This window comes from Neorhizobium galegae (genome assembly GCF_021391675.1).
Lineage (GTDB): Bacteria > Pseudomonadota > Alphaproteobacteria > Rhizobiales > Rhizobiaceae > Neorhizobium > Neorhizobium galegae_B.
This window is the reverse complement of the sequence record NZ_CP090096.1, coordinates 172,889-230,559: the sequence shown is the minus strand read 5'-3', so window position 1 is coordinate 230,559 and position 57,671 is coordinate 172,889. Positions and strand designations below refer to the sequence as shown.

The window sequence follows — 57,671 nt, the reverse complement described above, 5'->3', positions numbered from 1 at the left end:
TCTTCGTGATGTTTGCCGCAACCGTCTATGTCCGCTCCACACGTCACGAGGTGCGCGGATGAGTGACAATGCACGCAACCGGCTGCTGCTCGCCCTGTCCATCGTGATGGCGGCGATCTATCTCTTCCCGCTCTACTGGATGTATGTGACAGCGCTGAAAAGCGGCTCGGAAATGTTTGCCACGCCGCCCAGCTTCTGGCCCTCGTCTGCCCAATGGAGCACCTTCGCCTATGTCTGGGAAAGCCGGAACATGGGCCGCTACCTTTGGAACTCCACGGTCATCGCCTTCGGTGCGGTAGCCCTGATCGCAATCCTGGGCACCGGCTGTGCCTATGTGCTGGCGCGCTACCGCAACATCTGGGTGGATATCGGGCTTTTCCTGATCCTGATGTTTCAGGTTCTGCCCGCCTCGCTGATGATAACGCCGATCTTCGTGGGCTTTTCTCAACTGGGGCTGCTCGAATATCCGCGCTTTGCCGTTACCCTCGCCATTACCGCCAAAAGCATGCCCTTCTTTGTCGTGCTTGTGCGCGCAACCTTCATGGCCGTGCCGATGGAACTGGAAGAGGCGGCGCTGGTGGATGGCAATTCCCGCATCGGTGCCTTCTTCAACATCGTTCTGCCACTGGCGCGCAACGGCATTCTGGTCAGCGCCATCCTCATCTTCATGCAGGCCTTCGGCGAATTCGTCTATTCCAAATCGATGATCCAGGACATCCAGCTCCAGCCCGCCAGCGTCGGGCTCAATTCCTTCATGGGGCCGAACACCAGCGAGTGGAACAACATCATGGCCTACGCCACCATGTATGTGACGCCCATCCTCGCCATCTTCGTTCTCTTGCAGCGCCGCATCGTGTCCGGACTCACATCGGGAGCCTTGAAATGACCCACCAAATCGAACTCTCGGCCGTCAACAAATATTACGGTGCCTATCACGCGCTGAAGGATATCGATCTTTCCATTCGGAAGGGTTCGTTCGTCGCACTGGTCGGCCCGTCCGGCTGCGGCAAGTCCACGCTGCTGCGCTCGCTGGCGGGGCTCGAGACCATATCGAGCGGCGACCTTATCATCGCCGGAAAACGCATGAACGGGGTGCCGCCCCGAAAGCGGGATCTGGCCATGGTGTTCCAGTCCTATGCGCTTTACCCGCATATGACCGTCGAACAGAACCTGACCTACAGCCTGAAGATCAACGGGGTCGGAAAGGCGGAGAGGAAAAGAGCGGCCGAAGATGTCGCGGCCATTACCGGATTGTCGAACCTGCTGCACCGATATCCACGGGAACTGTCGGGGGGACAGCGTCAACGCGTCGCGATGAGCCGTGCCATCATCCGCAACCCCCAGGCCTTCCTTTTTGACGAACCGCTGTCGAACCTCGACGCAGCACTGCGTGTCCACATGCGCAAGGAGATCAGGGCACTGCATGATCGCCTCGGCGCAACCTCGGTCTATGTGACCCATGACCAGGTCGAGGCCATGACGATGGCCGATCATGTCGTCGTGATGCGCAATGGCGTCATCGAGCAGCAGGGCAGGCCGCTCGATCTATACGACCGGCCGAGCAATCGCTTCGTCGCCGGCTTCATCGGCTCGCCGGCGATGAATTTCATTCCGGCGCGATCGACGCCTGACGGTAGAGCCCTTGTTCTTGATCTTGCCGAGCCGCAAACCATTCCATTCGATTGTCCGCTGCCTGCGGAGCGCGCCTTGATCGTCGGCATCCGCCCGGAGCACCTTACTTTAGCCGCGGCTGACGCCGCCGGCTTCAAGGTGGACGTCGGGGCAGTTGAAACGACCGGCGCGGTGACGTTCATCACAACTGCCACCACGCCTGAGATTGTCATTGCCTTGAACGGCAGGAGTGTGGTGGTGGCGGGCGAAACTATTCGGCTGACGTTTTCCGGAGACTATGTCCATCTGTTCGACGCCGGGACTGAGCAGCGTATCAAATGATCGCCTCCGCGCGCTCACCTTGACACCAGAGGTCCCCAGTTCCGATACAAAATGTAAGCGGCGACCACGAGTACGAGGGCGGCGAACAGGCGGTTGAGGGCGGTCTTGTAGGCACTGAGCCGTGTGGCGAAGAGCATGCCGAGCACGCCTCCGACGATGCCGCCGCCGATGAACTCGGTGGCGAGCCTCCAATCCACCAGGCCTGAACTGGCATAGTTGAGGGCCGTCGCCAGCCCGAACGCACCGACGGAGAGGAGCGAGGTGCCGATCGCGTTGATCATCGGCATGCCCGTCGCCAGCATCAGGCCCGGAACGATCAGGAAGCCCCCACCGATGCCGAAGAAGCCGGAGGCAGCGCCCGGCGAGCGCCACGGCTGCTGTTGAGAGACACTCCTGAGGTCGACGGGGCGGCCCTCCACCGCCATAGCCTTCCTGGGCTTCAGCATCAGGATGCCGACGACGATCATGAGGAAGCCGAACAGAAAGATCAGGTGGTCGCCAGGATGGACCCGCCGCCGCCGAGCATACCGAGCATGAAGCCGACGATTCCGCCGGAGCCGACTGCCGCCAAGATGGAGGTGCTCACGTCCGCCTGCTCCATACTCTGTCGTACAAGGTCATGCCTACTAGCATGGCGATGACGAACAGTGCTGTCTGCGGGATTCCAACCGACAGGGACGCGACCGCCGGGCCGGGACAGAAGCCACCGATACCCCAGCCGAGGCCGAACAAGGCCGAGCCGATCACCAGCGGCGCGTCGATCCGACGGTTCGTCGGCACATGGAAGCTGTCGTCGAAGGCCGGATGGCGCATCCGCTTCATCACCTGCACGCCGATGGAGGCGACGACGACGGCGCCACCGAGAACGAAGGCAAGGCTCGGATCCCACGCGCCGAACACGTCGAGGAAGCCCTGGACGCGGGCCGGGTTCAGCATGCCGGACAGGGACAGGCCGAAACCGAAGACGATGCCCGAGGCGAGAGCCGCTCCGAATTGGTAGATGTGCCTATTCATAGTCCCAGACCTCGAAGAACCGTGACGGCAACCACGCCGGCCGTCAGGAACGTGGCGACCGCTACCATGGAGCGCGGCGACAGGCGGGCAAGCCCGACCACGCCGTGTCCGCTTGTGCAACCCGATCCCATACGCGAGCCGAAGCCGACGAGCAGCCCCGCGACGATGATCAGCGGCCAGCCGGCGGTGATCTGCACGGCAGGCCAGCCACCGAACACGAACAGGTAGGTGAGCGGCCCGAGCAACAGCCCGAGCACGAACGCAAGATTGGTGGTCAATCCGACACCTTGGGCGAGACGCCCGACGATCCCGCTGATCCCGGCAATCCGGCCGTTGAGGAGCAGGAGCATGACGGCCGATGCGCCGATCAGCATGCCCCCGGCCAATGAGGGGAGATATAAGTTCATTTGTCTTCCTTCACGCAGAAGATGTCATAGAGGGCGGCAACCAGTAGGACGGCCTTCTCCCCCGTCAGGCTATAGAAGATCTGTTTCCCCTCCCGCCGGGTTTCGACGATGCCGGAGCCACGCAGCACCGTCAGGTGCTGCGACAGATGCGGCTGGTGGACGTCGACCTTCTCTTCAAGCTCGCCGACCGAATACTCGCCTTCCACGAGCGTGCAGACGATCATCAGGCGCGCCGGATGGGACAACGTCTTCAGGAGGTTCGCTACCTCTCCGGCCCGGCTGGCCATCTCGGCAGGAGAAAGCCCCGCCTTCATCATCGCCTTCAGATCGGTCGTCATTCCCATGCGGCTCCCTGCAATGCATCGAGCGGAAACTGAGATAGCGCTAGTCGATATATATTATATTATATTATATTATATATCTTTCAAGGTCAGCCAAGGAATTTTTGTGCCCGCCCTTTGGTTCCCGCGCAGAGGAGACGCAATCAACCGACGCCTGCGCTGGCAGATGGAGGAGAGTTGCTGATCGAACCAGCACTGGCGTCGCACAAGGATGTCCGGGGAACGTTGCCTATCGCATGGCTTGAATTTTATACGTTTAGCCGCTGCCGTGATCCGGCGAGTTCGCCGGATCACGGCAGCGACAAAACGAACATCAGTAGTCAACTCCCACCGAAGCGCGCGAAAGATCGTCGCTTTCCAGCCGACCGTCGCGCAGCCGGTAAATATGGTCGAAGCGGTCGAGGATCATCTCGTCGTGTGTGACGACGATAATAGCCGCGCTCTGGTCGATTGCGATCCGCCGTAACAGATCCATCACGATACGGGCGCGGGCGGAATCGAGCGGCGCGGTCGGTTCGTCGGCGAGGATGATGCGCGGCCGATTGGCGAGCGCGCGAGCAATGGCCACCCGTTGGGCTTCGCCGCCGGACAGTTGCGCGGGCATTGCGTGCTTGCGGTGGCCGACCTCAAGATAATCGAGCAGTTCGATAGCATGCTGATGCGCTGCAGAGGCGCCCAATCCTGCAAGGTGGAGCACCACGGCGACATTGTCGGTGGCGTTGAGGAACGGCAGCAGGTTGGGATACTGGAAAATGAAGCCGACCTTGTCGAGCCGCAACCGGCGTAGGTCCGCCTTGAGCCAATGGTCATCATAGACGGCTTCGCCGTCGAGCGTGAGCCGGCCGCCGCTTGGCTCCAGAATGCAGGCCATGCAGTTGAGCAGCGTGGTCTTGCCCGAACCGCTCGGCCCCATAAGACCGACGACCTGGCCGGGAAAGACTTCCATGTTGATATCAACAAGCGCGTCGACCCGCGCACTTCCCGAACCGAAATGTTTCGAGAGGTGTTCGACACATACAACCGCTTGTGTGCCTGTCTCGATCATGATCCTACCCTGCAGCGGAGAGTGCTTCGGCGGGGTCCACTTTCAGCGCGAGCCGAATGCCCAGGGTGCTTGCGGCAAGGCAGACCACGATCGTGATAGCGAATACGGCCATAACGCTCTCTGGGTCGAACACGAGCCGCCGCGGGAAAAAGGGCCTGAAGGTAAAGACAAGCGCGAGCCCTGCGACGTAGGCGGTAATCCCCAATGACAGGGATTGCTGAACGATGAGGCCGATGATGGTGCGATCCGGCGCTCCGACAAATTTGAGCGTGGCGATTGACCGCACCTTGTCCATAGTCATCGTGTAGATAATCAGCGCGATGATGACGGCCGATACGATGACCAGCAGAACCATGATCAGAAGCTGCTGCTTGCGCGCCTTTTCGATCACGAACTTGCTCAGAAGGGTTTCCTGCTGAGCCTGCGTGAGGGCCGTCAGGTGTTTCCACCGCGAGAGTGCCGCTGCTGTCTCGGTGACCGGGATATGGGGTGACACCTTGGCGATGACGGCATTGATCTGGTCGTTGGTTTCCGTGGATCCGCTGCGCGCCTGCTCGCGCCGCGAAGCCGGGGGCGCCAGTTCGAACTGGAGCGCTTGCGCGTCGCGCAAGGTGATATAGGCGACTGGATCGCCGGATGATGTGAGTTCGTTCCGCATCAGGCCGACAACGGAAAATTTGTGATCGCGCGTTCCCAGCAGGACCTCCTGGCCCAGCGCCAGACCGGCGGAAGCATCGACGATCATTTCATAGTGGCCGCGCAAGATGTCGCGGCCGGCCGAGAGTTGACGTGGCCCGCCGGGTCTGCCCGGCTCAAAGCCAATGAGAAAGAGGCGGTGTGGGACGCCGTTCAACTCCGTCTGGACCGACTGGTAGGTGACAGACCCGGCGCGCTGGACGCCATAGAGCCGGCTAACCAGTTCTCTGGTGTCGCCCGGAATACGCGACGATTCGGCGAACGGCCCATTGGTCCCGGCCTCAACCACCCAGAGATCTGCATTGGCCGCGCGGGCCTGACGCAATGCGTCATCGATCAGGCCGCCATAGACGCCGGTCATCATGATTACGATGCCGAGGAGCAAGCTCAAGCCGAAGTTGGTCAGCAAAAAACGCAGGAGATTGTGCTTGATGTCCCGATAGGCCAGATTCATCGACTTGTCCCTTCGGCGACCTTCGCTGCACGGCCGATGCGCAGTCCACTGCGCAATGTCGTGAGGACGAGGGCGTGCTCAGGGACACCGCTGGTGATCTCAATACGTCCGTCGAGCAGCCGGTGCCCCAGTGTCACGTTGCGCTGCTCCAGGGTGCCATCCTCGACGGCCCATATGGTCCCTTGATTTTTGCCGAGGCCGATGATGGCTGCCTCCGGGACCAATAGGGCCTGCGGAAGCCGAACGGTCGTGATGTGGGCCTCAGCCTGCTCACCGAGATACAAATCGGCGGGCGGCGAGTCGAACGTGATCTCGACCCGCCTCTCCTCGTTGACCCGGTCGCTTTCCGGCTGGATGCGCGCGACGTGGCCGGCGATACGCCTGCCAGGCTGAGAACGCAGCACGATCTCGGCCGGTTCGCCGACGGTGATCTCGCCGGCCTTGCTCTCGTCGATGTAGGCGAGTGCCCACACGGTCTTTGGGTCGATCAGCGTGAACACCGGTTCACCGGCGCCGAGCGCCGAGCCGAGTTCCCTGAGGCGCGTGGTCACCATGGCATCGTAGGGCGCCGCGAGGGTGTAGAAGTCCAATATGGTTGATTGCAGTTGCTGTTGCGCTTTGGCGTCGCCAATATTGGCCTTGGCCACCAGGAGATCGCTTTCCGCCAGGTTCACATCGGCCAAGGCTGCGTCCTCTGCCGCTTCTGCCGTCTGCGCGGCTTCAAGCGAGGTGGTATTACCCTTTAACAGCGATTGCCGGCGCTCATTGATGCTCTTGGCATTCGCATGGTTCACCTGAGCCTTTTCGACGCTTGCGGTCGCTCTTTGAAGATTGGCTTCGGCCTGTTGGACCACCGCGTTTGCCCGAGCGACCTGTGCGTTCTGCTCACGGTCATCAAGACGGGCCAGAACCGCGCCCTTGGAAACGCGGTCGCCGACATCGGCGCGCAAATCGACCACCACGCCAGACACCTTGAAGCCAATCCTCGATGTCACCCGCGCCTCGACCGTCCCGAGGCCGAAGACCTGCACGGGCACGTCTTGCTCGGTGCTTGCGACTTGAACTTCGATCGGGCGCAGGAACATCGCCCATGCGCCGAAACCTACGCCCATGGCAACGGCCAGCAGGATAGAGAACGCGTAGACACGGGCGGATAGGCGCAGCGTCTTTCCGATGGCTTGGACCTGTGCCTTTTCGACGACTGAAGGGGTCTCCTTCATGATCGGCTTTGGAACTTCAAGCATAGACGTTCCCTGCGGTAAGGATGGAGACAACTCATGCTATCTTTGCTGCGCCCTGGCCGCGGCACCTGCAATGATCTCAATCAACTGCGGCGTCTGCTTGGTTGGCGGGATTGCGGCGCGCCTGCTGCCGTCGGCTTCCTGCCCCCCTCACCACCTCAAAACGGGGTGTGGTACGACGCCGCTGCGATATTGATCAAACCGTCCATGCCCTGGCACTCAGCGACGCCGCGAAACGCTGCTTCGTATCGCGGTCACTGAACGAAGGGTGCTCACGGTCGCCGGATCGGAAAAACTGCGAATTCAACGCAGCCTTGCCACCATCTTTTCAGGATGCATGCCGCCGCTTACCTTGGCGGGAACGCCGCGTGCCAGGTTCGGACGTCCTCCGACGTCACGTGGACGTGCCCACAGGAATCGAGCAGCCTTTCATCGAACTTTGCACTGGCGATCCGGCTGAAGACGTCGATGTATTCCTGTAATCTGAATTCGTCCACGCGAGGGGGATCGGCAACGGCCTCAAGCGCGTCGCGGGCAACGATGACGATCTGATCGCCGACGCCCGAATCCATCACGAGTCGGCCTTCGTCGCCGGACGACATCAGGAATCCGGATTTCAGTTTCAGTGGCATGACACCCTCCTTCTCTGTTTCCTGCAGAGTAGCGATTGGGAAGGTATCGGCAGTGACGTAGATCAACGCTCAATTCTAGAAGCCGCAAAAGCCCTTCTCGACGGCTTCCAGGCCGCCGCCGTACTCGCCGACGCCTGGCCGGATCACAATCGGCTCCAAGGGTCACGATGGATCCCACTGTCAGCATCGTCTCGTCTCTTGGTTAGGTCCAGTGCAAGACCGCGGCCAGGGCTGTCCTCGATGTTCGTCAACGGACCGTTCTCATCGCAACGACCGACGAAATCCGAGCAGCGAAAACACGAAGAGGCCCGCAGAGATGCTCGCGAGCCAGAGGAACTGCGGCCAGACCACCGAGAACCCGGCGCCGCGATAGAGGATCGCCTGGGCGAGCAGGATGAAATGCGTGTTCGGCGCGGCAAGCATGATCGTCTGGATCGCTTCCGGCATGCTTTCGCGGGGCGTGGTCGCGCCGGAGAGGATTTGCAGCGGCAGGAGCACCAGCATCAGCAGCAGGCCGAACTGCGGCATCGAACCCGCAAGCGTTGCGAGCGCGATCCCCATGGCGGTCGCCGCCAGCAGGTGGAGCGCCGCCCCCGCCATGAACAGCACGATCGATCCTTCGATCGGAACCTTCAGCAATCCCTGCACCACGAAGATCAGCGAAAGCAGAGTGGCAGCGAACACCACCAGCCCCATCGACCACACTTTTGCGGCCATGATTTCGAACGGCGTCAAAGGCATCACCAGAAGATGCTCCACCGTCCCGTGTTCCCGCTCGCGGATGAGAGCTGTTCCGGTCAAGATGATCGCCAGCATGGTGACGTTGTTGATCACGTTCATCACCGATGCGAACCACATCTGGTTGAGTTGGGGATTGAACCGGGCGCGCAATGCCAGATCCACCGACGGTATACGATCATCGATATCCGCGGCGGCAAAACCGGCGACTTCGGTCGAGACGATGTTCTGTACATATCCGGATCCGGAAAACGCCTGGGTCATTCGGGTCGCATCGACATTGAGCTGGATGACGGGGGATTTGCCGGCGATCAGGTCGCTCTGGAAGTTCGGCGGAATATCGAGCGCGAACGTGTCGGTGCCGGCATCCATGCGAGCATCCATCTCGCCCGCCGTGATCATCGCCGGTGGCTTGAAATAGGGCTTCAGGAAAGAGTCGGCGATCCGGCGCGAGAGCGGCGAATTGTCCTCGTCGACGATCGCGATCGGCGCATTGTTCAATGTTTCTGGAACTGCTTTTGCTTCCGTATAGACCGCGATGGTGAAGGAATAGACGATCAGCCCGAGCAATATCGGATCGCGCAGCAGGCCGCGCAGTTCCTTGATCCCGAGATGGAGGATATTGGCGAGCCGCATGCTTCACCGAGCCTGTTTCTTGAGAAAGACGACGCTCGTCGCAATCAGCAGCGGCCCGGCAACAATGAGCGGCAGGAAAGCCCCTAAAAGGTTTTCGAAGCCGAGGCCCTTGGAGAAAGTGCCCCGAGAGATAATGTTGAAATAGGTCGTCGGATAGATCTGGCCGATGAACGCCCCGATGCCCTGAAGCGAGGAGACCGGATCGATCATCCCGGCGAACTGCACGGCCGGTATGATCGTCAACAGCGTCGTCCCGAAGATCGCGGCGATCTGGCTCGACATGAAAGTCGAGACGAGGAGGCCGAAGGCGGTCGCGAAAGCGACATAGAGAAGAGCGGCTGTGGCAAAGGCCAGCAGGCTGCCGGTGAACGGCACCTGAAACACCAGGACCGCGAACAGCCACAGGAGCACGGCGTTCATCATGCCGAGCGCCAGGTAGGGAAGCTGCTTGCCGATGAGGAATTCCAGCCGCGTCACCGGTGTCACGTAGAAATTGACGATCGAGCCGAGTTCCTTCTCCCGCACCACCGACAGCGCCGCGAGCATCGCCGGGATCAGCAGAAGCAGCAGCGGAATGACGGCCGGCACCATCGCCACCAGGCTTTCGATGCCGGGATTGTAGCGGAAGCGGGTCTCGATCGAGAACTGCCCGCTTGCCGCATCGCCGTAGATCTCGCGCGCCTTCTGCGCCAGCCAATGGGCATGCATGCCCTGCACGTAGCCGCGCGTCGTTTCCGCCCGTTGCGGCATGGCGCCGTCGATCCACGCGCCGATCTCGACGTCGTGGCCGCGGGCGACATGTTCGGCAAAGCCGGCGGGGATCTCGATCGCCAGCTTCAGCGTACCGTCGCGCATGCGCCTGTCGAGATCGGCATAATCTGCAAGCGGCGGCTGCTCGATGAAATAGCGGGAGCCGGCGATGTTGGCGATATAGTCGCGGCTGGCGACCGTATCGTCACGGTCGAGAACCGCAAACGTCAGGTCCTTGACGTCCATGTTGATGCCGTAGCCGATCACGAACATCAGGATGACGCTGCCGATCAGCGCCAAAGTGGCGCGGATGGGGTCGCGGCGGATCTCCAGCGTTTCACGAAGGCTGTAGCTCCAGATGCGGCGTAGGTCGAAGGCGCGGTGCCGACGAGCGTCGCCGAACTTGCGCCCGTCTTCCTCTGGCGCGGATGAAGTGGCCGTCCCGCCGATCGCATCTTCGAGATAGGCGATGAACGCTTCCTCCAGCGTCGTGGCATAGCGGTTTTTGCGGATCGCATCGGGTGTATCGCTCACCAGCACCTTGCCGGCATGCATCAGCGATATGCGGTCGCAGCGCTCCGCCTCGTTCATGAAATGGGTGGAGATGAATATGGTGACGTGGTCTTTGCGGGAGAGCTCGATCAGCGCCGCCCACAGCTGGTCGCGGGCGATCGGATCGACGCCCGAAGTCGGTTCGTCGAGGATCAGCACCTCCGGCGAATGGATCAGTGCCACCGCCAGCGAAAGCCGCTGCCGGACACCGAGAGGCAAGCCGTCCGGCAGTGCGTCCATGACGTCCATAAGCTCGAAACGCCGGCCCATTTCCTCGATCCGGGCCGAAATCGTGTCGGCCGGCAGCCGAAACAGCCGCGCATGCAGGTCGAGGTTCTGCCGGACCGTCAGCTCTGTATAGAGCGAGAAGGCCTGGCTCATGTAGCCGACACGCCTCCGGACATCCATGTCCTTCGGGTCCACCTTCTTGCCGAACAGCTTCGCCGTGCCCTCGCTTGCCGGCAGCAAGCCAGTCAGCATCTTCATCGTCGTGGACTTGCCGCAGCCGTTCGAGCCGAGGAAGCCAAAGATCTCGCCGCGGCGGATGCGGAAGCTGACATCGTCCACCGCCGTGAAATCGCCGAAGCGCATGGTCAGGCCTTCCGCCTCGATGGCAAATTCCGCCGCGTCGAAATCCGCCGGCGGATGAAGCGGAATGGCCTTGTGCGTGGCCCGCCTCTCCTCCGGCATCAGCGCAATGAAGGCATCGTCGAGCGTGGCGGCGCCGGTATGGGCAAGGATTTCGCGCGGCGTGCCGGTCGCCAGCACTTTTCCGGCATCCATGACCGCCAGCCAGTCGAAACGCGCCGCTTCCTCCATATAGGCGGTCGCAACGATCACGCTCATCTCCGGCCGCTCCCTCCGGATATCGTCGACGAGGCTCCAGAACTGCCGGCGCGACAGCGGATCGACGCCGGTCGTAGGCTCGTCGAGAATCAAAAGGTCCGGATCGTGAATGAGGGCGCAGCAGAGGCCGAGCTTCTGTTTCATGCCGCCCGAAAGCTTGCCGGCGGGGCGGTCCTCGAAGCCCGAAAGGCCGGTGCGTTTCAGAAGGGTTGCAATGCGGTATTCCCGCTCCTCTCGGCCCTGGCCGAACAGGCGGGCGAAGAAATCGGCATTCTCGAACACCGATAGCGTCGGATAGAGGTTCTTGCCGAGCCCCTGCGGCATATAGGCAATGGCCGGGCAGGTGCGATCGCGGTAACGGGCGCTACGCATGTCGCCGCCAAGCACTTCGATCTCGCCCGTCTGGACCTGGCGTGCTCCGGAAATCAGCGAAAGCAGCGAGGATTTGCCCACCCCGTCCGGGCCAATCAGGCCGATCATACGCCCGGACGGCAAGTCGAGACTTATGCCGTCGATGGCGCGCGTCTTGCCGTAGGAATGGCCGACAGCCGCCAACCGCGCCACATAGGCGGGTTCCGCCGGGGTGCCCTTCGCCTGCTGCTCCGGGCTCATGGGGTGATCGGCCGTGACAGCGCCGCCGGCCACTCTGCGGCGGGATCGAGCTTCACATAGGTCCGGCCCGGCAACCCCGTCTTGACCTGTGCGATATATTTCTGGAGCAGTTCCGGAGAGACGCGCGCGCGCAGGCGGAACATCAGCTTCTGGCGTTCCTCTTCGGTCTCCACTGTCTTTGGCGTGAATTGCGCGACATCGGACACAAAGGATATCCGGGCTGGAATGACATATTGAGGGGCGGCATCGAGCACGATGCGAGCTTCGCTGCCGATCGGGGTGCGCCCAGCTTCCCCGGTCGGAAGGAAGAACGTCATGTAGACATCGCCGACATCGAGGATGTTGAGCACGCGGCCGCCGGCGGCGACCACTTCGCCCGGCTGCGCCACGAGATATTGCACCCGTCCGTCGCGCGGCGCCTTGAGCTCGGAATCGCGCAGATCGGCGTCGATCCGCGCGACGGTCGCCTGCACCGCCTCGACCGCGGCCTCGGCATCCACGACTTGCGACTGCGCCGCACCGATTGCCGCATCGGTCGCCGCAAGATTGGCTTTGGCCGCCGAGACGGTTGCGACCCCTCCTTCGACGCGGGCGCGGTCGTCGTCCAGCAATTGCTCGGAAACCGATCCGCTGCGGCTCATCTGCTCGCTACGGGCCAGCCGCTTGCGGGCCGATTGCAACTGGACCTCGTTCTGGGAGACGGTTGCGGCCGCGGCTTCCTTTTCCGCCTGGCGCTGGACGACGAGGCTTTTCGCGGTGTCGATACCGATCCTGGCCCTGGCAAGCTGGGCTTCCGCTTCCCGCTTCTGGGCGGCGAGCTGTTCGATATCCATGCGGGCGACGACTGCGCCGGCTTTGACCAAGTTGCCTTCCTTGACCAGAATATCAGAAAGCCGTCCGGCCGTCCGCGCCGCGATATCAATCTCGACTGCCTCGATGCGGCCGTTTCCACTGGCGATGCCCGGCATGGCCTCTGCCGAAAGTCGCATGTCGTAATAGCGCCACGCGAAATACCCGATACCCGCAGCGGCGATGACAGCGAGGCCAAATTTCAATTTACGGCTCAACACAGGCTCTATTCCTTTCAGGTGGGAACAGGTGTTCATCGGCCATTCCTGGCGGAGCCACCTTGACCGCGATCAATCTAAGGCGGGCCGCACGCTTCGAGCCGCGTTTGCAGTTGGCGCTGCCGTTGAACAAGGATCGGCCTACGCAGGGATAAACTCCGGCCACGCGCGAGGCGGCAGGCCGCCGGCAATCAAATTCAACGTCCAGTTCAACCGCGCCGCTCCCTTTGCATCATGGAGGCATCCTTGCTTCAAGTCGTTTCGCAGCGCTGAGCCTCGCAAGAGCGGCCGAGGCCGTTCGAACCTTGGCCGGGTCTGCTCGGCTTGTCAGTATGATAGGAACCCGGGCGCCGAGGACCAGTCCCGCAGCGTCTGCACCGGCGAAATAAATGAGCTGCTTGGCCAGCATGTTGCCCGCTTCGAGATCGGGAACCAGCAGGATGTCTGCATGCCCGGCAACTGGAGAGGCGATGGATTTGGCCTGCGCGGCCTCGATGCTGATTGCGTTGTCGAAGGCGAGTGGCCCGTCGACAATCGCGCCTTCAATCTGCCCGCGCGCGGCCATGACGGTCAGGGCCGCCGCGTCCAGCGTCGAAGGCATCTTGCTGTTGACGGTCTCGACGGCGGCCAGCACCGCCACCAGCGGTCTTTCGACGCCGAGAAGATGCATCAGGTCGACGGCATTCTGGCAGATATCGCGTTTCTGATCGAGATCCGGCTGGATGTTGATTGCCGCGTCGGTGACGATCAGCAGCTTGTCATAGGCCGGAATGTCCATGACGTAGACATGGCTCATGCGCCGGCCGGTCTTCAGTCCTGACGCCGGTGCGACAACTGCTGACATCAATTCATCGCTGTGCAGGCTGCCTTTCATCAAGGCGGCGACTTTGCCGATTGAGGCAAGTTCGACGCTGCGGTCGGCTGCGGCATGGCTGTGCTCGACAGGCTCGATGTCGATGCCGGCGAGTGAAAGTTCCGCGGCGTCGGCTATTGCCCTGATCTTCCGCTCCGGGCCGACCAGGATGGGATCAAGAAAGCCCTGTGCCTTGAGTTCCACGGCGGAACGCAGGGTTTCCGTCGAACACGGATGGACCACGGCCGTCCGCATCGCCGGCAGCGAAATCGCTTGGCGGATGATGGCCTCGTAACGGCCGTGATGTCTGAGCATGATATCCACGGGATCGACCTGTTCCTTTCGCCGAGAGCGCATGAGAGGGCGCCCACGGTGACCTGTGTCGCCCGGAACGGCGGCGCTTTCCTTGACGCAGCTCAATGTGAAGACGCCGCGATCCACGAACTGTCGTGTATGATGATCAGGATGCAGATGAGAAATCCAGCACCATGCGCCCATCGATCTTGCCGTCCTTCAGGCGTGCGAAGATGTCGTTGATGTCTTCGAGCTGCGCCTTGTGGATCTCCGCCTTGACCTTGCCTTCGGTGGCAAAGGTGATCGCCTCATCGAGATCACGCCTTGTCCCGACGATCGAGCCGCGCAGCGTGATGCGTTTGAGTACGACGTCGAAGATCGGCGTCGGGAACTCGCCGGGCGGTAGGCCGACCAGGCTGACCGTTCCCTTGCGTCTTACCATCCGGATTGCTTGGGAGAAAGCCGGCGGCGAGACGGCGGTGACCAGCACGCCGTGCGCGCCGCCGCCGGTTGCCTTCAGCGTGTCCTCGACCGCGGTCAGCGAGCGGGCATCCACGGCGAGATCCGCGCCCAGGCTGCGGGCAAGCTCCAGCTTTTCCGGGCTGACGTCGAGCGCCACCACATGGAAGCCCATCGCCTTGGCATATTGAATTGCGACATGGCCGAGCCCGCCGATGCCGGAGATCGCCACCCATTCGCCGGGTTTCGCTTCGGTCTCCTTGAGCCCCTTGTAGGTGGTCACGCCGGCGCAGAGGATCGGCGAGATCGCCGCGAAATCGACATTCTGCGGCAGTCTTGCGGCGAAGGCGGCGGAGGCGATGACATATTCGGCAAAGCCGCCGTTACAGCTATAGCCGGTATTGTGCTGGTGCTCGCAAAGCGTCTCCCAGCCGGTCTCGCAATATTCGCAAGCGAGACATGCGTCGTGCAGCCAGGCGACGCCGACGGCGTCACCTTCCTTCAATCCCGTCACTCCTGGGCCGAGCTCGACGACAATGCCGGCCGCCTCGTGTCCGGGAATGAACGGCGGGCTGGGCTTGACGGGCCAATCGCCATCGGCGGCGTGAAGGTCGGTGTGGCAGACGCCGCAGGCCATGACCTTAACGAGGATTTCGCCTGGGCCCGGTACGGGCACCGGGACGCATTCGATCGCAAGTGGCTTGCCGAATTGATGCACGACAGCGGCTTTCATCGTTCGCTTCATGTTCGTCTCCTTGTTGTGGAAGGCATGAATGCCGCAACGATTATTCCTGGGCGAGGGCCGTTTCATTGACCCAGCGCAATCGCGGAACCCTCGCTGGCTTAGACGGCACTCTGGAAGACCTGCCATCCGAACGAGAAACGACGGCTATCCGAATTTGTGTGGCGACACCTCCCAGATCACTGGGCGGGCGCATCAGACATTGATGACACTAATGCAATTCCTGCATCATCAACTTTGTTGTTGACTGCATACCTACTAGAAGGTAGACATAGCCGATGAGCAACCTTCTGACAACCGCCGACGAAATCCTTGCTTCTGCGCGAACTTTGATCATGAGCGGAGGCTATAACGGTTTTAGCTATGCCGATATCGCTGGAGTCGTTGGAATCCGGAAGGCCAGTATCCATCACCATTTTCCGAGCAAGATCGACTTGGTTCGCACGCTTGTGCAGCGATACCGTGAGGAGGGAGAGGCAGGCGTGGCGGCGCTGGAACAGAACGTGCAGAACCCGCTCGAACTCCTCAAAATCTACGCGGGTCATTGGGCCCAATGTATTGAGGACGCGAGCAGGCCTTTTTGTGTCTGCGCTCTGCTTGCGAGCGAGCTGCCCTCCTTGCCACCGGAAGTCGCAGCAGAAGTAAGAGCTTTTTTCCGCTTTGCCTCGACGTGGCTGACCTCGGTCATGGAGCGCGGTTCACAGCAGGGGGCTTTGAGGCTTTCGAGCGAGCCTCGCGTTGAGGCGGAAGCGTTCATGGCATCCGTCCACGGAGCTATGCTGTCCGCGCGTGCTTACGGCACCCCGGAAGTGTTTGCCACCATTCTGGCGCCCACTCTGGAGCGTCTGTCTCCGGCGGTCGTCCAATAACGTTCCGGGCGGAGACAAGCCGCCCGGCGGATTTCTACGTCGAAAGAAACTACCAACTAGTAGGAAGAATTGAAATGATGAAGAATATTCTCCCCGCCCTCGTGCTCGGGCTGTCTATCGCATCGCAGGTCTATATGGCGGCGCCTGTCTAAACAGAGTGTTGGCCGAAAGTGCAGCCACTGAGACACGGTGATGGCGAGCAAGATCATCGATGGCGACCCTCTCATGCTCGCAAGAGTTTTTGCTGGGCGACGGCAAATCAAAAGGAACGGAGCAAGCAGGATGAGCAGACGAAGAATAGGGAAAATCGCGCCGATCTCAGCAACGTCACCATCGGCCCCGGTCGACATCGGCCAGACAAACTCCATCCTGACGGACCCCGACGGCCGATGGGTCGCGAAAAGACAGTCCGCCATCAACGACGCCCTGGAACGTCGGCACATAGATCGAGGCCGGACCGGCGTCGATGAAGATACGTTCAGCCTGGATGGCCCATGTGCGAGGGAGGCTGAGGAACCGGCTTCTACGCAATATAGCCCGCCCCGAAAACTTTCGGGCGAGAGCGAACGAATCGGCAAAGGAAACTGGGGCGCTCAGACACCCTTTGGCAAGCACGTCGGTTACGTGTGATCTCCAATACGCTTCGGGCGTGAAAAGCCAACTCATTGAAACAAAATAAGGATCTTACCATGGCAAACTACCAAACGAGCTTCGCCGTGAACGGCAAGGATTATTGGTTGAAGCGGTACTATTTTGCGCGAGCCGCCTTCTCCGTCATCTGGGTCGCGGCAGCATTGACGGCTGGCCGCCAGTCCTTCTCCGCAGCGGCGGTCTTGCTGATCATCTATCCCGCCTGGGATGCTGCCGCCAACTATGTCGATGCCACACGAAACGGCGGTCTGGCACATAACCGGAGCCAAGCGATCAACGTGGCTGTCAGTTCGGTGATGACCGTTGCGGTCGTCGTCGCTCTTACAATGAGTATGAACTGGGTCCTTGGCGTTTTCGGTCTCTGGGCAATATTCTCCGGCCTCTCGCAGCTCGGCACGGCGGTTCGGCGGTGGAAGACAAGCGGGGGGCAGTGGGCAATGATCCTGAGCGGCGGTCAGTCCGCCGTAGCGGGCGCATTCTTCATCGCGCAAGCGCTGAAGCCCGACGCACCTTCGATCGCCAATGTTGCGGGTTATGCTGGTCTCGGTGCCTTCTATTTTCTTGTCTCAGCTGTTTGGCTCACCGTCAGCCATATGCGGCAGAAGACTGTCTGACGCGGTTGTTCCTGTTGATCGCAAAGCCTGCGACCAGCCCATTCTCGCGCAAGTGGGTGGAAGGTTCGCGTTCCTTTCAAGAGCAAAGACGGCAAATAATGGAGGGCGCGAAGCGGAGGGGGTTCGAGGCGTCAACATCATGCGCGTCCGGACGGAAAGATCATCGAGGGTCCGGGGTACGTGAAGGGGGGCTGATGCTCCGATCGCGAACCGGCGATCCCCGCGGGTCGCTATCCAAACCACGCTGGACGTCTGGCGCAAGGTCTCGAAGGGGCCGCGCGCGAAACCTCGAGAGGTCGCCGTGAGCCTCTATCGCACCGACAAGGCTGAAAAGCCTTTCTGAGGACCAGCCATGTGGACTGCGAAGACACCGCTCACTGCACCTCGTTGACATAGCGGTGGTTGGCGGTGGTTGCCCGGTGCGCTGAAATCAAAACCGGTACAGCCATCTGGTCATAGGCCACTTCGTCGATCGTTAGGACCGCTGCTGGCCGGCTCAGTTCCAGCCAATGGGCATCGCACTCGGCCGCAAGGTCGGCACCGATCTGCTCGCGTATGGCCGAGATGCGGATCCCATAATTTTCCAGCAGATGCAGGTAGAAGAGCTGGGGGATTTCCTCCCGCCTCTCCGGGAAGTCCGGAACCCGTTCGCGGGAAAGTGTCAGCGTCTCGTGCATGATCGGCCGATCGTCGATGTAGCGCACCCGGTGGAAGGTGACGATCGGCGATCCTTCTTCGATCTGAAGTTTCCCCGCGTCGGCGGCGGAAGCAAAGCTCCTGTCGAGCGAAGTCACCTTTGTTACCGATTTGCTGAGCGAACCATCCAGCCCGTGCAGTCGAAAATACTGAAAAAACAGTCGCAGGCTGTGCTGCGGCTTGCGGCCGGTCACGACGGTGCCGGTCTTGCGACGGCGGCTGAGAAGGCCGTCATTGGTGAGATCCATCAGCGCCCGCCGGATCGTGCCCACGGCCACGCCGTAGGTTTGCGACAGCGCTATTTCGCTCGGCAGAACCGAACCCGGTTCCAGTTTGCCGATCATGATCGCTTCCGTGATCTGTCGCTTGACCACTTCGTAAAGCGGCAAGGACAATTCTGTCAGCCTGATCGCTCCTGATGAATTATTGGGCAATTCCGGCAATTATTTGCCTCTTCTTTGGAGTTGACTCATGGGCTCGATCTACGCACTATTACTATATAGTTTATATTAAAGCGCAAGCTGAGGAGGCTGGCGTGACGGGTACCGAGGACACTGCCATGAACACGCAGCAGCAAGCATCTTCGCAACAGATCTTTGAGTCTGCCATGGCAGCGATTGAGTTGGATGTCGAGGCTGCTGTCGATGATCTGGCGCGGATGATCGAAGTTGACACCTCATTCCCGCCGGGTCTGGGCTATGACGCTTTTGCCGATCTGATGGCTGAACTCCTTTCGCCCTTGGAGTTTGAGTTCGAGCGGGTCGTGGTGCCGCGTGATCTTTGGTACGTGTCCGGTGGACCGGCATCCGGCGAGCGGACCAACCTCGTGGCCACCCGCGAAACAGGAAAGCCTGTCTGCGGTCTTTATTATCACGTCGACACGGTTCCGATCGCGCCCGGCTGGGTACGTGATCCGCTGAAGCTGACGGTCGAGGGTGACGATCTGTTCGGGCTCGGCGCAGCGGATATGAAGGGCACGATCGCAGCAACCCTGCTGGCGTTGCGGGCCGCCAAAAAATGCGGCCTGCCTCTGTATTACGATCCGATGCTGCTCCTCTGCACCGATGAGGAAGGGGGCCTATATCCCGGCATTCGTTATCTGGCGGAGCAGGGCATGTTGAAAGGTCATATCCTCAATTTCAACGGGTCCGCGGCGCCGCGCATCTGGGCGGGCTGCTTCGGCGTCTTCCATCTGCAGGTGACGATTAGGGGGCACGCCGTTCATGCGGGCGAAGGCAATCGCACCGGCGCCGGCATCAATGCTATCGAAGGCGCCTTGCCCTTGCTCAATGCCTTGATGGCATTGAAGCCGGGCGTCGCCAGCCGGGCATCCGCACTGCCGCCACCGCCGCACGCGTCAGGTCCGCTGCGACCGCAGCTTTCGATTTCGGCCGTCAACGGCGGCACCGCCGGCGGACAGGTGCCGGCGGAGATCAAGATTCTCGTGAGCCGGCGTTACGCTCCGGAAGAAAACTATGAGGACGCGCGCGCAGAGATCGAAAGCGTGATCCGCGACAGCGTTGCCGACACGGGGTTGGGGCTCGAAACGGACCTTGTCGGCCACCTTATCCCGACGGACGATCCGGAAGGTCCGCATTGGCCACGCTGGCAAAAGGCGCTGTCGCTGGGCTTCGGCTACAAGCCGGAAGACTTTCAAAAATGGGGCGCCGCGAGCTGTTCCGATTTCGGCTACGTGCAGAAGTCGGGTTTTACACAGGAGGTGCTGCTGGGCGGGCTCGGCCGCCCGGAAAGCTGCATCCACAGTCCTGAAGAGCATACCACCCGCCAGGACATCATCGCCCTGGCGAAAAGCATACTGGTCTATCTCGCGGCGGACTTTGCCGCCGACTCCATTCCTGAAAACCGCGTCTGAACCATAAGGGAACTGAAAAATGCTGGAAATGAAACGTCGCTTCTTCCTCGCCGGCACCGCCGCCGTCTTTGCTGCACCGGCGCTTGGCCTGGCGCAGACCGCAAAGCCGGCCAAGGGCGGCACGCTGCGCATCTCCGTCGACCAGGCCGCAAGTGTCATCCATCCGCTGCTGACGCGCGTCAACCCGGAATACCTGGTGACCGAGTTGCTCTATAGCAACCTGACACGCCTGAAGGTCGACATGTCCGTCGAGCCGGACCTGGCCGAAAGCTGGAAGCCCAATGACGGCCTGACCGAATGGACGTTCAAGCTGCGCAAGGGCGTCACCTTCCATGACGGCTCGCCATTCACGGCAAAGGACGTCGTCGCCACCTTCAAGGCAATCCTCGATCCGGCAACCGCGTCGCCCGGCCGCAACAATGTCGGCCCGATCTCCGACATCGTCGCCGTCGACGATACGACAGTGCTGTTCAAGCTCTCCGGCGCCTATGCCGACTTGCCGGTCGCCATGGCCTACACCAACGCCCGCATCATTCCGGCCTCGATCGCCACTGGCGACCTCAAGAGCCTCTCCACCAAGGCTGTCGGCACCGGTCCGTTCAAGCTGGTTTCCTACGAGCCGGACCGTCTGATCGTCGTCGAACGCAACCCGAACTATTACGACCCGGCACGCCCTTATCTCGATCGAATCGAGGTCCAGGTATTCCCGGATATCTCCGCCGAAGGCTCGGCGATGATCGCCGGCAATGTCGACATCATCTCGACGCTGCAGCCGACCGAATACCTGCGGCTTGACGGCAATGCCGGCGTCGAGGTCCTGCGCACGCCGTCCGGCCAGTTCTGCAACATCAACTTCGGTTGCGACACCGCACCGTTCAACGACGCGCGCGTCCGCCGTGCGATCGCGCTCACGGTCGATCGCGAGGCGATGGTCAACTTCGTTACCGAAGGTTTTGGCACGCCGGGCAACGACACGCCGCTGAACCCGTCCTACCAGTTCTTCAAGGCTGCCAAACAGCGCCAGAAGAATATCGCGGAAGCCAAGAAGCTGCTCGCGGAAGCCGGTTTCCCGAATGGCCTGCAAGCGACGCTCATCGCCTCCGACCGCCCGGCGGTACGCACGCAGCTTGCGGTCGCCCTCAAGGAAATGGCCAAGGAAGCCGGCATTACCATCAACGTCCAGACGATGCCGCATGCCACCTATCTGGAGCAGGTGTGGAAGAAGGGCAGCTTCTACGTCGGCTTCTACAACATGCAACCGACCCCGGATGGCATCTTCAAGCTCCTCTATACTTCGGATGCCTCCTGGAACGAGACGCGCTGGAACAACAAGGCCTTCGACGCCCTGGTCGCCGAAGCCCGCGGCACGATCGACGCAGCCAAGCGCACCGAGCTTTACACCAAGGCGCAGGAACTGATGAACGAGGAAGTGCCTTCGATCATCCCGTCCTTCTTCGACGTGCTGTCGGCCAAGCGCAGCTGGGTCAGCGGTTACCAGGCGCATCCGCGCGCCTCGGTCTTCCGCCTCGACTACGCCTCCCTGACCGACAAGGCGCCAAAGCGCGGCTGACCCCGAACAATGCCGGGCGCTCTTTGAGCGTCCGGCTGGTGGAACAAGGAACACGACCGTGTCCCCGAACTATGTAGCCAAGCGGCTGGTGATGATCGTCTATACGCTCTTCATCGTATCGCTCATCGTCTTCGCCATCACCCAGATCCTGCCGGCCGATGCCGCCGTCATGATGCTGGGTGAGAATGCGACACAGGACGCCCTCGCTGCGCTGCGGGAAAACATGGGGCTCAACGCCCCGGTGTGGCAGCAATATGCAATTTGGCTCGGCCACGTGCTGCAGGGCGATCTCGGCACCTCGCTACGCACCGGCCAGCCTGTCGGTCCCGTCATGTTTGAAGCCCTCGGCCGTTCACTGCTTTTGGCCTTCCTGTCGATTGGCCTCATGCTGGTTCTCGCCATTCCGCTTGGCATCATCGCCGCCGTCCGTCGCGGCAAGATCGCCGACATGGTTGTCAGCCTGATCTCCTACGCCGGCGTGGCGCTTCCGGAATTCGTCACGGCGACGGTCGCCGTCCTCGTCTTCGCCGACCTGATGAAATGGCTGCCGCCGACCGGCTATGTGCCGCTCACCGAAAATTTTGCCAGCGGCATCGCCCATCTGGTCCTGCCGGTCTGCGTCATTTCGGTGATCCTGATCGCTCACGTCTCGCGCATGGTGCGCTCCGAACTCGTCGACGTGCTGCATACCGACTATATTCGCGCCGCCCGGCTGAAGGGGATTTCACGCGGACAGGTCTTGCGTCGCCACGCGCTGCGCAATGCGCTGTTGCCGACCATTACCATCGTTGCGCTCGATGTGGGTTACCTGCTCGGTGGCGTCATTGTCGTCGAAGAGATCTTTGCCATTCCCGGCATCGGCCGTCAGTTGATCGTGGCGATCCAGGCGCGTGACCTGCCGGCCATCCAGGCCGGCGTGCTGATCATGGCGGCCACCTATTCGATCGTCAATTTCATCGCCGACATCCTCTATGCCTGGCTCGACAAGAGGATCCAGTATGACTGATTTCATCAAACGCCTCCTGCGCACGCCGCAGGGCGCGATCGGCGTATTCCTCGTCCTGCTGGTGCTGGTGATCGTGCTGTTCGGACCAATGCTCGCGCCGCACGACCCGGAAACTCTCGCGCCGCTCGCGCGCTACAAGGGGCCGAGCGCCACCTACTGGATGGGAACCGACCAATACGGCCGTGACATTTTTAGCCGCCTGCTGATCGGCGCCCGCGCCACCGTGGTCATGGCCGTGCTCGCAACCATCGCAGGCACGCTGGTCGGCGCCTTCGTCGGCACCACCTCCGCCTTCCTCGGCGGTCGGGCGGACGAATTGATCATGCGCACCATCGACGCCGTCATGTCGATCCCGAGCCTGCTGTTTGCGCTTCTGGTGGTCAATCTCCTGGGGTCCAGCACGGTCAACGCGCTGATCGCCGTTGCCATCGCGTTCGCGCCGGGCATGGCCCGCATCACCCGCAGCGTCGCGCTGTCGGTGCGCAAGCAGGATTATGTCAATGCGGCGGTCGCCCGTGGTGAAAGCTCGGCTTACATCATCCTGCGGGAAATGCTGCCGAACGTCATTGCGCCGATCATTGTCGAGATGACCATCCGCATCTCCTTCGCGGTCATGCTGTTTGCAACGCTCAGTTTTCTCGGCCTCGGTGCGCAGCCGCCGGCGGCCGAATGGGGCCTGATGGTCTCGGAGGCGCGCCGCTACATGCACTTGAGTGCCGGTATCCTGATCTGGCCGAGCGTGGCGATCGCCGTCGTCGCCGTCGGCTTCAACCTTCTGGGCGACGGTCTTCGCGATGCCCTCAATCCGCGAACCTGAGGCCACGACCATGACGACAAAACCAGAAACTCCGGTTCTCGCGATCGAGAATTACTCGTTGGATTATGACACGGCCTCCGGCGTCTTCCATGCGCTCAAGAACATCGACCTCTCCGTCCACCGAGGCGAGATCCTCGGCCTGGTGGGCGAATCCGGTTCCGGCAAGACCTCGCTTGCCTGGTCGATCATGCGCTATCTGCCCAAGAACGCCCGCGAACCAGCCGGCCGCATCCTGCTGAGCGGCGAGAACCTGCTTGAAAAGACCGATGCCCAGATCGAGGCCTTTCGCGGCCGGCGCATCAGCATGGTGTTCCAGGATCCGAGCACGTCGCTCAACCCAACCCTGTCGCTAGGCACCCAACTCGCCGAGGTGCTGGTCCGTCACCGCGGGCTGACACGGCAGCAGGCCTGGAAGGAAGGCGAGGCGATGCTTGATCGCGTCGGTCTGAAGACGCCGGCAGCGATGATGAAGCGCATGCCGCACGAGGCATCGGGCGGCGAGAAGCAGCGGGTCGTCATCGCATCGGCGTTTGCGTGCAATCCCGAATGCATCATCTTCGACGAACCGACGACGGCGCTCGACGTCATCACCTCATGCCAGATCCTTGACCTGTTCGTGGAACTGCAGGCCGAGACCGGTGTCGCCTCGCTCTACATTTCCCACGATCTGGCGCTGGTGTCGCGCACGGCCAGCCGCGTCGCCGTCATCCGTCGCGGCGACATCGTCGAGCAGGGCGCGGTGCGCGATATCTTTGCCAATCCGCAGCAGGATTATACCCGCGAACTGATCGCGGCGGTTCCTGACCCGGCCCATAGGCTGGTCGGCGACACTGTCGTTGAAACGGACAAGCCGCTGGTGCGGGTCGAAAACGTTAGCGTCCATTACGGCCGCAAGCCGTTCCTGGCGGCGCTCACTGGCCGCAAGACGGAACGTGTCGCCGGCAACAATGCCATCAGCCTCAGCGTCAATCCGGGCGAAATTCTGGGCATCGTCGGTGAATCCGGCTCCGGCAAGTCGACCCTGGCGAAGGCGATGACCGGTCTCAACCGCTTCGAGGGCAAGATCTGGTTCGACGGTCGCGAGATCAGGAACCTTGGCGACATGGACAATGCCTATCGCAAGGACGTGCAGATCATCTTCCAGCACCCCGACGCCTCGCTCAATCCCCGCCAGAAGATCAACGAGATTCTGTCGCGGCCGCTAAAGCTGTTCGGGGACGCGTCTCATCTCGACCAGAAGGTCGGCGACATGCTGGAGCAGGTGCGCCTGCCGCGCACCCATGCCCAGCGGTATCCGCATCAGCTGTCGGGCGGCGAGAAACAGCGCGTGGCGATCGCCCGTGCGTTTGCCTCCAAGCCGAAATTGGTGATCTGCGACGAGATCACTTCCGCACTCGACGTGTCGGTGCAGGCGTCCATCGTCCAGCTGCTGCTGGAACTGCAGAAGGCCAGCGGCACCGCCTACCTGTTCATTACCCACGACCTCAACCTTATCCGCCAGATCGCCCACCGGATCGCCGTGATGTATCGCGGCAATCTCGTCGAGATCGCACCTGCAGCAGACATCGATAGCCAGGATCGCGCCGAATATACCCGCCGCCTGATCGAGGCGGTGCCGCGCGCGGCCGGCCAATACCTATGACAATGCATCAAGGAGTATAACAATGGACCCGAAATCCCTGGTGGATCGGATCGACGAAAAGGCCTGCCTCGATTTCCTATCGAAGATGGTTCAGCACAAGAGCCATTCGGAAACCGATGGCGAGCGTGATCTTGCGCGCTACATGGCCGGCGAACTGGAAAAGATCGGGGTCGAAGCCGAACTGCAGCCATTCGACGAAGGCCGCCGCTTCAACACGATCGGACGCCTCAGGGGCACCGGCGGCGGCAAGAGCCTGCTGTTCAACGGCCATCTCGACACCAACCCGGTCACCGAAGGCTGGACAGTCGATCCTTATGCCGGCCTCGTAGACGACAAGTTCATCTATGGTATCGGCGTGTCGAACATGAAGGCCGGCGATGCCGCCTATTTCTGCGCGGTCAAGACGCTGCTCGAGGCCGGCGTCAAGCTCAAGGGCGACGTTATCCTGACCTTCGTGGTCGGCGAACTGCAGGGCGGCGTCGGCACGCTTGCGGCGATCAGACACGGCGTCAAGGCGGACTATTTCATCAACAGCGAGCCGAGTGATCTCGTCGCCGTCACCATGCATGCGGCAGCTCTCAGCTATGTCATCGAATTGACCGGCGACACGCGCCATCTCTCCAAGCGCGAGGAATCCGTCGATGCGATCGCCGCGGCTTGCGACATCATCCCACGCATCAACGCCATGACCTTCAGCGGCGCCAGGAGCGACGTGCACCGGTCGATCAACCGCGGCCATGTCGGCGTCGTCCATGGGGCCCTCGGGCGCAGTCTCGAAGAATGGCGTCCGCCCCAGGTCGCAGATTTCGTCCGCCTCAAGGGCTCGTGCCGTTATGCGCCGGGGCAGACGCAGGAGGGCGTGCTGGCCGATCTCGAAAAGGAACTGGTGGCTCTCGAAGGCCGCTTCCCCGGCCTCAAGGCAAAGCTGGTTCCGGAATTGATCGAGGGTCGCCCGCTGATGCCGCCCTTCGAGGTCTCGCCGACATCGCGCATCGTCAAGTCGATCAACGCGGCCTATGAAGCCGTGCGCGGCGAAAAACAACCGACCGGCGCGATCACGCCGACCCGCTTCTACGGTACCGATGCCGGCCATCTCTACAAGGAGCTCGGCATGGAAGGTATCGTGTGCGGCCCCGGCGGCCGTTACAACACCATGCCCGACGAGCGTGTCGATATCGTCGACTATCTCGACATGATCCGCGTCTACATGCTGACCATCCTCGATATCTGCGAGGTTGCCTGATCATGTTCTCCCGGGCGGAGTTCGATCGCCGTATCGCACGTGCCCGGGACGCCATGGCATCCGCCGGGGTCGATCTGCTGCTCGTCGATAGCGGTGAACTGCTGGCTTGGCTGACCGGCTACACCGTCTCCGAAACCATGTACCGCGCCGCCTTTTTACCGCGCGAGGGCGATGCCTGGTTCACGCTGCGGGCGCTGGACGAGGCGCCGTGCCGGGAAAAGAGCTGGATTTCCGACGTGGTCGGTTTCGCCGATACCGACGAAGCGCAAGCGGCCGTGGCGGCAAGCATCCGCGAGCGCCGATTTGCCGGTGCGCGCATCGGCCTCGATACCAATTCCTACAGCATGAGCGCTGCGACGTTCATGCGGCTTTCGGCGCTGCTGCCGGATGCGAGCTTCATTCCCATGCCGGGGCTCAGCGACAGCCTGCGCTGGGTCAAGTCGGAGGAGGAGATTGCCATCCTCCGCCAGGCATCTGGAATCGCCGACAAGGCGATGCTGGAGATCGCAAGACAGGCTCGTCCGGGAATGACCACCCGCGATGCGGCGGCAATCGCCTCGCAGGTCTTCCTTCGTGAAGGTGCCGATACCGGGGAAGTGGGCCCGGTCGTCAAGGCCGCCGGCAGCCACGAGTTTCTGCACGGCGCGTTCAAGACCGAAACGATCACGGAGGGCGACGTCCTGCATGTCGAACTCATTCCGCGCGTCGGAAACTATGGGGCGCGGATGATGCGGCCGGTCGTCGTGGGTGCTCCCTCCGCGGAACTTGCCGCTACGGCGGGAAAGCTGATTGAGCTGCAGGATCGGCAGATCATGGCGATGAAGCCGGGCGCCATAGCGCGAGACGTTGACGCGATTATGCGCCGAGGTGCCGTCGACGCGGGCCTCCGACCGACCTACGAAAACGTCACCGCCTACACGCTCGGCCTCTATACCCGCACGCCCCGCACTAGCGACTTTTCGCGGGTTCTACTGCCCACATCCAACTGGGCGCTGGAGGAGGGGATGGTGTTTCACCTTTATGCTACGGCTCAAGGCCTGGGCTTCAGCGAAACGGTGGTCGTCGATAAAGAGGGAGGCGCTCGGCTCACGAAAACGCCAAGACTGGTTTTGGCGCCCAACCCAGCTGGTCGTTAGTTAGAGGTGGATCGATGACGGGCTGTGCGTCTGCTCCAGGAAAAGCCGCATTTGAGCCGCCAGTTTCTCAGCGTTTTTTAAAGACCTATCGCCTCAGCCTATGCAACGGCGGGATGTTGTTGTCAGGCATGTGCTGGTCGAAGCGATTTGAGATCATGCCGCAGGTGGGCGTCCGCGGATTGTTGACTTCGATGGTGCGGAGGCGATGACCTCATGGGCTCACCGCGAAGCGTCTGTCAGGATGATGTATGGGACCGTGAAAAGATACCCATGCAGAACCGGTAAATTTCATCGAAGAGACACCTTCGCGGCCTCTTACTCTCAAGCTGGTCCCTAAGCGCTGTGTCGTGGTATCAATCTTCCCGTGAACAGACGATTGAGATCCCGCTCTTCCGGATCCGCCAAAACCTTGACGAGATATTCAACCATTTCCGTAAGGGGCTGCCTATAGGTGGTGAGGCGGTAGTTTGGATTGTCCGCCTGGGGCACGTCGTCAAAGCCTGTAATGGCGATATCCTTGGGAATTTCCAGTCCCAGCTTGTGCCGAATAACGTCACTTGCCCCCATTGCGAGTGCGTCATTCTCGCAAACGATAACATCCGGCAAGTCTGATGGCCCTCGACGGCTTAACGTTTCCATCACGATAGTTCCGGCCAGCGCGGGATCATAGGCAGGAACCGTCACCGACTCGGGCTGGAACGAGAAATGTTTCCCCCAGTATTCGAGAAATGTTTCTTTCCGGAGCAGATGTGCCGAATGGCTTTGCGGCCCTGCAAGGAATAGAGGGCGTCGGTATCCGCGTTGATGCACGTAACGCGCCAGTTCTGTCATTGCTCCGACATCATCGACTGCGATCGAGATGGTGTTCGGATTCTCCGAACTACGGGCGAAGACGATCAGCTTGCGGAATCGGCGAGCCTGGAGCGCGGTTTCCAGTACGTCGTCGTCAAATTGGACGCCGATCAGGATTACCGCGTCGACGCGCCGCTGGCTTGCGTTCAGCAGCGCATGGCCAGCATCGTCTCTGTTCAGCGTGTTTACCAGCAGGATGTCCCAGCCCTCGCGCCGCAGGATACGGGTGAGGCGCTCCATCATGACCAGCTTGTGCGGATTGGCGAAGTCGTCGATCAGCAGCGCTACCAGGTTGGATCTGTCCGAGGCGAGGCTTGCGGCACGCAGATCAGGCAGATAGCCGAGACGCTCTGCCGCAACCATCACCTTCTGGAGGCTTTTCGGCGAGATGGATGCATCTTTGCGGAAGGCGCGATTGACCGTCCAGCGCGACACGCCTGCGGCGATTGCGACATCGTCCGCCGTGACGTTTTCGGCAAAAGGGGGTCTCTTTTGGTTTGGCATTCCGATCTCCCGCTTCTGTTTTGTATTGGTTTAGCCTCCATTGATAGCGCCTTTTTCATCTATCCTATCTTTTTTGCTCGCGGGAGCAGATTTTTCTTGCTCGCGCGAGCAAATGTAGAGATAGTCCGTTTCAAGGCGGCGGGAGGCCGCTTTCAGGAGGATATCAGTGCTGAGAATTGGATTGCTGGGTGCCGGCCGCATTGGCCGCGTGCACGCCATTAATATTGCGGGTCATGCCAGGAGCGAACTGGTCGCGGTGTCGGACGTCAACGAAGAGGCTGCGCAATCCCTGGCCAGCTCCTACGGTGCGAAAGCACTAAGTTCCGAGGCGATCCTCAAGGACACCTCGATCGATGCCGTGCTGATCGCGACCTCTACTGATACCCATTCCGACTTGATCGAGGAGGCCGCGAAGGCCGGCAAAGCCGTGCTCTGCGAAAAGCCGGTGGATCTCTCGCTGCAGCGAGCCAAAGCATGCTTGGCGGTGGCTTCGGCCACCGGTGTTCCGATCATGATCGGTTTTAATCGTCGCTTCGATCCGAATTTCGCAAGGGTCAAGGCGGCATTGGACGCCGGCGAGATCGGCAAGCCGGAATTGCTTTCGATTACCTCGTTCGACCCGGCTCCGCCGCCGGTCAGCTATATTAAGGTTTCGGGCGGGCTGTTTCGCGACATGATGATCCACGACTTCGACATGGCGAATTTCCTGATGGGAGATGCGCCGAAGACCCTTCACGCGACTGGCACGTCGATCGTCGATGCCGAAATCGGCGCGGCAGGCGACGTCGATACCGCCGTTGTCACGCTGACCTATGCCGACGGGCGTATCGCGGTCATCAAGAACAGCCGCCGCGCCGTCTACGGTTATGACCAGCGTGTCGAGTTGCTGGGCGCTGAGGGACTGCTGTCGGCGGCAAACGTACTCGAAAACACGGTGTCCAAAGCGACGAAAGCCGGCGTGACGAGCGCCAAGCCAGAGTTCTTTTTCCTAGAGCGCTACATGCGCGCCTATGCGGCGGAATGGGATGCCTTCCTGCGCGCCATTCTCGACGGTGCCCCCATCCCGGTCACGCTGGCGGACGGCGTTGCGGCGCTGGCGATGGCCGAGGCTGCGACCCAGTCGGCACGGTCGGGCCAATCGGTCGATCTGGCGCCTTAAGCATTTAGGGCGGTGGCCGGGGCCATCGCGCACGCATTGCCGCGGCACACGGGAGGTGTCGCCGCCGGCTTTCGGTTCCGGCCTGCTTGGCCGGAGGAATGGACGTACGGGAGTGACGTCCAAGGGGAACTCAATCGGGAGGTTAGCATGAAGAAATTATTAGCATCCGTCGCCATCGCCGCGGTCGTCGCCATGGCCGGTCCTGCCCTTGCGACCGACATCATCGTCGTGGCTCACGGCCAGGCGAACGATCCGTTCTGGTCGGTGGTGAAAAACGGCGTCGAAAAGGCGGCTAAGGACACAGGCGTTAAAGTCCAGTTCCGCTCGCCGGAAACCTTCGACATGGTCCAGATGGGCCAGATGATCGACGCCGCCGTCAACCAGGACCCCGACGGCCTCGTCGTCTCGATTCCTGACGGCGACGCGCTGGGTCCGGCGATCAAGCGCGCAGTTGCTGCCGGCATTCCGGTCATTTCCATGAATTCCGGTTCGGACGTCGCGCATAAGCTCGGTGCGTTGCTGCATGTCGGTCAATCGGAATTCGACGCCGGAAAGATCGCCGGCCAGAAGCTTGCCGAGCTGGGCGGCAAAAAGGCCATTTGCGTAAATCAGGAAGTCGGCAACGTTTCGCTCGACCTGCGTTGCGCCGGCTTCAAGGAAGGCTTTGGCAAGGCAGTCAAGGTGCTCCCGACCACCAACGATCCGGCGGAGGTCGAAGCCAAGGTGCGCGCAGCGCTGGAATCCGATCCTGACTTGAATGTAATCCTGGCACTCAACGCCTCACTCGTTGGCGAGCCCAGCGTCAAGGCGGCGCAGGCGGTCGGACGCAACAGCGTGTTGATCTCCACCTTCGACCTGTCAGCCGGTTTTCTCAAGTTCATCGCGGACGGCAAGGCGGCATTCGCGATCGACCAGCAGCAGTTCCTGCAGGGCTATCTGCCAGTCGCCTTCCTCGCGCTCAATGCGCAATATGGCCTTGTTCCAGGTGGTGACGTTCCGTCTGGGCCGAACCTCGTGACCAAGGAGGCTGCCGCCAAGGTCATCGATCTTTCGGCCAAGGGCATCCGTTAACCGCAGTTGATTGCCGGGCCGCAGCGTTCCACGTCGCGGCTCGGCCACCGATCAGGAGACAGGTCAATGTCGACAGAAACGCTGGCGCGAGCGGACGAACGGGTCAAAACCGAGTCCTTCGCAACGAAACTCATGAAGCGGCCGGAACTGGGGGCGATCGGAGGGGTCGTTCTCGTCACCGTGTTCTTTTTCCTGACCGCAGACCGCACCATGTTCACGCTATCCGGGATCATGAACTTCATGACGCCGGCCGCACAGCTTGGCATTCTCGGCATCGCTGCGGCCATGCTGATGATCGGCGGCGAATTCGATTTGTCGATCGGCTCGATGGTGGCCTTTGCGGGCATGGTCTTTGGCGTCTTCGTCGTCAATGTCGGCATGCCGCTCATCATCGCAATACCATTGACAATGGGGCTCGCTGCGGCACTTGGCGTGACCAACGGGCTGATCGTGCTGCGCACCGGACTACCTTCGTTCATCGTCACGCTCGCCGGTCTTTTCGTGCTGCGGGGCGCATCACTGGTCGGCCTGAAACTCTTCACCGGCGGTTCGACCCAGCTGCGCGGTATCCGCGAAGCAGTCGAGGGAGATTTCCTGGCGCCGATCTTTTCAGGCGATGCCTTCGGATTTATTCTGACATGGATGGCAAAGGCGGGTCTTGTCGACAGCTTCAAATCCGGCGTGCCAAAGGTGCCGGGCATCCCGGTCGAGATTATCTGGTTTATCGTCTTCGCGCTGGTCGCAACCTATGTTCTGCTGCGCACGCCGGCCGGCAACTGGATCTTCGCCACTGGCGGTGACGCCTTGGCGGCGCAGAATTCCGGTGTGCCCGTGCGTCGGGTCAAGATCTCGCTGTTCATGCTGACGGCCATGGCCGCCGCGCTTGTTGCCATCATCACCGTGATCGATGCCGGTTCCACGGACGCCCGCCGCGGCTTCATGAAGGAGTTCGAGGCGATCATCGCCGCGGTCATCGGCGGCTGCCTCCTGACCGGCGGCTACGGTTCCGCGATCGGCGCCTTCTTCGGTGCGATCATCTTCGGCATGGTTACCATCGGGCTGACCTATACCCGCTTCGATCAGGACTGGTTCCAGGTGTTCCTCGGCTCGATGCTGCTGCTCGCCGTGATCTTCAACAACGTCATACGCCGACGTGTGACCGGAGAGCGCTGAGATGTCCGACCCTATCATCCATATGGAAAACATCAAAAAGCACTATGGCAACGTCATCGCGCTCAATGGCGTGACCTTCGACCTGCGCGCCGGGGAATGCCATTGCCTGCTCGGCGACAACGGTGCCGGCAAGTCGACCTTCATCAAGACCATGTCGGGCGTGCACAAGCCGACCGAGGGCTCCATCACGTTCGAGGGAAGGCCGCTTTCCTTCGGCAGCCCGCGCGACGCCATGGAGGCCGGCATCGCCACGGTGTTCCAGGATCTGGCAATGATCCCGCTGATGTCCGTCACCCGCAACTTCTTCATGGGACGCGAGCCGACCAAGGGGCGAGGGCTGTTCAAGCGCTTCGATATCGACACCGCCAACGAGATTACCATGGCAGAAATGCGCAAGATGGGCATCAACCTGCGCGGCCCCGACCAGGCGGTCGGCACGCTTTCGGGTGGCGAGCGGCAGACGGTGGCGATTGCTCGCGCCGTCTATTTCGGAGCCAAGGTGCTGATCCTCGACGAGCCGACCTCGGCGCTTGGGGTGCGGCAGACCGCCAATGTGCTTGCTACCATCAAGCGCGTGCGCGCTCAGGGAATAGGCGTCGTGTTCATCTCCCACAACGTCCGCCATGCGCTTGCCGTGGGCGACCGTTTCACCGTGCTCAACCGCGGGCAGACGCTCGGCACCGCTACGCGCGGCGAAATCACGGCCGCCCAGCTACAGGACCTGATGGCCGGCGGCCAGGAAATGGCCGAGCTCGAAGGCTCGCTCGGCGGAACGATCTGAGGTAGCCCGAATGGATAAATCGTCTTTACTGCCTCAGCGTCCGCTCGGGGTCGCCCTCATCGGCACGGGCTTCATGGGCAAGTGCCACGCCATGGCCTGGCGCAACGTCGCCGCGGTATTCGGCGGCGCGCATCACCGGCTCGAGATCCTGTCGGATGCCACGCCGGAGAGTGCCGAGGCCTTCGCCCGCCAGTTCGGCTTTGCCCGCGCCACCGCGCGCTGGGAGGAAGCGGTGGCCGATCCGAAGGTTGACATCGTCTCGATCACTGCCCCGAACGGCATGCACCGGCCGATGGCCGAGGCGGCGCTCAAGGCCGGCAAGCATGTGTGGCTGGAAAAGCCGATGGCGCTAACGCTCGCGGACGCCGAGGCCATGGCGGCGACGGCGGCCGCACATCCGGGCCAGGTGACCATCCTCGGCTACAACTATCTCAGGAGCCCGGCCTTCCAGGCGGCGCGTGGCCTGATCCGCGACGGCGCGATCGGGCGGACGGTCGCCTTCCGCGGCGTCTATGACGAAGACTATTCGGCCGACCCGCTCCTCCCGTGGTCGTGGCGAATGACTCACGAGGGGGCGGACTGGGCGCACTCGGCGACCTTGGCTGCCACCTCGTGAGCCATATGCTGGCGTTGATGGGGCCGGTCACCGATGTGGTCGCCCAGACCCAGGTCACCATCCCCACGCGCCCATCTCCGGATGGGCAGAAACCGGTCGAGAACGAGGACAGTGCGCTGGCGCTCCTGCGCTTCGCCTCGGGCGCCCAAGGTTCGTTCGCCACCTCCCGCGTGGCACGGGGCCGCAAGTGCCGGCTGCAATGGGAGGTGCACGGCAGCGACGGCACGATCGTGTTCGATCAGGAGAACATGAACGAATTGTGGGTGCATCGCGCCGGCGAGGCCGGCTTCGTGCGTCATCTGACCGGACCCGGGCAACCGGACTTTGCCGCCTTCTGTCCGGCGCCGGGACACAATTTCGGCTTCAACGAGCAGAAGGTGGTCGAGGCGCGCGACCTGCTGGTGGCGATCGCCGGCGGTCCGAACTCAGGCCCCGACTTTGCCCAAGGGCTCGACATCGAGAAGGTCATTCACGCTATGGCTGCCTCGAATGGCGCCATCATCCGCATCGAAAGGCAGAGAACGTGAGGGGAGAGCGTGATGTCATCGCCTGCTGCAGCGCCAAGCCTGATTGAAGACGAACCTTCCTTCGCCCCGGAACAATCGAGAGAGTAAACATGGATCAACCTTTCACGCTCGCCGCCTGTGCGGAAATGCTCTGGCGCGACAAGCCGATCGAGTGGCGCTGCGCGCGGCTGGCCGACCTGGGCTTTCAAGTCGGCCTATGGAACTGGCCGGACCACGATCTCGCCGGGTTGGAGAGATCGGGGGCCACGTTCTCGATCATGAACGGTTATCTTACCGGCCGGCTTGCAGACGACGAGGGCGCCGACGAACTGCTGCGTTCCGCGCGCGAAACGGCCATGGTCGGCAAGCGGCTCGGCGTCGCGCGCCTTAACCTGCATGGGACCGGGCTTGGCGAAGGCGGGCTCCCGGCCCGACCCAGCGATGTGGTGACAGGACGGATGTGGCTGAAGGCAAGGGACACGCTTTGCCGCATCGCAGACATGGCGGAGGAGGAAAATGTTGTCTTCACACTGGAAAACCTCAATCTGCCGGTTGACCATCCCGGCACGCCGTTCGGACGTGCCGAGGATACCTTGGCTCTGGTCGCGTCGGTCAACCATCCGCGTTTACGCCTCAACCTCGACCTCTATCACGTGCAGATCGGCGAGGGGAACCTGATCGAAACCTGCCGTGCCTGCCTCCCATGGATCGGCGAGGTGCAGGTGGCCGATGTGCCCGGTCGGTGCGAGCCAGGTACCGGCGAGGTCAATTACCCGATGATAGCGCGCGCGCTCCACGAGATGGGTTATTGTGGGCCCGTCGGCATGGAGGCTTTCGCAAAGGGCGATCCTGAGAGCGCCCTCGAGGCATTTCGCGCTGCGTTTACCCTTCGCAGGTAGGGGAGTTCCCGTCCCTGCCTGGCTTGGAGCCTTTGCCATGGCCGGCGGCGGTCGCCTACTCGCCAGGAAGAGCATAGCGCTTCTTGAGCAGTTCGGAAGCCCGGGATGTGTTATCGCGGTCCGCCTTCATCTGTCTTCTGCGATCAGGAGGCTGTAACGCCAACCGGACGCCTTGAGGCGACATAACCTCTGCTGCCATCCATCAGCACGCGGGTATAGGGATGCGCGACGGTGTCGGCGAGCAGCTGCGCCTTGGTCGCGACTTCCACGAAGCCCCCGTTCTGCATGATGGCGACGCGGTCGCAAAGATGCGCGACGACCGCCAGGTCGTGGCTGACGAGGATATAGGTCAGCGTCTCCCGATCGCGCAGATCCTTCAAGAGATTGAGGATTTCTGCCTGAATGGATACGTCCAGAGCCGAGGTGGGCTCGTCGAGCAGCAGGATCCGGGGTTCCAGGATGAGCGCCCGGGCGATTGCCACGCGCTGCCGCTGTCCACCGGAAAGCTGGTGCGGGAAGCGATAGCGGAAATTGAGGGGCAGCCCGACATCCTTGAGGGCCTTTTCGACGCGCTCCTGCCGGTTGTCCTTGCCGTGGATTTCGAGAGGCTCCAGCAATGTCCGCCCGATCGTATGGCGGGGATGGATGGAGCCGAAGGGATCCTGGAACACCATCTGTTGCTTGGCGAGCTGCGAAATCGACCGTTTCTGGCCGATCGTCTCGTCATCGATGCGGATGGAGCCGGTCCATTGTCGGTTACGGCCGGCGAGCGCTCCAAGGACCGTGGATTTGCCGCAGCCGCTTTCGCCGACCAGTCCGAATGTCTCGCCCTTCGCAACCTCGAAGGACACATCGTTGACGACGCGGAGAAGGCTGTCGCCGTGGCCATAGGAAACCGCAAGATGATCGACCTTGATCATGGTCATGGTTCAGTTCTCCAACCAGGCCGGATCGCGGCGCAGGACCTCGAGCCGATCGCGCGGATGGTCGAGGCTCGGCAGCGCGTTCAACAGGCCGCGGGTATAGGGATGCTGCGCGTCGTCCAGATCGGCCGCCGCGATCGTTTCCACGACACGACCCGCATACATGATGATGACGCGGTCGCAGAAGCTGCGCACCAGATTGAGATCGTGGGAGATGAAGATCAGCCCGAGGTTCCGTTCCGTCACCAGATCGTCGAGGATCGACAGAACCTGCTGGCGCACGGTCACGTCCAGCGCCGAGGTGGGTTCATCTGCGATGATCAGTGACGGCGAGGCGATCAGCATCATGGAAATCATGATGCGCTGCCCCATTCCGCCGGAAACCTCGTGCGGATAAAGGTCGAAAACACGCTGCGGATCGCGAATGTTGACGCGCTCCAGCATGGCCAGCGTCCGTTGCCGTGCTTCCTTCCGCGATACCCGCTCATGCAGGATGACGGTTTCCGAAATCTGTTCTCCGACGGTCATGACCGGATTGAGCGAATATTTCGGGTCCTGCAGGATCATCGAGATCCGCCGTCCACGCACCGAAAGCATCTGCTCTTCGCGGGCGGTCAGCAGGTTGATGTCTTCGAACTGCAGCCTGTCGGCCTTGACGACCGCCTGTGGCGGCTGCAGCCGCATGATCGCCCGTCCGACCGTGCTCTTGCCCGAGCCGGACTCGCCGATGATGCCGACTTTCTCGCGGCCGACGCTGAAGGAGACGTTGCGCACGGCGGTGACGACGCCGGACAGTGTCGGGAATTCCACCGACATGTTCTGAACGGTCAGAATGTTTTCAGGCGGTTTAAGCATTGCGGGGATCCAGTATGTCGCGCAGGCCGTCGCCGAAGAGATTGAACGCCAGGCTGACGACCAGAATTGCAAGGCCCGGTATCGTCGTCAGCCACCACGCATCGAGAAGATACTTGCGTCCGGCGGCGGCCATGGCACCCCATTCGGCCATCGGCGGCTGGGCGCCGAGGCCGAGGAAGCCGAGGCCGGCGGCGGTGAGGATGATGCTCGACATGTTGAGGGTCAGGCGGACGATGATGGACGGCGCACACAGCGGTACGATATGGCGAAGCAGAATGCGGCCCATACGCGCTCCCTGTAGTTCTGCGGCGACGACGAAGTCGGCGTTGCGGAAGGTCAGCGTTTCCGCCCGCGCCAGCCGGGCGATCGGCGGCCATATGGTCAACGCGATGGCGATCACCGCATTTTCGATGCCAGGCCCGAGGGCTGCCGAGAATGCCAGCGCCAGGACGAGGCTGGGGAAGGAGAGGAAGATATCGGTGATGCGCATCAGCACGACATCGACCCAGCCGCCGAGATAACCGGCGCTGGCCCCAATCACGAAGCCGATCGGAGCGACGATGACGGTCACCAGGATGCTGATGTAGAGCGTTGTGCGCGCCCCATAGACGACGCGCGTGTAGACGTCGCGACCGAACTCGTCGGTGCCGAACCAGTGGCTTGCCGAGGGCGCCTTGAGCGCCATCGACAGGTCCTGGCTGTAGGGGTCGTAGCCCGTCAGAACAGGCGCCAGCGAGGCAATGATGACGAGGGTTATGACCACGGCGAAGCCTGCAAACGCCAGCGGGTTCGCGAGCAGGCTGAGCCAGGCCACATAGGCCTTGTGCAGTCTGGCCTGCTTCGTGGAGGTGAAGTCCTCGTTGATGAGCCAGTTGTGAAGGTCGGTGAAGTAACCGGATTTGGTCATGGCGGTACCGGGGTCCTGGGTCATCGGGTTCGGGGATCGATGAAGCGGTAGACGATATCCGACAGGAGGTTGATCGCGATCGAGATGATGCCGATCAGCAGCACGCTGCCGAGAACCGCGTTCATGTCTGCGAAGAACAAGGCGGAGGTGAGATATTGGCCGAGGCCCGGCCAGGAGAATACCGTCTCGATGAGCACGGTGCCGTCGAGAAGTCCGCAATAGGCGAGTGCCACGACCGTGAGCAGCTGGACCCGGATGTTGCGGAAGGCGTGGCGCCAGATGATCGGCCGTGTGCCGAGGCCCTTTGCGCGGGCCGTCAGGATATATTCCTGCCGGAGCTGTTCGAGCATGAAGCTGCGGCTCATGCGGCTGAGATAGGCCATGGCCGCATAACCGAGGATGAGCGCGGGCGCGATGACGTGGTGGAGCGCGCTCCAGAAGACGTCCCATTCCCCGGCCAGAAGCGAGTCTACGATCAGCGAGTTCGTCGGCCCTTCGACGAGCCCCTCGTTATAGATGTCGATGCGGCCACCGGCAGGAATGACGCCGAAATTGGCGTAGAATATCAGGATCACCGTCGTGCCGATCCAGAAGATCGGCGTGGAGTGCCCGAGCAGCCCGACGATGCGGGCAACATGGTCGACCCAGGTGCCCTTGCGCACGGCCGACAGGATGCCGAGGGGAACGCCAAACCCTGCGCCGATGATCGTCGCGAGCGTGGCGAGCTCCAGCGTCGCGGGGAATACTCGGGCGAGATCGCTCGCCACCTGGTTCTTGGTGACGTGCGACTGGCCGAAGTCCAGTCGCACGATATCGGCCAGATAGGACCCGAACTGCACATAGATGGGCCTGTCCAGCCCCATCTCCTTGTAGACGCGATCATAGGTCGACTGATCCGCCTGATCGCCGACCACGGCGATGACCGGGTCCGCCGGGATCATCCGGCCGACGACGAAGGTGATGATCAGAAGGCCAAGCAACGTCGTCGCGATCACCGCGAGCGACGTGGCAAGTTTACGCCCGGCGGACAGCAGCTTTCTGCTGCCCGCGCGTCGCGTTTCGGTGGTCTGTGACATGCTCAATTGCGCAGTTCCTAGAAAAGGCGATCAGTTGCCCTTGTTGACCGTGTCCCAGCGGGTCAGCCAGGTCGAGTGGCCGATATAGCCCTTCACCTCGTTGCGAACCGCCTTGGCGTCGGTGCGCAGGAACGAGGTGACCAAGGCCGGCGACGAAGCAAGGTAGGCCTCGTTGATCTTGGTATAGAGTCCGACGCGCTTCGACTGGTCGGTCTCGTGCGCGGCGGCGGTTACCATCTGCTGGATTTCCTTGGGAACATCCCAGGCCGTCCGCCAGGCATTCAGGCCGACGAGCTTGGCCTCGTCGGTATTGTTGGCGTTCGTCGCATAGGATTGCAGAACCGCATGCGGGTCCGGGAGTCGGTCACCTGAGCGAGCCGAAAAAATCTCGAACTGGCGGTTGCGGAACTTGCCGATATGGTCGCCGCCCTGCAGGTCGAGCTTGATGCCGGCCTTGGCGGCATTGGCCTGAAGCGACTGGGCGACTTCGTATTCGGGCGTCACCGGCGTTGCGTAATAGACCTTGGAAAAGCCATTCGGATAACCGGCCTCGGTGAGAAGCTGCTTGGCCTTTTCGATATCGAGCTTGTACGGGTTCTTGTCGATCGCGCCCGGCAGGCCGGCCGGCACGATCGTCTGCTGCTTGATACCGTAATATTTCATGACGGTGCCCGCGAGGCCGTCATAATCGATCAGGTAGCGGAACGCCTCGCGCACCTTCGGCTTCGACAGAATTTCATCCTTCTGGTTCAGGGCCAGATAGTAGAAGCCGAAGCCGGGGGTCTTCTGGATCGTCACCTTGCCACCCGTTTCAAGCGCGCCGAGGTCGGTGGACGAGAGCCGCGTCGCCACATCGGCGTCGCCGGCATCGATCTGCAGGCGCTGGGCGGACGATTCAGGGATATGCCGCAGCAAAACGCGGCGCATCTTGGGTTCGCCCTGCCAGTAGTCCTTGAACGCATCGGCGATGATCAGCTCGTTGACGCGCCACGTCCGCAGCGTATAGGGGCCGGAGCCCGCGTCAGCGGTCTGCAGGAATTCCCTCCCCATATCGCCGCCTTTGTCCTTGTCGGCAAGGAACTTGCTGTCGAGGATCGAGGTGGAGAAACTCGCGAGCGAATAGAGGATGAGGTTTGAATTCCAGACCTCCGGCGTTTCGACAACGACGGTCGACCCGTCCGTCGCGCGAATGAGCTTTTCGACGTTGTCAGCCGTAAAGCCCCACTGGCGCAGGTCCGTCGACGGCGCGAGGCCGAGCTTCACCAGCCTGCGCAGCGACCATTCGACATCCTTTGCCGTCAACGGGTTGCCGGAGTGAAATTTGACGCCCGAGCGAATCTTGAACGTAAACGTCTTGCCATCCGGAGAAACCGTCCAGCTCTCGGCGATGCCCGGCTGCGGCTTGGAAATATTGTCGGCAGGCAGGACGATCAGCCGTTCGTAGAGATTGGCGACGATCTCCGCGGCTTCCAGCTGGTTGATCTCGTTGGGGTCAAGCCCGCGCAGGGACGAGGTGTCCATGGCGACGACCAGTTGATCCTTCGGCGTTGCCGCCAAAGCAAGGCCTGGCGCACACAATGACAGGGCGGCAATGCTGGAAAGCAGAATGACGTGACGTCTGAGCATAAAAAGTCCTCCTCCGGGCTCCTCAAATCGCATCGACGACAGATTTTCGTATCGACATAGATCTGAAGTCTGGTATATCAGATCCCACACTCTCACTGTCTCGTCAACGGATTTCGCGAAAAATGATTCCTGAGCCAATTGGAAGCCCACGGTCCGAAGCGTTTGCGAAGATCGACCCGAAATTTCAGATGACGGTGCGGGATCACGTTCATCGCACCCTGCGGGCCGCCATCCTCGCAGGACGGTTCGCGACGGGGGAGAAGGTCAACGAGCGCAGTCTCGCCGAGCAATTCGGTGTCAGCACGACGCCGATCAAGGAGGCCCTGCGCCAACTTGAGACGGAGGGCCTGGTCGAGGCTCTGCCCCGGCGCGGCGTCATCATTCGGTTCGATATGGGCTGGGCGGAGGAGATGATTCTCGCCCGCGCGGCGCTCGAATCGATGATCGCGCACCTGGCCGCAAAGCGCATCGGCAAGCCAGCCGGTGCCGAGTTGACGGCAATAGCCGATCTGATGGCCAAGGCGACGTTGTCCGCGGATGCGGACAGCCTCATTTCCCTCAACGAGCAATTCCACGAACACATTCACCGCAGTTCCCGCTGCGGTTACCTGGCGAAGTTGATTGAACGGCAGCAATTCTACGACGCCAGCATCCGCCGCGTCATCCACATGGATCCCGGCGAGCGTCAGAAAGCGCTCGAAGAGCACACCGCCATCGCTAAGGCCATCGTCACGGGTGATGCGGATCTCGCCGAGCGGCAGATGCGCAACCACGTCGTCCGCTCCGGTGAAACCTATCTGAACATCGTTTTCGGCAACAAAAAGGATATCTGACGTGAATGACAGGCTGCAGACTGTAAGAAAGGCGCTGACCGGCATTTCGGGTGTTCCGGTGACGCCTTACCGGCAAGACGGGACTGTCGACGTCGAAAAGCTCAGCGCGCTGATCAAGCGCCTGGCGGCCGCCAAGGTGCACAACCTGATGGCGGCCGGCAATACCGGCGAGTTCTTCACGCTCACCATGGACGAAGTCCGCACGGTACATGCCGCCACGGTCAAGGCCGCCGACGGCATGTCGCTGGTGAGCGCCGCCGTCGGCCGCTCGCTGACCGAAGCAAAGGCGCTTGCGAAGGACGCGATTGCCGAAGGTGCGGATGCGATCATGGGCCACCATCCCATGGACCCGTTCGCCGGGCCGTCCTATCAGGCCGGCTATTTCCTGGAACTGGCGGATTCCTGTACGGTACCGGTCATCGCCTATGTGCGCAGCGACAGCTTTTCGGTCGAGGATTTTCGCAAGCTCGCCCTGCATCCGAACATTGCCGGCATCAAGTTCGCCTCGTCGAACCTGATGCTGCTGGCGGAAGTCATTCGAGCCACCCATGACGCTCCGGCGATCTGGGTCTGCGGTCTGGCCGAAGGCTGGGCGCCGGCATTCTACGCCATGGGCGCCAAGGGCTTCACGTCGGGTCTCGTCAACGTATTCCCCGAGCGCTCGCACGCGATCCATCGCGCGCTGGAGGCCGGCAACTATGAGGCGGCGCGCGAACTGATCGACGGCATTGCCGGCTTCGAAATGCTGCGCACGAAATACAACAACGGCGCCAACGTGACGGTCGTGAAGGAGGCGCTCGGCATGCTCGGCACCGATGTCGGCCCGGTGCGCATTCCGGGCGTCGTCGCCCTCAGCGACGATGAGCGGCGGATTCTGCGCGGCATCGTCGATCGCGTCAAAACCGAAACGCTTGCTGCCTGAGGAGCAAACCAAGGTGCATATTACCGGAATAAAAACATACATGCAGCGCGTCGACGAACGTCCTCGCCTGCTGCTCAAGATCGAGACCAGCGAAGGCATCTCCGGCTGGGGCGAATGCTACAATCACGGCCCCGACCTGGCGCTTCCGCCGCTTCTCGACTACCTTTTCCATCAGATCGAGGGCGAAGACCCGCGCCGCGTGGAATTCCTCGTTCTGAAGCTCAACCAACAGTGCCGGTTTCCTCCCGGGGCGCTCGGCCTTGCCGCGATTTCTGCAATCGATCATGCATTGTGGGATATCGCCGGCAAGGCTGCGGGTCTGCCGGTCTACATGCTGCTCGGCGGCAATGTGCGTGACCGCGTCCGCGTCTATTGCGGCGTCTATACCGCACCCGACCCGCAGGACGCGCTCGATCAGACGCTCAAGCTCAACGCAGACTACGGCTATACCGCGTTCAAGCTGAGCCCCTATCGCCGCGATCTTCACAACAGCCGCTGGGGCGAACTGGTGAAGGAAACGGGCGACTATTTCGGCAAGATCCGCGAGATCACCCCGTCGCATTTCGAATTCGCCTTCGATTCGCACGCGAAGATCTACGAACCTTACCAGGCTGTCCAAATGGCTGCCGCGATCGCACCCTATGATCCGCTTTTTTACGAGGAGCCGATCCGGCCCGAGCATATTCCGGCCTGGGCGGAGCTGAAGTCGAAGGTAACGGTGCCCTTGGCAACCGGCGAATCTCTCTACAATCGCTTCGAATTCCTGTCGCTGCTGACGGCCCGGGGTGCGGACATCATCCAGCCGGATATCTGCGTCGTCGGCGGCGTCACGGAAATGCGCCGCATCGCGGCCATCGCCGAAGCGCACTATGTGACCGTCGCGCCGCATAACCCGATGGGCCCGCTGGCAACCGCCGTGAACATCCATTTCTGCGCCGCCCAGCCGAACTTCAAGATCCTGGAGTTTAAACCGCATGTACATGCGCCCTGGGCGCTCGACCCCTATATGCCGGTGGACGGATATATGAACCTGCGCCCGGATCGCCCGGGTTGGGGTCTCGAGATCGACGAAAAAGTGCTGGCCAAGGACGATTACATTCACTGGGAGCGGAAAATCACCCGCAAGCCGGACGGCTCGACCGCCTATCCGTGAATCCTTGCCAGGCACACCTGTCGATATAGCAGGCACCGCGTTCCCGGCTGGTGAGGAGGGGAATTTCCTGACCGGCCGGACGGACGCGTGAACTAAGGCATCAGGCTTCGGAAACCACGCTTGTGACCGTGTCGGGATTTCAGTCCCGCGACATAGGCATCATGGGAACCGAAGCCTGCGAAATCCGCGATATGAGGGGCAAGCGATGCACATCTGACAAGATGCCGCGCCGCGTGCTTGTGGCGGCTGGATCGGGCGTTCTCGAGCGTGAAGTCGATCATCGAGCGCAGCACGATTGTTGCCGCGAGCGGGTGTTTCTCGGCCAGAGCTTCTGCGGCTGATGTCATCAGGTCGTAGAGATCGCCATCGAGTTCTGCCTTCCGCTTCAGCACGAGCTTGGCCGCCTCGGCCATCGCTGGCCAGCGCAGGAAAAAAGCGAGCGCCCGATGCACCTCCGGAAACGCCTGGGCATAAGCGAATGCCTGTTCCTCGGCCTCCATGTCATCGAAGTCCGGTAGTCGGCGGATAAAGGCACGCAGGTGCACGTCGTTCAGCGACTGCTCGAACCACGTCCATCGATCGGCCTGAGCGTCGTCCGCGCGACCCAAAGCTTCGAGCACTTCGACGCGGGCGAGTTGCAACTCAATCGGAACGTCGGAACGACTCCGGGCATCGACCGCGTCCAGCGTTTCGAGTGCCTCGGCGGCTCGTCCTGCGGAAAGGAGCCGGCGCGCGATGTCTGTAGCCACCAGGGGCGCCTTGCGGGTCTTCTCCGGCTGCTGGGCGATATACGCATCCACGTCGCCCTGGGCATCGGCGATCTCCTGCAGGGCAATGCGCACCGTCAGTTCCCGGTGATTTCCGTAGACCTGGTCTTCGTAGATCGGCCCTTTGCTGCTCCAGCCGATGACCTGGCGGTGGCTTTGAGCGACCTTGTCCTCGGGTTCCCTCGACCACTGCACGAACAGGGCCTTGAGCCGTTCAAGACCGTCCTCGCCGAGTGCGGGCGCCATAGCCGCAATCAGCGGATCATATTGGCCGTAATCGTTGTTCTGCACCGCCGCGAAGATCTTGTCGGCAAGCGCATCCTTTTCGACACCGGGCGACCCGGCGATCACGCCGGCATCCGCGCACGCCTGGTGGAAGCTCTGAATGATCGAGCCGCTGCCGTCGGCGGACCTCTCGAAGACCGGATCGGCCAGCGCCAGGAATTGCCAGGCGAGCTCCAGGGCCTCCTTCGGATCGTCGGGGGCAACGATATCGACGATCGTCTTTCGCTGCGTTTCCAGATCCTTCGTGACCGCCTTCACCCTGCGCCAGTTTATGAAGGTTCGCGAACGGGCAATGCTCGTGAGCCGCTTGCGCACTTCGCGGGCGATCTCGGCGCCGCTGTGGTTACCGGCAAGCTCCATGCGAAGCCGTCGTTTGTTTGCTGCACTGCCGGTGCTGATCTCGATGAGCAGTTCGGCCAGGCGCGGTGCGCCGAGGGCCTCCAGGTTTTTGGCGTTGAGTGTCGTCGTCTTGGCTGCCATGGACTTCCGCTGTCGTTCGCATCGGACATTAGCCTTGCGGCCGGATGGCGCAAGGGCCGGGGAATTATTCTCGGCGTACCGCCTTCATCGGATCAAACTTTCCAAAAGATCACGAATTAGGCACAAATTTTGTTTGCTTAAAAAGAGAACCATGCAATATTTGAATTGATGTTGGTCAATGCTGCATTTTACGCATTATGGGTCGGCGATGGAAATCAAGCAGCTCGAAGTGTTCCTCGCAGTCATGTCGGCAGGCAGTATCACCGCTGCCGCCCGGCTGCTCGACCGCTCGCAGTCGCAGGTGACGCGGCTCATTCAGGAACTCGAATCCTCGGTCGGCTTTGCGCTTTTTGACCGCAACGGACCCCGCATCACGCCGACATCGCGAGCCATCGCTTTTCATTCGGATGCCGAGCGGTTCCTGACCGGCATCGGCCAACTCAAGGAGCGCGCCAGGAATATTCTCTCGGAAGAGCCGGCGCCGATCGAGATCGCTGCGATCCCGGCATTTGCCAGTGGATTGGTACCGCTCGCGCTTGCGGAAATGCCGGCGGACCTCATTCCGCGGAATGTCCATCTGCGCAGCATTTCGGCCGAGGCGGCCGTCCAGTCGGTGCTTGCCCGCACCGCGGATTTCTGCGTCGCCTCGCTGCCTGTCGAACATCCGGGCCTTGATGTGCACGGCCTGTTTCAAGCGCCTTGCGTTGCCGCGGTGGCGGCCGACGATCCTCTGGCGGGCAAGGACATCATCTCGGTTCGCGACCTGGCCGACCGCTGCCTCATCACCATGGCCAATCCCTTCCGCCTGCGTCGCCGCGTCAATCAGGCGCTGCAGACGGCCGATGTTCGGCCCTCGCGCGTCGTCGATACCAATGCGGCGCTGAATGCGCTGCAGCTTGCCTCCACCGGTTTCGGGGTCTCCATAGTGGAGCCCGCGACCGCCTATGGCCTGCAGCTCAAGAACGTCGAGATCCGCCCGCTCGATGTCGACATCCCGTTTCTCTGGGGCATTTTCTCGGCCGCTTCCAAGCCGCTTTCGGAAGGTGTTCTGGAGCTCATCCAGTTGATCATCAGGATTTCGGCCGCCCGCATACCGGGCTTCGTGGCGCATGATCCCGGCCATATCGAACGCGTGGCGGATGCGACTTTCGGCGCCGGCGCGAACGCACAGGAGCAGTGATTTTGAAGGCGCAGGACGCACAGCGGATGAAAGGCCTGGAAGCGCTTGAACAGCGGCTTGCCGAGGACCTGTCGTTTCTCGAGCTCCCTCCCAAGGAGTGGGTGCCGGCGACCGAATATGATGGCGTCGAAGTTTTCGATACCGTCGTAATCGGCGCCGGCATGTGCGGCCTGGTCGCGACCGCATCGCTGAAAATGCTCGGCATCCATAACGTCGTCTGCCTCGACCGCTCCCCCGCAGGGCAGGAGGGGCCGTGGGTGACGTTCGCGCGCATGGAAACACTGCGCTCTCCCAAACAGCTGCCGGGGCCGGCGCTGGGCCTGCCGGCGCTGACATTCAGGGCATGGTATGTTTCGCAGTTCGGTGCGCAGGCATGGGACGCGCTCGGCAAGATCCCCAAATCGCAGTGGATGGACTACCTGATCTGGTACCGCCGCGTGCTTCAACTGCCGGTCCGCAATCTCGTCACCGTCACCGAGATGATCCCGGTCAGCCAAGACCTGATCGCTCTCGACGTTTCGGATGCGCAAAGCGGTGGACAAGAACGACTTTATGCCCGGCACGTGGTTCTGGCGACCGGCCGCGACGGCCTCGGCGGCGGTTACGTGCCGGAATTCGTCGAGCGCGTACGGCCAAAATTCTGGGCCCATTCCGCCGACGAGATCGATTTCTCGGCCCTGAAGGGCAAGCGCGTCGCGGTCGTCGGGGCCGGGGCTTCAGCCATGGACAATGCCGCAACTGCGCTCGAAGCGGGTGCCGGCCAGGTCGATATGATCATCCGGCGCAAGGAACTCCCCCGCATCAACAAATTCACCGGCATTGCCAGCCAGGGCGTCGTCCAGGGTTTTGCCGGCCTCAGCGATGCGTGGAAATGGAAATTTCTCGACTACGTGCTCGACGCCCAGACGCCGCCGCCGCGCGATTCCACCCTGCGAGTGTCGCAACATCAAAACAGCCGGTTTTTCCTCGGCACGGCGGTGACCGGCCTGCGAGAAAGCGGCGACCATATCGTCGTTGAAACCAGTCGCGGCGAATTCGACTATGATTTCGCGATCTTCGCCACAGGCTTTCGGGTAGATCTCGATCGCCGCCCCGAACTCAAGCATTTCGCGCCTTATATCCAGTTCTGGAGCGACGTCTTCACCCCCGAGAACGGCATGGAAAATGGCGAGCTCGCCACGTCTCCCTATCTCGGCCCCGATTTTGAGTTTCTCGAAAAGGTCCCCGGCAGCTGCCCGGCACTGCATCTCGTCCATTGCTTTAACTATCCGGCCTCGCTCAGCCACGGCAAGTTGTCGGGCGACATACCGGCGGTCAGCGACGGCGGGCGTCGGCTTGCACGCGGCATCGCCCGCAATCTCTTCGTCGCCGACCGCGAAATCCATTTCGACAACCTGGTCGCCTTTGAAACGCCGGAGCTGCTTGGCGACGAGTGGACGGATTCCGCCGCGATGATCCCAGCCATCCTCAAGGGAGCGGCCGAATGACGACCGTCAAGCCCCATCGGACGAGGTGCTGGCCGTGACCCGCTATCTTGTCGGCAAGCTGGCAGAATCGTTGCTCGCCATATGGGGCGTGGTCACGATCGTTTTTTTCGTGAGCCGCGTTCTCGGCGACCCGGCCGTGCTTCTGCTGCCGGTCGGTGCCGGCCAGCAGGACCTCGACGCGCTTCGGGCTTCGCTTGGCCTCGATCGCCCGATCCTCGAACAATATCTGATCTCCGTGCTGGCCATGGTCCGGGGCGATTTCGGCATCTCGTTCCAGCACCAGCGCCCCGCCATGGACGTCGTTCTCGAACGCATGCCGGTGACCGCCACGCTGGCCGGTACCGCGCTTGTGTTCGGGACGCTGATCGGAGCGGTGGCCGGTGCCATCGCGGCGCTGAAACGCGGCACCATCTCGGAATTCATCGTCATGCTGGCGGCTCTTCTGGGCCAGGCGACGCCGGTTTTCTGGCTCGGCATCATGCTGATCCTGGTATTTTCGGTCGATCTCGGCTGGTTCCCGACGGGGGGCTCCGGAACGATCGCGCATCTCGTGCTGCCGGGACTGACGCTGTCGGTCTTCGTGTCGGCTTCGATCGCCCGTCTGCTCCGCTCGTCGCTGCTCGACATCATGCGTGAGGATTACGTTCGAACCGCGCGCGCCAAGGGCCTGTTGCCGCGCACCGTGTTCTTCTGGCACATCGCGCGAAACGCGCTGATCCCGGTGATTACGATGATCGGCATCATCGCCGGCGAGCTTCTCGGGGGATCGGTGGTCATCGAAACCGTGTTCGCCTGGCCCGGTGTCGGGCGCATCATCATGCAGGCGATCCAGGCCCAGGATTTCCCGGTCATCCAGGCGGGGGTCGCGCTGGTCGCCGCCATCTTCATCGTCGTCAACCTGTTGGTCGATCTGCTCTATGGCGTGCTCGATCCGCGCATCCGTCGGCGATAGGTGCGGCCATGAAAGCTTTCTTCCTCGCTCTTCTGAAAAGCCGCGCCGGACTGTTCGGTTTCCTGCTGGTGTCGGTCTTCGTGCTGGCCGCAATTCTCGCGCCCTATCTCGGCCTGCCCGTGCCGACGCGATCCAACCTGCTTGCCCGCATGACGGCTCCCACCTGGACAGGACAGTTTTCGCCCGGCGCCCATCCGCTCGGTACCGACGAACTCGGTCGCGATATCCTGTCTCGCATCGTCCATGGCAGCCGGATCACCCTGGCGATTGCGGCCGCGGCCGTCATTCTGGGCGGCATCGTCGGCACGTTGCTCGGCATTGTCGCCGGTTATTACCGCGGCATGGTCGATCGCATCCTGATGCGCATTGTCGATATCCAGCTTGCCTTGCCGCTGATGCTTCTGGCCCTTCTGGTGGTTGCGGCGCTCGGGCCCTCGACCCGCAACCTCGTCATCGTGCTCGCCCTGACGAGCTGGCTCCGCTACGCCCGCATCATCCGTGGCCAGGTGCTTGCCCTTCGCGAACGCGAGTTCATCCTGTCGGCCCATGCGATCGGTGCGGGAACCTGGCGCATCATGCTCAAGCACCTGCTGCCGAACGTCATGACCCCGGCGCTGGTGATCGCGACGCTGGAACTCGCCCGCATCATCATCATGGACGCGGCGCTCTCGTTTCTCGGCCTCGGCGTCCAGCCGCCCAATCCGAGCTGGGGCCGCATGCTGGCCGATGGCCGCGTCTATATCTCGACCGCCTGGTGGATCGTCACCTTCCCCGGCATTGCCATTCTCCTGACTGTGCTCAGCGTCAACCTTCTGGGTGACTGGCTGCGCGATCATTTCGATCCGAAATTGAGGACCATGCGATGAACCAGCTTTCCCGTTCCACGTTACCGCCCCGCGTCGGACGCCTGAAGGCCGGGATGGCCAGGCAGGGTGTCGATGTCATCGTCTCCTTCAAACCGGAAAACAGCTTCTATTTCACCGGCTTCAACCCGATCATCTATTCCCACCCGGTGATCGCCATCCTGACCCCGGACCATGACCCGATCATGCTCGTGCATGCGCTGCGCGACGATCACGGCCGCGCCAGCGCCTGGGTGCCTGATATCCGCCTCTACGGTTCCTGGTCGACCAAGGTCACCATGGGGCCGAACTGGCAGGATGCGCTGGCCTCGATCCTTGCCGATCTCGGCGTGGCCGGCAAGACCGTCGGCATCGAGGAGGAATTCATCTCGATCCAGCGGGCCGGCCAGTTGCGCAAGGCGCTGCCGGACGCGGCATTCGCCGATGTCAGCCATCTGATCGACCATTGCCGCCTGATCAAGGACCCGGACGAGATCGCCAATGCCCGCATCGCCGCGCGGGCGGCTGATCTTGGCATGGATACGGCGGTCGCAGCCCTTGCCGCCGGCGGCAACGAGCGGGAGGTCGCCATCGCCTCCATGCATGCGATGAACAAGCTGTGGACCGCCGAATATCCCGATGTCGAGGTCTGCGACTTCGGCTCGCTGGAAGGCGGGGTCCAGAACGGCATGGCCACCTGGGTGCTCTCGGGGCCGCGCATGTTCTACAATTGCGACAACCCCACCCAGCGCAAGCCTCAGCGCGGCGAGGCCGTCTCGGTGCTGATCTGGACGATCGCCAACGGCATCCACGCCGAAAACGAACGCACCATCGCGATGGCCCCGCTGCCGGAAGTCAACAAGCGGGCGCTCGACGCCATTCTCGACATCCGCGAAGAGGTCGATGCCCTGATCAGGCCCGGCACGCCCTACAAGGACCTGTTCGAGAAGACCCGCGAGGGCCTGACGACGCGTGGTTACGGTGCCAACATCCCGGGCCGCATCGGCCACGGGATCGGCCTTGGCGCACACGAGCATTCCTCGCTCGACGCGTCGTCTTCGCTAGTGCTCGAACCGGGCATGATCTTCACCTTCGAGCCCAATATCCGCGTTCCCGGCGTCTGCGCGACGCAGATCTCCGATACCGTTCTCGTCACCGAGACCGGCCGCGAGTATCTGACCCGCTCGGCCGGCGGCTATCTGGAGGTCTGAGCGTCCGATGGCACCCTTGCTCGAGGTCCGCAATCTTACCGTCGCGTTCGACACGCCGACCGGCACCGTGCATGCCGTCAACGACGTGTCCTACAGCCTGGAAGAGGGCGAGACGCTCGGCATCGTCGGCGAATCCGGCTCGGGCAAGAGTGTCCATGCCCTGTCGATGGTCGGGCTGATCGCGACGCCGCCCGGCCGCATCGTCCGCGGCGAAGTCCTGTTCAACGGCCGCGACCTGCTGGCGCTGTCGCAACGCGAACTGTTCGAAGTGCGCGGCAAGGAAATCGGCTTCGTCTTCCAGGATCCGATGACCTCGCTCAATCCGGTCCTGACCATCGAGCGGCAGATCGCCGAGCCGCTGCGGCGGCATTTCGGCATGTCGGCAAGCCAGGCGCGGACCCGCGTCGTCGAACTTCTCGAACTTGTCGGCATCCCCGATGCCGCCCGCCGCGCCAGACAATATCCGCACGAGTTTTCCGGCGGCATGCGCCAGCGCGTGATGATCGCGATCGGCATTTCGTGCAATCCGAAGCTGCTGATCGCCGACGAGGCGACCACGGCGCTCGACGTCACCGTCCAGGCGCAGATCCTCGATCTGGTGCGTGATCTCAAGAAAAAGATCGGCACCACCGTCATCTGGATCACCCATGACATGGGCGTCGTCGCCGGCCTCGCCGATACGGTTCAGGTCATGTATGGCGGCCGGATCATGGAACGCGGCCCGGTCCGCGCCGTGTTCCACGATCCCCGCAACGCCTATACCTGGGGCCTTCTGAAGTCTCTGCCGCATGGCGGTCGTCGAGGTGTGACCCGGCTTTACCAGATCCCCGGCAATCCGCCGGACCTGACCAAGGAGCCGATCGGCGATCCTTTCGCGCCGCGCAATCCCTTCGCGACAGAGCGTTGCCGCATCGAGACGCCGCCGCTCGGCGAAGTCGAGGGCAGCGTTGCCGGCCACAAGGCGGCCGCCTGGTACGATCTTCGTGCCGAGCTTGCCGCCACGCAGGTGCAGCCATGAGCGAGAGCAACATGAAGCCGCTGGTTTCGGTCCAGAACCTCTGCAAGACCTATGGCGGCGAGAAGCGTTTGTTCGGCGGTTCGACGCCAGCCCTGAAGGCCGTCAACAATGTCAGTTTCGACATCGCCCCCGGCGAAACCCTCGGCCTTGTCGGCGAATCCGGCTCGGGCAAGAGCACGACCGGCCGTGTGCTGCTGCAGCTCGAGGCGCCGACCAGCGGCGACATCCTCTACAAGGGTGAGAACATTACCGGCCTGAGCAAGGCGATGCTGAAGCCTTACCGGCGCGACATGCAGGTCATCTTCCAGGATCCCTATGCCTCGCTCAATCCGCGCATGACGGTGGGCGAATTTGTCGGTGAGCCGCTGGAGGTTCATAAACTGGCCGGTTCGCGCCGCGAGCGCGAGGATCGCGTCGCCTCGCTGTTTACCAAAGTCGGCCTCGATCCGTCCTTCATGAAGCGTTATCCGCATGAGTTTTCAGGCGGCCAGCGCCAGCGCGTCAATATCGCGCGGGCCATCGCGCTCAATCCCGCCTTCATCGTGGCCGACGAGCCGATCACCGCACTCGACGTGTCGATCCAGGCGCAGATCGTCAACCTCTTCCAGGATCTGCAGGACGAGCTGGGATTGACCTATCTGTTCATCGCCCACGACCTGTCGATGATCCGTTATCTCTGCCACCGGGTGGCGGTCATGCTGCGCGGGCGCATCGTCGAAATCGGTCCCTGCGACGCGATTTTTGAAAATCCGCAGCACCCCTATACGAAAGCGTTGCTTTCGGCGATCCCGGTTCCCGACCCGGATATCGAACGGAATCGCCGCCCGCTCGTCTTCGACGCCGGCGCCAACCTGCCGCGGGAGGAAGCCGTTCTGCGGCCCGTCGGCAACCGTCATTTCGTACTGGAGGTTTGAGAAAATGACGCATCTGTTCGCAACCCATTTCGGTACTTACGAAGTCGGCACGGATGCGAACGGGAAGCGCAAGCTCCTGCCGTTCCGCCACGATCCGGACCCTTCGGAAATGGGTCTCGGCTATCTGGATCTGGCCGCCCATCCGGAGCGCATCCGCGCCCCGATGGTCCGCAAGTCCTGGCTGGAGAAGGGGCCTCTTGCCGCTACCGGCGTTTCGCGCGGCCGCGAGGATTTCGTCGAGATAAGCTGGGACAAGGCTGCAGGCCTGATCGCCGGCGAGATTCGGCGCGTGCGCGAGATCCACGGCAACCAGGCGATCTTCGCCGGCTCCTACGGCTGGGCCAGCGCCGGCCGTTTCCACCATGCGCAAAGCCAGCTCAAGCGACTGCTCAATCTCGCCGGCGGCTTCACCTCTTCCGTCAACAGCTATTCCTATGGTGCTGCGGCCGTCCTTCTGCCGCATATCCTCGGGCCGGACTACAAGGACGCCTGCGATACCTCGCCGTCCTGGAACGACATCGCCGAAGGCTGTCAGCTCGTAGTCGGGTTCGGCGGCTTCCGTCTGAGCAATGCGCAGGTGGAGTCGGGAGGGACCGGCAGCCACCGCGCCGTCGAATGGCTGCGGCGCTGCCAGGACAAGGGTGTGCGCATCGTCGTGTTCAGCCCAGCTTCGAGCGATGCGCCCTCCGGTGCGAACGTCCGGCATATTCCTCTGCGCCCGAATACGGATGCTGCGGTCATGCTCGGCATGTGCCATACGCTGCTCGCCCAAGGCCTGTTCGACCGCGATTTCCTGAAACGCTGCACGACCGGCTATTGCGATTTCGAGAGCTATCTGGTCGGCGAGGCGGACGGCATCGCCAAGGATGCCGAATGGGCCTCGGCGATTTCCGGCGTGCCGGCGAAAACCATCGTCGAGATCGCCGAAGACCTGCATGACGTGCCGAGCCTGATCAACGTCGCCTGGTCGCTGCAACGGGCGCGGCGTGGCGAACAGCCGTTCTGGGCTGCGATCGCGCTCGCCTCGATGGCGGGTCATGTCGGCAAGCGGGGCTGCGGTTTCTCCTTCGGGCTGACAGCCGTCAATTCCGTCGGCCAGCCGGTGCGGCGTCTGAAAGGGCCGGCGTTCGAACAAGGCCCCAACCCGGTCCGCAGCTTCATTCCGGTGGCGCGGATCACCGACCTGCTCGAAAATCCGGGCGGGCGGATCGACTACGACGGACAGGTTCTTCAACTGCCCGATATCCGGCTCGTCTGGTGGGCCGGCGGCAATCCCTTCCACCATCATCAGGATCTCAACCGGCTGGCCGCGGCTTTCCGGCGTCCTGAGACCGTGATCGTCTCCGAGAACATGTGGACTGCCACCGCCAAGATGGCGGACATCGTGCTTCCGTCGGCGTTTCCCTTCGAGCGCGACGATGTCGCGGCGGCGTCGCGCGAGAACTGGCTGGTCTACAGCCGCCGTGTGATGGACCCGCCGGCCGGCATCTTGACCGATCACGAAGCCTATTGCCTGATCGCCGAAGAACTCGGTTGCCGCCAGCAGTTCGACGAGGGGCTGACGACCGACGACTGGCTTGCCCGGATCTACGAAGTTTATCGGGAGCGTTATCCGGAACTGCCGGATTTCCAGGCGTTTCGCCTTCGGGGGTATGCCGCGCTCGACGAAGGCGAGCTTGCGCCGTCGCCCGCGAACCATTTTCGAGATTTCGTAAGAGACCCGGATGCGGCCCCGCTGAAAACAGCGAGCGGGAGGATCGAAATCCGGTCGAGTGCGGTCCGCGGCTTCGGTTATTCCGACATCGCCGGCCATCCCGTCTGGCTGGCGCCGGAGGAGTGGCTTGGCGCACCGCTTTCGGCGAAACATCCGTTCCATCTCCTGTCTCCGCAACCCGCCCACCGCCTGCATGGCCAGCTCGAATACGGTCCGGCGAGCCAGGCGGCCAAGCTTGACGGCTATGAGCGGTTCACGCTGAGCGAGATCGACGCCAGGCGTCTTACCCTGAAACAGGACGACCTTTGCGAGCTTTACAACGACCGCGGCCGAACGATCGCGGCGCTGACGATCGACGGTGGCCTGATACCCGGCGTCGCCGTGCTTGCGACCGGCGGCTGGTTTCGCCCCGATGCGCAGGGCGTCGACCACGGCGGCAACCCGAATACGCTGACAGCGATTACACCCGCCTCGCATCTGTCGCAGGCGACCGCCCCCAATTCATGCCTGATCTCGATCCGTCCATGGCCCGGATCCGCAGGTGGAACCTATGACGGGAATGAGTGACTTGGACCAGATCGACATCCTATCCGGCTTGAAGCCGGGCTCCGAACTTTACGCGATCCGCCGCGAACGGCCGGAATTCGTAGAGGGCACCGAGTTGTGCCGCGAAACGGTGCTCAGTCCAAATCACGGCTTTGGCCTCAGTCATGCGCTACGCGCCGCGCTCGCCTCCCGCATGGCCCGCTTCATCGGCCGCGAGGACCTGGCAGCGGTCTACGATCTGATGCTGGACGATGCCGGCAGCGATCCGGACCTGGCCTCGATCGCCTCGGGTGCCGAAACTGCGCTGGCCGCCGATGCTTTTACCAGTGCCATTATCCGCCACGCCGACCTCGTCACCGAGACGCCGCGCAACGGCAGCAGGGCGGATATCGAGCGCCTCGAAAAGGCGGGCCTCACCAATCCGCAGATCATCGCGCTGTCCGAGCTGATTGCCTTCGTCAACTACGAGGCCCGCGTCCTTGCCGGCCTCAGCCTTCTGGAGGAGGTCGAATGAGCACGTCGCGTTTCAAGGTCAAGGCGCTCTCCTGGTCGCCCTATATCGAGCCGGTCGAGGTTGCCACGGCGAGCGAAGAACAGCTGGCTGCGATGCAGGTGACCCCGTCCAATACCAAGGTTTCCCCCTATGTGCGCACGCTCGCGCATGATCCGGAATCCTACGTGGCCCGCACGAAACTGTTCAACGCCATCATGTATGCCAAGGGCGGCCTCGACCGGGCCGAGCGCGAACTCGGCGCGCTCGTCGCCTCCGCCGTCAATCGCTGCGTCTACTGCGCCTCGGTCCATGCCCGCCGTTATGTCGAACTGTCGGGCCGCGAGGATGTCGTCGAGCAAATCTATCTGCGCGGCCTCGAAGGCCCGTTCGATGCCAGGACCCAAGCGATCGTCGATTTCTGCAAGGCGCTGTCCGAGACGCCGTCGCAGGCCACCAGGGAGCAGGTACAGGCCCTTCGCGATCATGGCATGTCGAAGGCCGAGATCGTCGATCTCATCCACTCCGCCGCCATTTTCGGCTGGGCGAACCGGCTGATGCACACGCTTGGGCATTCCGTCCCTGTCGAAGCCAAATGAACGGAAGGGAGGAAACAGCATGACCGCCAACTCCCCGGACAAGCCGATGTCGCTCCCGGCAGCCGAACGATCGAAACGGTCTGTGATCCTTGCAAAATTCGATCCGCTTATACTCAAGGACGTAAAATAGAGGAAAGCGTCTCTTGAGAACGCAGTGTAAACCCATGAAAAATCAACGGGAATTAATCAGAAGGGAATGGACGTGACCAGAAAATCAATCGCCGCGGCAATCGCCGCACTTTCACTCGGCGCCACGATATCGACATCGGCGCTTGCTCAGGACAAGACGCTGACCATTGCGATCACGAACACGATCAACACGTTCGATCCGCATATGACGGCATCCGTCGGCACCGACCTCAGCCTGCTCAGCCACATCTATCCGTCGCTGGTTCTGCGCAGCCCCGATATGAAGATTGCTCCGGCTCTTGCAACCGAATGGACGAGCGTCGACGATCTGACCTGGCGCATCAAGCTGCGGTCGGACGCCACGTTCAACGACGGCGAGAAGATCGATGCCGGAGTGGTCAAATGGAATTTTGACCGCGTGCGCGACCCGGCCGTCAATGCCCGCATCAAGGCGTGGTTCACGCTGATCTCCGACGTCAAGATCATCAGCCCGACCGAGATCGAGATCAAGACGAGCTCGCCCTATCCGGCGATGATCGGCCAGCTGTCCATGTTCTTCCTGCTGCCGCCGAAATGGGCCGCCGATCATAAGCCGGCTACCGAGACCGCGTCGGGCGGCGCCTATGTCATCTCTTCCGTCAAGCCGGGCGAGAGCATCACGCTCGACGCCAATCCGCAATATTGGGGTGCGAAGCCGGACTTCAGCAAGGTCGTCGTCCGCATCATTCCGGATGCCGCCAGCCGTGTCGCCGCGCTGCTTGCGGGCGAGGTCGATTTCATCAACTCGATCCCGACCACGGAAATTACCCGGATCAAGACCAGCGGCAGCGCCCAGGCCGGCGCGGTGCCGAGCACCCGCACCGCGTTCATCAAGTTCAACACGCTGAAGCCGCCGCTCGACAACAAACTGCTTCGCCAGGCGGTGAACTACGCCGTCGACAAGGAAGGCATCGTCAAGGCGATCTTCAACGACCAGGCCGAGATCGCCAAGTGCCAGGTGACATCGAAGAGCTATTTCGGCTTCAACGCCGATCTGAAGCCCTACGCCTATGATCCGGAAAAGGCGGCCGAACTTTTGAAGAAGGCAGGCGGTGCGCCGGCCGAGCCGATCGAAATCGAAGTGCCGACCGGCATCTACCTGAACGGCGAGGAAGTCGTCCAGGCGGTCGCCAGCCAGCTGGAAGAGATCGGCGTCAAGACCAAGATCGTCGAGATGCAGTTCAGCGCCTATATGGACAAGTATCTGAAGACCAAGGACCTCGGCCGTATGAGCCTGCTCAGCCAGGCCTGGCCGACGATCGATGCCGATGGTCTTCTGACCCTGTTCGCGCCGGGCAACATGTACGCCTACTGGGACAATGCCGAGTTCGGCAAGGCCCTTGCCGACGGCCGCTCGACCATGGATGTGGCCAAGCGCCAGGCGGCCTACAAGAAGGCGACCGAGGTGATGTGCGACGAGGCGCCGGCGCTCTTCCTCTATACCCAGCCCGCCACCTACGGCCTGTCCAAGCGTATCACCTGGACCGCTCGGGGCGACGACTGGGTCCGCGCTTTCGACATGAAGCCTGCGGTGAACTGAGCCCAAGACGCCAAATGTCGCCATCCCGCTTCACACGAGGCGGGATGGTCTTCCATTGACCCATGACAGTTCTCGGATCCAGCATCGGCCGGACGATCGACGATCCGGCAGAAGCACGTACTCAGACGCCATATCAGCAGGATAGGATAGTCCCATGCCGACAGTGACACTCA

The 57,671-nt window shown here is 62.0% G+C and carries 52 protein-coding genes and 2 pseudogenes (2 of these 54 running past the window's edge); 33 read left to right on the top strand and 21 right to left on the bottom strand.

The features are described 5' to 3' along the window. The 3 genes in view from LZK81_RS23895 to LZK81_RS23885 are tightly spaced (each overlapping or abutting the next) and all read left to right on the top strand, a layout consistent with a single transcriptional unit that may run on beyond the window. Positions 1–62 carry the 3' end of a carbohydrate ABC transporter permease gene (locus LZK81_RS23895; RefSeq protein WP_046606457.1) on the top strand. Its footprint begins 841 nt before the window's first position, so 62 of the gene's 903 nt are visible here — the last part of the coding sequence; the start codon falls outside the window, past its left edge; it ends in the stop codon at positions 60–62. Next, entirely contained in the window at positions 59–886 is an 828-nt protein-coding gene (locus LZK81_RS23890; protein WP_046606456.1) for a carbohydrate ABC transporter permease, read from the top strand. The genes LZK81_RS23895 and LZK81_RS23890 overlap by 4 nt, the downstream gene beginning before the upstream one ends. Then, on the top strand, positions 883–1,953 hold the full coding sequence (locus LZK81_RS23885; protein ID WP_233957544.1) for an ABC transporter ATP-binding protein: 1,071 nt from the start codon (positions 883–885) through the stop codon (positions 1,951–1,953). The genes LZK81_RS23890 and LZK81_RS23885 overlap by 4 nt, the downstream gene beginning before the upstream one ends. A 14-nt stretch (positions 1,954–1,967) precedes the next feature. On the opposite strand, the gene LZK81_RS23880 is transcribed toward LZK81_RS23885, so the two are convergent. From LZK81_RS23880 to adhP, 13 genes and pseudogenes are all read right to left on the bottom strand, one after another. Beyond that, on the bottom strand, positions 1,968–2,420 hold the full coding sequence (locus LZK81_RS23880) for a sulfite exporter TauE/SafE family protein (protein WP_233957543.1): 453 nt from the start codon (positions 2,418–2,420) through the stop codon (positions 1,968–1,970). A gap of 115 nt (positions 2,421–2,535) precedes the next feature. Then, positions 2,536–2,967: a YeeE/YedE family protein gene (locus LZK81_RS23875; protein ID WP_233957542.1), complete on the bottom strand. Its 432-nt coding sequence runs from the start codon at positions 2,965–2,967 to the stop codon at positions 2,536–2,538. Next, a complete protein-coding gene (locus LZK81_RS23870) occupies positions 2,964–3,374 on the bottom strand; it encodes a YeeE/YedE family protein (RefSeq protein ID WP_233957541.1) in 411 nt (136 codons plus the stop codon). Before LZK81_RS23870 ends, LZK81_RS23875 begins: the two co-directional genes overlap by 4 nt. Next, the gene (bigR, locus tag LZK81_RS23865; RefSeq protein WP_233957540.1) at positions 3,371–3,718 is read right to left on the bottom strand and encodes a sulfite-sensing transcriptional repressor BigR; all 348 of its coding nucleotides are present in this window, start codon (positions 3,716–3,718) and stop codon (positions 3,371–3,373) included. Before bigR ends, LZK81_RS23870 begins: the two co-directional genes overlap by 4 nt. Positions 3,719–4,028: 310 nt before the next feature. Beyond that, on the bottom strand, positions 4,029–4,760 hold the full coding sequence (locus LZK81_RS23860) for an ABC transporter ATP-binding protein (RefSeq protein WP_233957539.1): 732 nt from the start codon (positions 4,758–4,760) through the stop codon (positions 4,029–4,031). Positions 4,761–4,764: 4 nt separating this feature from the next. Next, positions 4,765–5,910: an ABC transporter permease gene (locus LZK81_RS23855; protein WP_233957538.1), complete on the bottom strand. Its 1,146-nt coding sequence runs from the start codon at positions 5,908–5,910 to the stop codon at positions 4,765–4,767. After that, a complete protein-coding gene (locus LZK81_RS23850) occupies positions 5,907–7,154 on the bottom strand; it encodes an efflux RND transporter periplasmic adaptor subunit (RefSeq protein WP_233957537.1) in 1,248 nt (415 codons plus the stop codon). Before LZK81_RS23850 ends, LZK81_RS23855 begins: the two co-directional genes overlap by 4 nt. A gap of 344 nt (positions 7,155–7,498) precedes the next feature. Continuing rightward, the gene (locus LZK81_RS23845) at positions 7,499–7,783 is read right to left on the bottom strand and encodes a hypothetical protein (RefSeq protein ID WP_233957536.1); all 285 of its coding nucleotides are present in this window, start codon (positions 7,781–7,783) and stop codon (positions 7,499–7,501) included. Between the two features lie 261 nt (positions 7,784–8,044). Then, positions 8,045–9,157 (bottom strand): ABC transporter permease, encoded by a 1,113-nt coding sequence (locus tag LZK81_RS23840; RefSeq protein ID WP_233957535.1) that lies wholly within the window; start codon positions 9,155–9,157, stop codon positions 8,045–8,047. Between the two features lie 3 nt (positions 9,158–9,160). Continuing rightward, positions 9,161–11,917, bottom strand: coding sequence for a ribosome-associated ATPase/putative transporter RbbA (rbbA, locus tag LZK81_RS23835; protein ID WP_233957534.1), 2,757 nt, complete (start codon positions 11,915–11,917; stop codon positions 9,161–9,163). Further along, the gene (locus tag LZK81_RS23830) at positions 11,914–12,984 is read right to left on the bottom strand and encodes an HlyD family secretion protein (RefSeq protein WP_233957862.1); all 1,071 of its coding nucleotides are present in this window, start codon (positions 12,982–12,984) and stop codon (positions 11,914–11,916) included. Before LZK81_RS23830 ends, rbbA begins: the two co-directional genes overlap by 4 nt. 232 nt (positions 12,985–13,216) lie before the next feature. Continuing rightward, a pseudogene (locus LZK81_RS23825) lies at positions 13,217–14,176 on the bottom strand (bifunctional enoyl-CoA hydratase/phosphate acetyltransferase); the annotation flags it as partial. A gap of 121 nt (positions 14,177–14,297) precedes the next feature. Next, positions 14,298–15,335 carry an alcohol dehydrogenase AdhP gene (gene adhP / locus LZK81_RS23820; RefSeq protein WP_233957533.1) on the bottom strand — a complete coding sequence of 346 codons (1,038 nt, stop codon included), beginning with the start codon at positions 15,333–15,335 and terminating at the stop codon, positions 14,298–14,300. A 275-nt stretch (positions 15,336–15,610) separates the two neighbouring features. Between adhP and LZK81_RS23815 the strand changes: the two genes are divergently transcribed. Continuing rightward, positions 15,611–16,201 carry a TetR/AcrR family transcriptional regulator gene (locus LZK81_RS23815; protein ID WP_233957532.1) on the top strand — a complete coding sequence of 197 codons (591 nt, stop codon included), beginning with the start codon at positions 15,611–15,613 and terminating at the stop codon, positions 16,199–16,201. A gap of 689 nt (positions 16,202–16,890) precedes the next feature. Continuing rightward, complete coding sequence (locus LZK81_RS23810) at positions 16,891–17,466, top strand: DUF308 domain-containing protein (protein ID WP_046605770.1); 576 nt, start codon at positions 16,891–16,893, stop codon at positions 17,464–17,466. A gap of 374 nt (positions 17,467–17,840) precedes the next feature. Here the strand turns inward: LZK81_RS23810 and LZK81_RS23805 are convergent, their stop codons facing one another. Continuing rightward, positions 17,841–18,605 (bottom strand): GntR family transcriptional regulator, encoded by a 765-nt coding sequence (locus LZK81_RS23805; RefSeq protein ID WP_046605771.1) that lies wholly within the window; start codon positions 18,603–18,605, stop codon positions 17,841–17,843. Between the two features lie 116 nt (positions 18,606–18,721). Here LZK81_RS23805 and LZK81_RS23800 point away from each other — a divergent pair, with 116 nt between their 5' ends. Genes LZK81_RS23800 through LZK81_RS23770 form a run of 7 tightly spaced genes read left to right on the top strand, consistent with a single transcriptional unit; the run spans position 18,722 to position 27,449 of the window. Further along, positions 18,722–20,035 (top strand): M20 family metallopeptidase, encoded by a 1,314-nt coding sequence (locus LZK81_RS23800; protein ID WP_233957531.1) that lies wholly within the window; start codon positions 18,722–18,724, stop codon positions 20,033–20,035. A 19-nt stretch (positions 20,036–20,054) separates the two neighbouring features. Further along, positions 20,055–21,605: an ABC transporter substrate-binding protein gene (locus LZK81_RS23795; RefSeq protein ID WP_233957530.1), complete on the top strand. Its 1,551-nt coding sequence runs from the start codon at positions 20,055–20,057 to the stop codon at positions 21,603–21,605. A gap of 58 nt (positions 21,606–21,663) precedes the next feature. Beyond that, complete coding sequence (locus tag LZK81_RS23790) at positions 21,664–22,611, top strand: ABC transporter permease (protein ID WP_233957529.1); 948 nt, start codon at positions 21,664–21,666, stop codon at positions 22,609–22,611. Further along, on the top strand, positions 22,604–23,428 hold the full coding sequence (locus LZK81_RS23785) for an ABC transporter permease (RefSeq protein ID WP_233957528.1): 825 nt from the start codon (positions 22,604–22,606) through the stop codon (positions 23,426–23,428). The genes LZK81_RS23790 and LZK81_RS23785 overlap by 8 nt, the downstream gene beginning before the upstream one ends. Before the next feature lie 10 nt (positions 23,429–23,438). Next, positions 23,439–25,070, top strand: coding sequence for a dipeptide ABC transporter ATP-binding protein (locus tag LZK81_RS23780; protein WP_233957527.1), 1,632 nt, complete (start codon positions 23,439–23,441; stop codon positions 25,068–25,070). 22 nt (positions 25,071–25,092) lie between these two features. Beyond that, positions 25,093–26,313 (top strand): M20 family metallopeptidase, encoded by a 1,221-nt coding sequence (locus LZK81_RS23775; RefSeq protein WP_233957526.1) that lies wholly within the window; start codon positions 25,093–25,095, stop codon positions 26,311–26,313. A gap of 2 nt (positions 26,314–26,315) precedes the next feature. Continuing rightward, positions 26,316–27,449: a M24 family metallopeptidase gene (locus LZK81_RS23770; RefSeq protein ID WP_233957525.1), complete on the top strand. Its 1,134-nt coding sequence runs from the start codon at positions 26,316–26,318 to the stop codon at positions 27,447–27,449. A gap of 333 nt (positions 27,450–27,782) precedes the next feature. Here LZK81_RS23770 and LZK81_RS23765 read toward each other — a convergent pair whose 3' ends face one another. Beyond that, positions 27,783–28,805, bottom strand: coding sequence for a LacI family DNA-binding transcriptional regulator (locus LZK81_RS23765; RefSeq protein WP_233957524.1), 1,023 nt, complete (start codon positions 28,803–28,805; stop codon positions 27,783–27,785). A gap of 166 nt (positions 28,806–28,971) precedes the next feature. On the opposite strand from LZK81_RS23765, the gene iolG reads away from it, so the two are divergent. From iolG to LZK81_RS23735, 6 genes and pseudogenes are all read left to right on the top strand, one after another. Beyond that, entirely contained in the window at positions 28,972–29,964 is a 993-nt protein-coding gene (gene iolG, locus LZK81_RS23760) for an inositol 2-dehydrogenase (protein ID WP_233957523.1), read from the top strand. Between the two features lie 147 nt (positions 29,965–30,111). Next, positions 30,112–31,035, top strand: a complete 924-nt coding sequence (locus tag LZK81_RS23755; RefSeq protein ID WP_233957522.1) for a sugar ABC transporter substrate-binding protein — start codon at positions 30,112–30,114, stop codon at positions 31,033–31,035. A gap of 66 nt (positions 31,036–31,101) precedes the next feature. Then, positions 31,102–32,208 carry an ABC transporter permease gene (locus LZK81_RS23750; RefSeq protein ID WP_233957521.1) on the top strand — a complete coding sequence of 369 codons (1,107 nt, stop codon included), beginning with the start codon at positions 31,102–31,104 and terminating at the stop codon, positions 32,206–32,208. A 1-nt stretch (position 32,209) separates the two neighbouring features. After that, positions 32,210–32,989, top strand: coding sequence for an ATP-binding cassette domain-containing protein (locus tag LZK81_RS23745; protein ID WP_233957520.1), 780 nt, complete (start codon positions 32,210–32,212; stop codon positions 32,987–32,989). A 10-nt stretch (positions 32,990–32,999) separates the two neighbouring features. After that, positions 33,000–34,132: pseudogene (locus LZK81_RS23740) on the top strand (Gfo/Idh/MocA family protein). Between the two features lie 89 nt (positions 34,133–34,221). Further along, positions 34,222–35,010, top strand: a complete 789-nt coding sequence (locus tag LZK81_RS23735; RefSeq protein WP_233957519.1) for a TIM barrel protein — start codon at positions 34,222–34,224, stop codon at positions 35,008–35,010. 143 nt (positions 35,011–35,153) lie between these two features. On the opposite strand, the gene LZK81_RS23730 is transcribed toward LZK81_RS23735, so the two are convergent. From LZK81_RS23730 to LZK81_RS23710, 5 genes are read right to left on the bottom strand one after another with little or no spacing between them, the layout of a single operon-like run. Continuing rightward, a complete protein-coding gene (locus tag LZK81_RS23730) occupies positions 35,154–35,936 on the bottom strand; it encodes an ABC transporter ATP-binding protein (protein ID WP_233957518.1) in 783 nt (260 codons plus the stop codon). A gap of 3 nt (positions 35,937–35,939) precedes the next feature. After that, a complete protein-coding gene (locus LZK81_RS23725; protein WP_418936521.1) occupies positions 35,940–36,788 on the bottom strand; it encodes an ABC transporter ATP-binding protein in 849 nt (282 codons plus the stop codon). Then, positions 36,781–37,719 carry an ABC transporter permease gene (locus tag LZK81_RS23720; RefSeq protein WP_233957517.1) on the bottom strand — a complete coding sequence of 313 codons (939 nt, stop codon included), beginning with the start codon at positions 37,717–37,719 and terminating at the stop codon, positions 36,781–36,783. The genes LZK81_RS23725 and LZK81_RS23720 overlap by 8 nt, the downstream gene beginning before the upstream one ends. Next, a complete protein-coding gene (locus tag LZK81_RS23715) occupies positions 37,716–38,771 on the bottom strand; it encodes an ABC transporter permease (RefSeq protein WP_046605787.1) in 1,056 nt (351 codons plus the stop codon). Before LZK81_RS23715 ends, LZK81_RS23720 begins: the two co-directional genes overlap by 4 nt. 30 nt (positions 38,772–38,801) lie before the next feature. After that, a complete protein-coding gene (locus LZK81_RS23710) occupies positions 38,802–40,397 on the bottom strand; it encodes an ABC transporter substrate-binding protein (RefSeq protein ID WP_233957516.1) in 1,596 nt (531 codons plus the stop codon). Between the two features lie 122 nt (positions 40,398–40,519). Between LZK81_RS23710 and LZK81_RS23705 the strand changes: the two genes are divergently transcribed. Genes LZK81_RS23705 through LZK81_RS23695 form a run of 3 tightly spaced genes read left to right on the top strand, consistent with a single transcriptional unit; the run spans position 40,520 to position 43,305 of the window. Then, positions 40,520–41,230 carry a GntR family transcriptional regulator gene (locus tag LZK81_RS23705; RefSeq protein WP_233957515.1) on the top strand — a complete coding sequence of 237 codons (711 nt, stop codon included), beginning with the start codon at positions 40,520–40,522 and terminating at the stop codon, positions 41,228–41,230. A gap of 1 nt (position 41,231) precedes the next feature. Then, entirely contained in the window at positions 41,232–42,152 is a 921-nt protein-coding gene (locus LZK81_RS23700) for a dihydrodipicolinate synthase family protein (RefSeq protein ID WP_233957514.1), read from the top strand. A gap of 13 nt (positions 42,153–42,165) precedes the next feature. After that, positions 42,166–43,305 carry a mandelate racemase/muconate lactonizing enzyme family protein gene (locus tag LZK81_RS23695; RefSeq protein WP_046605790.1) on the top strand — a complete coding sequence of 380 codons (1,140 nt, stop codon included), beginning with the start codon at positions 42,166–42,168 and terminating at the stop codon, positions 43,303–43,305. A 92-nt stretch (positions 43,306–43,397) separates the two neighbouring features. Here the strand turns inward: LZK81_RS23695 and LZK81_RS23690 are convergent, their stop codons facing one another. Then, positions 43,398–44,837, bottom strand: coding sequence for a DUF6880 family protein (locus LZK81_RS23690; RefSeq protein ID WP_233957513.1), 1,440 nt, complete (start codon positions 44,835–44,837; stop codon positions 43,398–43,400). A 208-nt stretch (positions 44,838–45,045) separates the two neighbouring features. On the opposite strand from LZK81_RS23690, the gene LZK81_RS23685 reads away from it, so the two are divergent. From LZK81_RS23685 to LZK81_RS23630, 12 genes are all read left to right on the top strand, one after another. After that, complete coding sequence (locus tag LZK81_RS23685; protein ID WP_233957512.1) at positions 45,046–46,017, top strand: LysR family transcriptional regulator; 972 nt, start codon at positions 45,046–45,048, stop codon at positions 46,015–46,017. Positions 46,018–46,043: 26 nt separating this feature from the next. Beyond that, a complete protein-coding gene (locus LZK81_RS23680) occupies positions 46,044–47,504 on the top strand; it encodes an NAD(P)-binding domain-containing protein (protein WP_233957511.1) in 1,461 nt (486 codons plus the stop codon). A gap of 34 nt (positions 47,505–47,538) precedes the next feature. Continuing rightward, a complete protein-coding gene (locus LZK81_RS23675; protein WP_233957510.1) occupies positions 47,539–48,456 on the top strand; it encodes an ABC transporter permease in 918 nt (305 codons plus the stop codon). Positions 48,457–48,464: 8 nt separating this feature from the next. After that, positions 48,465–49,322 carry an ABC transporter permease gene (locus LZK81_RS23670; RefSeq protein WP_233957509.1) on the top strand — a complete coding sequence of 286 codons (858 nt, stop codon included), beginning with the start codon at positions 48,465–48,467 and terminating at the stop codon, positions 49,320–49,322. Further along, positions 49,319–50,509, top strand: a complete 1,191-nt coding sequence (locus tag LZK81_RS23665) for a M24 family metallopeptidase (protein WP_233957508.1) — start codon at positions 49,319–49,321, stop codon at positions 50,507–50,509. Before LZK81_RS23670 ends, LZK81_RS23665 begins: the two co-directional genes overlap by 4 nt. Before the next feature lie 7 nt (positions 50,510–50,516). After that, on the top strand, positions 50,517–51,527 hold the full coding sequence (locus LZK81_RS23660) for an ABC transporter ATP-binding protein (protein WP_233957507.1): 1,011 nt from the start codon (positions 50,517–50,519) through the stop codon (positions 51,525–51,527). Further along, positions 51,524–52,441 carry an ABC transporter ATP-binding protein gene (locus LZK81_RS23655; protein ID WP_233957506.1) on the top strand — a complete coding sequence of 306 codons (918 nt, stop codon included), beginning with the start codon at positions 51,524–51,526 and terminating at the stop codon, positions 52,439–52,441. The genes LZK81_RS23660 and LZK81_RS23655 overlap by 4 nt, the downstream gene beginning before the upstream one ends. A gap of 4 nt (positions 52,442–52,445) precedes the next feature. Continuing rightward, positions 52,446–54,722 (top strand): molybdopterin-dependent oxidoreductase, encoded by a 2,277-nt coding sequence (locus tag LZK81_RS23650; RefSeq protein WP_233957505.1) that lies wholly within the window; start codon positions 52,446–52,448, stop codon positions 54,720–54,722. After that, positions 54,715–55,215, top strand: a complete 501-nt coding sequence (locus LZK81_RS23645; protein ID WP_326491526.1) for a hypothetical protein — start codon at positions 54,715–54,717, stop codon at positions 55,213–55,215. Before LZK81_RS23650 ends, LZK81_RS23645 begins: the two co-directional genes overlap by 8 nt. After that, positions 55,212–55,790, top strand: a complete 579-nt coding sequence (locus tag LZK81_RS23640) for a peroxidase-related enzyme (protein WP_233957503.1) — start codon at positions 55,212–55,214, stop codon at positions 55,788–55,790. Before LZK81_RS23645 ends, LZK81_RS23640 begins: the two co-directional genes overlap by 4 nt. Positions 55,791–55,992: 202 nt before the next feature. After that, positions 55,993–57,498 carry an ABC transporter substrate-binding protein gene (locus LZK81_RS23635; RefSeq protein ID WP_233957502.1) on the top strand — a complete coding sequence of 502 codons (1,506 nt, stop codon included), beginning with the start codon at positions 55,993–55,995 and terminating at the stop codon, positions 57,496–57,498. A gap of 154 nt (positions 57,499–57,652) precedes the next feature. After that, positions 57,653–57,671: the start of an alpha/beta fold hydrolase gene (locus LZK81_RS23630; protein WP_233957501.1), read on the top strand. Its footprint extends 824 nt past the window's final position; 19 of the gene's 843 nt are visible here — the first part of the coding sequence; it begins with the start codon at positions 57,653–57,655; its stop codon lies off the right edge, out of view.

Bases quoted from the DNA above. Each gene is read 5' to 3' on its own strand.
- LZK81_RS23885 (WP_233957544.1), top strand. From the start codon at position 883: ATGACCCACCAAATCGAACTCTCGGCCGTCAACAAATATTACGGTGCC.
- LZK81_RS23775 (WP_233957526.1), top strand. From the start codon at position 25,093: ATGGACCCGAAATCCCTGGTGGATCGGATCGACGAAAAGGCCTGCCTC.
- LZK81_RS23850 (WP_233957537.1), bottom strand. From the start codon at position 7,154: ATGCTTGAAGTTCCAAAGCCGATCATGAAGGAGACCCCTTCAGTCGTC.
- LZK81_RS23655 (WP_233957506.1), top strand. From the start codon at position 51,524: ATGAGCGAGAGCAACATGAAGCCGCTGGTTTCGGTCCAGAACCTCTGC.
- LZK81_RS23735 (WP_233957519.1), top strand. From the start codon at position 34,222: ATGGATCAACCTTTCACGCTCGCCGCCTGTGCGGAAATGCTCTGGCGC.
- LZK81_RS23770 (WP_233957525.1), top strand. From the start codon at position 26,316: ATGTTCTCCCGGGCGGAGTTCGATCGCCGTATCGCACGTGCCCGGGAC.
- LZK81_RS23840 (WP_233957535.1), bottom strand. From the start codon at position 9,157: ATGCGGCTCGCCAATATCCTCCATCTCGGGATCAAGGAACTGCGCGGC.
- LZK81_RS23880 (WP_233957543.1), bottom strand. From the start codon at position 2,420: ATGATCGTCGTCGGCATCCTGATGCTGAAGCCCAGGAAGGCTATGGCG.
- LZK81_RS23855 (WP_233957538.1), bottom strand. From the start codon at position 5,910: ATGAATCTGGCCTATCGGGACATCAAGCACAATCTCCTGCGTTTTTTG.
- LZK81_RS23755 (WP_233957522.1), top strand. From the start codon at position 30,112: ATGAAGAAATTATTAGCATCCGTCGCCATCGCCGCGGTCGTCGCCATG.
- adhP (WP_233957533.1), bottom strand. From the start codon at position 15,335: ATGAAGCGAACGATGAAAGCCGCTGTCGTGCATCAATTCGGCAAGCCA.
- LZK81_RS23640 (WP_233957503.1), top strand. From the start codon at position 55,212: ATGAGCACGTCGCGTTTCAAGGTCAAGGCGCTCTCCTGGTCGCCCTAT.
- bigR (WP_233957540.1), bottom strand. From the start codon at position 3,718: ATGGGAATGACGACCGATCTGAAGGCGATGATGAAGGCGGGGCTTTCT.
- LZK81_RS23765 (WP_233957524.1), bottom strand. From the start codon at position 28,805: ATGCCAAACCAAAAGAGACCCCCTTTTGCCGAAAACGTCACGGCGGAC.
- LZK81_RS23680 (WP_233957511.1), top strand. From the start codon at position 46,044: ATGAAAGGCCTGGAAGCGCTTGAACAGCGGCTTGCCGAGGACCTGTCG.
- LZK81_RS23665 (WP_233957508.1), top strand. From the start codon at position 49,319: ATGAACCAGCTTTCCCGTTCCACGTTACCGCCCCGCGTCGGACGCCTG.
- LZK81_RS23690 (WP_233957513.1), bottom strand. From the start codon at position 44,837: ATGGCAGCCAAGACGACGACACTCAACGCCAAAAACCTGGAGGCCCTC.
- rbbA (WP_233957534.1), bottom strand. From the start codon at position 11,917: ATGAGCCCGGAGCAGCAGGCGAAGGGCACCCCGGCGGAACCCGCCTAT.
- LZK81_RS23705 (WP_233957515.1), top strand. From the start codon at position 40,520: ATGATTCCTGAGCCAATTGGAAGCCCACGGTCCGAAGCGTTTGCGAAG.
- LZK81_RS23785 (WP_233957528.1), top strand. From the start codon at position 22,604: ATGACTGATTTCATCAAACGCCTCCTGCGCACGCCGCAGGGCGCGATC.
- LZK81_RS23810 (WP_046605770.1), top strand. From the start codon at position 16,891: ATGGCAAACTACCAAACGAGCTTCGCCGTGAACGGCAAGGATTATTGG.
- LZK81_RS23730 (WP_233957518.1), bottom strand. From the start codon at position 35,936: ATGACCATGATCAAGGTCGATCATCTTGCGGTTTCCTATGGCCACGGC.
- LZK81_RS23685 (WP_233957512.1), top strand. From the start codon at position 45,046: ATGGAAATCAAGCAGCTCGAAGTGTTCCTCGCAGTCATGTCGGCAGGC.
- LZK81_RS23870 (WP_233957541.1), bottom strand. From the start codon at position 3,374: ATGAACTTATATCTCCCCTCATTGGCCGGGGGCATGCTGATCGGCGCA.
- LZK81_RS23845 (WP_233957536.1), bottom strand. From the start codon at position 7,783: ATGCCACTGAAACTGAAATCCGGATTCCTGATGTCGTCCGGCGACGAA.
- LZK81_RS23750 (WP_233957521.1), top strand. From the start codon at position 31,102: ATGTCGACAGAAACGCTGGCGCGAGCGGACGAACGGGTCAAAACCGAG.
- LZK81_RS23670 (WP_233957509.1), top strand. From the start codon at position 48,465: ATGAAAGCTTTCTTCCTCGCTCTTCTGAAAAGCCGCGCCGGACTGTTC.
- LZK81_RS23715 (WP_046605787.1), bottom strand. From the start codon at position 38,771: ATGTCACAGACCACCGAAACGCGACGCGCGGGCAGCAGAAAGCTGCTG.
- LZK81_RS23795 (WP_233957530.1), top strand. From the start codon at position 20,055: ATGCTGGAAATGAAACGTCGCTTCTTCCTCGCCGGCACCGCCGCCGTC.
- LZK81_RS23890 (WP_046606456.1), top strand. From the start codon at position 59: ATGAGTGACAATGCACGCAACCGGCTGCTGCTCGCCCTGTCCATCGTG.
- LZK81_RS23720 (WP_233957517.1), bottom strand. From the start codon at position 37,719: ATGACCCAGGACCCCGGTACCGCCATGACCAAATCCGGTTACTTCACC.
- LZK81_RS23745 (WP_233957520.1), top strand. From the start codon at position 32,210: ATGTCCGACCCTATCATCCATATGGAAAACATCAAAAAGCACTATGGC.
- LZK81_RS23860 (WP_233957539.1), bottom strand. From the start codon at position 4,760: ATGATCGAGACAGGCACACAAGCGGTTGTATGTGTCGAACACCTCTCG.
- LZK81_RS23800 (WP_233957531.1), top strand. From the start codon at position 18,722: ATGAACACGCAGCAGCAAGCATCTTCGCAACAGATCTTTGAGTCTGCC.
- LZK81_RS23650 (WP_233957505.1), top strand. From the start codon at position 52,446: ATGACGCATCTGTTCGCAACCCATTTCGGTACTTACGAAGTCGGCACG.
- LZK81_RS23875 (WP_233957542.1), bottom strand. From the start codon at position 2,967: ATGAATAGGCACATCTACCAATTCGGAGCGGCTCTCGCCTCGGGCATC.
- LZK81_RS23780 (WP_233957527.1), top strand. From the start codon at position 23,439: ATGACGACAAAACCAGAAACTCCGGTTCTCGCGATCGAGAATTACTCG.
- LZK81_RS23660 (WP_233957507.1), top strand. From the start codon at position 50,517: ATGGCACCCTTGCTCGAGGTCCGCAATCTTACCGTCGCGTTCGACACG.
- LZK81_RS23815 (WP_233957532.1), top strand. From the start codon at position 15,611: ATGAGCAACCTTCTGACAACCGCCGACGAAATCCTTGCTTCTGCGCGA.
- LZK81_RS23725 (WP_418936521.1), bottom strand. From the start codon at position 36,788: ATGCTTAAACCGCCTGAAAACATTCTGACCGTTCAGAACATGTCGGTG.
- LZK81_RS23645 (WP_326491526.1), top strand. From the start codon at position 54,715: ATGAGTGACTTGGACCAGATCGACATCCTATCCGGCTTGAAGCCGGGC.
- LZK81_RS23710 (WP_233957516.1), bottom strand. From the start codon at position 40,397: ATGCTCAGACGTCACGTCATTCTGCTTTCCAGCATTGCCGCCCTGTCA.